General features: G+C 63.2%; 49 protein-coding genes and 2 tRNA genes (2 of these 51 only partly in view). 26 read left to right on the forward strand and 25 right to left on the reverse strand.

Annotation, left to right across the window (positions count from 1 at the left end; all coding sequences use genetic code 11):
• Nucleotides 1-4 carry the beginning of a substrate-binding periplasmic protein gene (locus CXK91_RS11425; protein WP_103456196.1) on the reverse strand. Its footprint begins 812 nt before the window's first position, so the window shows 4 of its 816 coding nt (coding positions 1-4); its start codon is at nt 2-4; its stop codon lies off the left edge, out of view.
• An 85-nt stretch (nt 5-89) separates the two neighbouring features.
• Here CXK91_RS11425 and CXK91_RS11430 point away from each other — a divergent pair, with 85 nt between their 5' ends.
• A complete protein-coding gene (locus CXK91_RS11430; RefSeq protein WP_103456197.1) occupies nt 90-920 on the forward strand; it encodes an SDR family oxidoreductase in 831 nt (276 codons plus the stop codon).
• Between the two features lie 10 nt (nt 921-930).
• Here the strand turns inward: CXK91_RS11430 and CXK91_RS11435 are convergent, their stop codons facing one another.
• Both CXK91_RS11435 and CXK91_RS11440 read right to left on the reverse strand, forming a co-directional pair.
• Nucleotides 931-1,359 carry a VOC family protein gene (locus CXK91_RS11435; RefSeq protein ID WP_103456198.1) on the reverse strand — a complete coding sequence of 143 codons (429 nt, stop codon included), beginning with the start codon at nt 1,357-1,359 and terminating at the stop codon, nt 931-933.
• 77 nt (nt 1,360-1,436) lie between these two features.
• Entirely contained in the window at nt 1,437-2,117 is a 681-nt protein-coding gene (locus tag CXK91_RS11440) for a YciC family protein (RefSeq protein ID WP_014819013.1), read from the reverse strand.
• A 116-nt stretch (nt 2,118-2,233) separates the two neighbouring features.
• Here CXK91_RS11440 and CXK91_RS11445 point away from each other — a divergent pair, with 116 nt between their 5' ends.
• On the forward strand, nt 2,234-2,710 hold the full coding sequence (locus CXK91_RS11445) for an NYN domain-containing protein (protein WP_014819014.1): 477 nt from the start codon (nt 2,234-2,236) through the stop codon (nt 2,708-2,710).
• Nucleotides 2,711-2,978: 268 nt separating this feature from the next.
• Here CXK91_RS11445 and dxs read toward each other — a convergent pair whose 3' ends face one another.
• From dxs to CXK91_RS11505, 12 genes are all read right to left on the reverse strand, one after another.
• Nucleotides 2,979-4,877 (reverse strand): 1-deoxy-D-xylulose-5-phosphate synthase, encoded by a 1,899-nt coding sequence (gene dxs / locus CXK91_RS11450; RefSeq protein WP_103456199.1) that lies wholly within the window; start codon nt 4,875-4,877, stop codon nt 2,979-2,981.
• A gap of 108 nt (nt 4,878-4,985) precedes the next feature.
• Nucleotides 4,986-5,873 (reverse strand): polyprenyl synthetase family protein, encoded by an 888-nt coding sequence (locus tag CXK91_RS11455; RefSeq protein WP_103456467.1) that lies wholly within the window; start codon nt 5,871-5,873, stop codon nt 4,986-4,988.
• Nucleotides 5,873-6,115 (reverse strand): exodeoxyribonuclease VII small subunit, encoded by a 243-nt coding sequence (locus CXK91_RS11460; protein WP_003283056.1) that lies wholly within the window; start codon nt 6,113-6,115, stop codon nt 5,873-5,875. The genes CXK91_RS11455 and CXK91_RS11460 overlap by 1 nt, the downstream gene beginning before the upstream one ends.
• A gap of 139 nt (nt 6,116-6,254) precedes the next feature.
• Nucleotides 6,255-7,016, reverse strand: coding sequence for a siderophore ferric iron reductase (locus tag CXK91_RS11465; RefSeq protein WP_103456200.1), 762 nt, complete (start codon nt 7,014-7,016; stop codon nt 6,255-6,257).
• Nucleotides 7,000-8,808 (reverse strand): IucA/IucC family protein, encoded by a 1,809-nt coding sequence (locus tag CXK91_RS11470; protein WP_103456201.1) that lies wholly within the window; start codon nt 8,806-8,808, stop codon nt 7,000-7,002. The genes CXK91_RS11465 and CXK91_RS11470 overlap by 17 nt, the downstream gene beginning before the upstream one ends.
• Nucleotides 8,805-9,392, reverse strand: a complete 588-nt coding sequence (locus CXK91_RS11475) for a GNAT family N-acetyltransferase (RefSeq protein WP_103456202.1) — start codon at nt 9,390-9,392, stop codon at nt 8,805-8,807. Before CXK91_RS11475 ends, CXK91_RS11470 begins: the two co-directional genes overlap by 4 nt.
• Complete coding sequence (locus tag CXK91_RS11480) at nt 9,389-10,543, reverse strand: MFS transporter (RefSeq protein WP_103456203.1); 1,155 nt, start codon at nt 10,541-10,543, stop codon at nt 9,389-9,391. The genes CXK91_RS11475 and CXK91_RS11480 overlap by 4 nt, the downstream gene beginning before the upstream one ends.
• Nucleotides 10,540-11,859 carry a lysine N(6)-hydroxylase/L-ornithine N(5)-oxygenase family protein gene (locus CXK91_RS11485; protein ID WP_103456204.1) on the reverse strand — a complete coding sequence of 440 codons (1,320 nt, stop codon included), beginning with the start codon at nt 11,857-11,859 and terminating at the stop codon, nt 10,540-10,542. Before CXK91_RS11485 ends, CXK91_RS11480 begins: the two co-directional genes overlap by 4 nt.
• Nucleotides 11,860-11,870: 11 nt before the next feature.
• Nucleotides 11,871-13,394 (reverse strand): pyridoxal phosphate-dependent decarboxylase family protein, encoded by a 1,524-nt coding sequence (locus CXK91_RS11490; protein WP_103456205.1) that lies wholly within the window; start codon nt 13,392-13,394, stop codon nt 11,871-11,873.
• 196 nt (nt 13,395-13,590) lie between these two features.
• Nucleotides 13,591-14,088: an RNA polymerase sigma factor gene (locus CXK91_RS11495; protein ID WP_103456206.1), complete on the reverse strand. Its 498-nt coding sequence runs from the start codon at nt 14,086-14,088 to the stop codon at nt 13,591-13,593.
• 89 nt (nt 14,089-14,177) lie between these two features.
• Entirely contained in the window at nt 14,178-16,568 is a 2,391-nt protein-coding gene (locus CXK91_RS11500) for a putative bifunctional diguanylate cyclase/phosphodiesterase (protein ID WP_103456207.1), read from the reverse strand.
• A complete protein-coding gene (locus CXK91_RS11505; protein ID WP_103456208.1) occupies nt 16,562-17,494 on the reverse strand; it encodes an ABC transporter substrate-binding protein in 933 nt (310 codons plus the stop codon). The genes CXK91_RS11500 and CXK91_RS11505 overlap by 7 nt, the downstream gene beginning before the upstream one ends.
• 246 nt (nt 17,495-17,740) lie before the next feature.
• Between CXK91_RS11505 and CXK91_RS11510 the strand changes: the two genes are divergently transcribed.
• Nucleotides 17,741-19,225, forward strand: a complete 1,485-nt coding sequence (locus CXK91_RS11510; protein WP_041015945.1) for a sensor domain-containing diguanylate cyclase — start codon at nt 17,741-17,743, stop codon at nt 19,223-19,225.
• A 54-nt stretch (nt 19,226-19,279) separates the two neighbouring features.
• Here CXK91_RS11510 and ppa read toward each other — a convergent pair whose 3' ends face one another.
• Together ppa and CXK91_RS11520 are read right to left on the reverse strand one after the other, a co-directional pair.
• Nucleotides 19,280-19,807 (reverse strand): inorganic diphosphatase, encoded by a 528-nt coding sequence (ppa, locus tag CXK91_RS11515; protein WP_014819027.1) that lies wholly within the window; start codon nt 19,805-19,807, stop codon nt 19,280-19,282.
• Nucleotides 19,808-19,913: 106 nt separating this feature from the next.
• On the reverse strand, nt 19,914-20,726 hold the full coding sequence (locus tag CXK91_RS11520) for a zinc-dependent peptidase (RefSeq protein WP_103456209.1): 813 nt from the start codon (nt 20,724-20,726) through the stop codon (nt 19,914-19,916).
• 189 nt (nt 20,727-20,915) lie between these two features.
• On the opposite strand from CXK91_RS11520, the gene CXK91_RS11525 reads away from it, so the two are divergent.
• Nucleotides 20,916-21,344: a RidA family protein gene (locus tag CXK91_RS11525; protein ID WP_103456210.1), complete on the forward strand. Its 429-nt coding sequence runs from the start codon at nt 20,916-20,918 to the stop codon at nt 21,342-21,344.
• An 87-nt stretch (nt 21,345-21,431) separates the two neighbouring features.
• The gene (locus tag CXK91_RS11530) at nt 21,432-22,985 is read left to right on the forward strand and encodes an alkaline phosphatase D family protein (protein WP_103456211.1); all 1,554 of its coding nucleotides are present in this window, start codon (nt 21,432-21,434) and stop codon (nt 22,983-22,985) included.
• Between the two features lie 3 nt (nt 22,986-22,988).
• On the opposite strand, the gene eutC is transcribed toward CXK91_RS11530, so the two are convergent.
• The 5 genes from eutC to yiaY form a co-directional block, all read right to left on the reverse strand.
• Nucleotides 22,989-23,783: an ethanolamine ammonia-lyase subunit EutC gene (eutC, locus tag CXK91_RS11535; RefSeq protein WP_103456212.1), complete on the reverse strand. Its 795-nt coding sequence runs from the start codon at nt 23,781-23,783 to the stop codon at nt 22,989-22,991.
• Between the two features lie 85 nt (nt 23,784-23,868).
• The gene (locus tag CXK91_RS11540; RefSeq protein WP_103456213.1) at nt 23,869-25,260 is read right to left on the reverse strand and encodes an ethanolamine ammonia-lyase subunit EutB; all 1,392 of its coding nucleotides are present in this window, start codon (nt 25,258-25,260) and stop codon (nt 23,869-23,871) included.
• A gap of 15 nt (nt 25,261-25,275) precedes the next feature.
• The gene (eat, locus tag CXK91_RS11545; RefSeq protein WP_103456214.1) at nt 25,276-26,724 is read right to left on the reverse strand and encodes an ethanolamine permease; all 1,449 of its coding nucleotides are present in this window, start codon (nt 26,722-26,724) and stop codon (nt 25,276-25,278) included.
• A gap of 197 nt (nt 26,725-26,921) precedes the next feature.
• Nucleotides 26,922-28,442, reverse strand: a complete 1,521-nt coding sequence (gene exaC / locus CXK91_RS11550; RefSeq protein ID WP_103456215.1) for an acetaldehyde dehydrogenase ExaC — start codon at nt 28,440-28,442, stop codon at nt 26,922-26,924.
• Nucleotides 28,443-28,596: 154 nt separating this feature from the next.
• On the reverse strand, nt 28,597-29,745 hold the full coding sequence (gene yiaY, locus CXK91_RS11555) for an L-threonine dehydrogenase (RefSeq protein ID WP_103456216.1): 1,149 nt from the start codon (nt 29,743-29,745) through the stop codon (nt 28,597-28,599).
• Nucleotides 29,746-29,948: 203 nt separating this feature from the next.
• Between yiaY and mpl the strand changes: the two genes are divergently transcribed.
• The 4 genes from mpl (at nt 29,949) to ftsH (ending at nt 34,328) form a co-directional block, all read left to right on the forward strand.
• Nucleotides 29,949-31,298: a UDP-N-acetylmuramate:L-alanyl-gamma-D-glutamyl-meso-diaminopimelate ligase gene (gene mpl / locus CXK91_RS11560; RefSeq protein WP_103456217.1), complete on the forward strand. Its 1,350-nt coding sequence runs from the start codon at nt 29,949-29,951 to the stop codon at nt 31,296-31,298.
• Between the two features lie 171 nt (nt 31,299-31,469).
• Nucleotides 31,470-32,099: a flavin prenyltransferase UbiX gene (gene ubiX, locus CXK91_RS11565; protein ID WP_103456218.1), complete on the forward strand. Its 630-nt coding sequence runs from the start codon at nt 31,470-31,472 to the stop codon at nt 32,097-32,099.
• A gap of 1 nt (nt 32,100) precedes the next feature.
• Nucleotides 32,101-32,391, forward strand: a complete 291-nt coding sequence (locus tag CXK91_RS11570) for a YceK/YidQ family lipoprotein (RefSeq protein ID WP_103456219.1) — start codon at nt 32,101-32,103, stop codon at nt 32,389-32,391.
• Nucleotides 32,392-32,480: 89 nt separating this feature from the next.
• Entirely contained in the window at nt 32,481-34,328 is a 1,848-nt protein-coding gene (gene ftsH, locus CXK91_RS11575; protein WP_103456220.1) for an ATP-dependent zinc metalloprotease FtsH, read from the forward strand.
• A gap of 21 nt (nt 34,329-34,349) precedes the next feature.
• Here the strand turns inward: ftsH and queG are convergent, their stop codons facing one another.
• Nucleotides 34,350-35,423 (reverse strand): tRNA epoxyqueuosine(34) reductase QueG, encoded by a 1,074-nt coding sequence (queG, locus tag CXK91_RS11580; protein ID WP_103456221.1) that lies wholly within the window; start codon nt 35,421-35,423, stop codon nt 34,350-34,352.
• A gap of 74 nt (nt 35,424-35,497) precedes the next feature.
• Here queG and CXK91_RS11585 point away from each other — a divergent pair, with 74 nt between their 5' ends.
• The 11 genes from CXK91_RS11585 (at nt 35,498) to CXK91_RS11635 (ending at nt 48,469) form a co-directional block, all read left to right on the forward strand.
• Nucleotides 35,498-36,988, forward strand: coding sequence for an NAD(P)H-hydrate dehydratase (locus tag CXK91_RS11585; RefSeq protein WP_103456222.1), 1,491 nt, complete (start codon nt 35,498-35,500; stop codon nt 36,986-36,988).
• Nucleotides 36,976-37,446, forward strand: coding sequence for a tRNA (adenosine(37)-N6)-threonylcarbamoyltransferase complex ATPase subunit type 1 TsaE (gene tsaE / locus CXK91_RS11590; protein ID WP_103456223.1), 471 nt, complete (start codon nt 36,976-36,978; stop codon nt 37,444-37,446). Before CXK91_RS11585 ends, tsaE begins: the two co-directional genes overlap by 13 nt.
• A gap of 17 nt (nt 37,447-37,463) precedes the next feature.
• Nucleotides 37,464-38,879, forward strand: a complete 1,416-nt coding sequence (locus CXK91_RS11595) for an N-acetylmuramoyl-L-alanine amidase (RefSeq protein ID WP_103456469.1) — start codon at nt 37,464-37,466, stop codon at nt 38,877-38,879.
• Nucleotides 38,876-40,753 (forward strand): DNA mismatch repair endonuclease MutL, encoded by a 1,878-nt coding sequence (gene mutL, locus CXK91_RS11600; protein ID WP_103456224.1) that lies wholly within the window; start codon nt 38,876-38,878, stop codon nt 40,751-40,753. The genes CXK91_RS11595 and mutL overlap by 4 nt, the downstream gene beginning before the upstream one ends.
• 82 nt (nt 40,754-40,835) lie before the next feature.
• Entirely contained in the window at nt 40,836-41,807 is a 972-nt protein-coding gene (gene miaA, locus CXK91_RS11605; protein ID WP_103456225.1) for a tRNA (adenosine(37)-N6)-dimethylallyltransferase MiaA, read from the forward strand.
• Between the two features lie 93 nt (nt 41,808-41,900).
• A complete protein-coding gene (hfq, locus tag CXK91_RS11610; RefSeq protein ID WP_003283098.1) occupies nt 41,901-42,155 on the forward strand; it encodes an RNA chaperone Hfq in 255 nt (84 codons plus the stop codon).
• Between the two features lie 11 nt (nt 42,156-42,166).
• Nucleotides 42,167-43,468 (forward strand): ribosome rescue GTPase HflX, encoded by a 1,302-nt coding sequence (gene hflX / locus CXK91_RS11615; protein WP_103456226.1) that lies wholly within the window; start codon nt 42,167-42,169, stop codon nt 43,466-43,468.
• A 98-nt stretch (nt 43,469-43,566) separates the two neighbouring features.
• Nucleotides 43,567-44,748, forward strand: a complete 1,182-nt coding sequence (hflK, locus tag CXK91_RS11620) for an FtsH protease activity modulator HflK (RefSeq protein WP_103456227.1) — start codon at nt 43,567-43,569, stop codon at nt 44,746-44,748.
• Nucleotides 44,748-45,614, forward strand: coding sequence for a protease modulator HflC (hflC, locus tag CXK91_RS11625; protein ID WP_103456228.1), 867 nt, complete (start codon nt 44,748-44,750; stop codon nt 45,612-45,614). Before hflK ends, hflC begins: the two co-directional genes overlap by 1 nt.
• Nucleotides 45,615-45,896: 282 nt before the next feature.
• Nucleotides 45,897-47,084 carry an ATP phosphoribosyltransferase regulatory subunit gene (locus CXK91_RS11630; protein ID WP_103456229.1) on the forward strand — a complete coding sequence of 396 codons (1,188 nt, stop codon included), beginning with the start codon at nt 45,897-45,899 and terminating at the stop codon, nt 47,082-47,084.
• A gap of 89 nt (nt 47,085-47,173) precedes the next feature.
• Nucleotides 47,174-48,469: an adenylosuccinate synthase gene (locus CXK91_RS11635; RefSeq protein ID WP_103456230.1), complete on the forward strand. Its 1,296-nt coding sequence runs from the start codon at nt 47,174-47,176 to the stop codon at nt 48,467-48,469.
• A 161-nt stretch (nt 48,470-48,630) separates the two neighbouring features.
• Here the strand turns inward: CXK91_RS11635 and CXK91_RS11640 are convergent.
• Nucleotides 48,631-48,717, reverse strand: a tRNA-Leu gene (locus tag CXK91_RS11640).
• Nucleotides 48,718-48,832: 115 nt separating this feature from the next.
• A tRNA-Leu gene (locus tag CXK91_RS11645) sits at nt 48,833-48,919 on the reverse strand.
• A gap of 204 nt (nt 48,920-49,123) precedes the next feature.
• On the opposite strand from CXK91_RS11645, the gene rnr reads away from it, so the two are divergent.
• The 6 genes from rnr to CXK91_RS11675 all read left to right on the forward strand — a co-directional run.
• Nucleotides 49,124-51,625 (forward strand): ribonuclease R, encoded by a 2,502-nt coding sequence (gene rnr / locus CXK91_RS11650; protein ID WP_103456231.1) that lies wholly within the window; start codon nt 49,124-49,126, stop codon nt 51,623-51,625.
• Nucleotides 51,622-52,377, forward strand: coding sequence for a 23S rRNA (guanosine(2251)-2'-O)-methyltransferase RlmB (rlmB, locus tag CXK91_RS11655; RefSeq protein ID WP_103456232.1), 756 nt, complete (start codon nt 51,622-51,624; stop codon nt 52,375-52,377). Before rnr ends, rlmB begins: the two co-directional genes overlap by 4 nt.
• Nucleotides 52,378-52,553: 176 nt before the next feature.
• Nucleotides 52,554-54,728, forward strand: coding sequence for a PAS domain-containing protein (locus CXK91_RS11660; RefSeq protein ID WP_103456233.1), 2,175 nt, complete (start codon nt 52,554-52,556; stop codon nt 54,726-54,728).
• A 179-nt stretch (nt 54,729-54,907) separates the two neighbouring features.
• On the forward strand, nt 54,908-55,324 hold the full coding sequence (gene rpsF / locus CXK91_RS11665; protein WP_003283109.1) for a 30S ribosomal protein S6: 417 nt from the start codon (nt 54,908-54,910) through the stop codon (nt 55,322-55,324).
• 28 nt (nt 55,325-55,352) lie between these two features.
• The gene (gene rpsR, locus CXK91_RS11670; RefSeq protein WP_003283112.1) at nt 55,353-55,583 is read left to right on the forward strand and encodes a 30S ribosomal protein S18; all 231 of its coding nucleotides are present in this window, start codon (nt 55,353-55,355) and stop codon (nt 55,581-55,583) included.
• Nucleotides 55,584-55,617: 34 nt separating this feature from the next.
• On the forward strand, nt 55,618-56,453 hold the 5' portion of the coding sequence (locus CXK91_RS11675; RefSeq protein ID WP_103456234.1) for a hypothetical protein. 58 nt of this gene lie beyond the right edge of the window; 836 of the gene's 894 nt are visible here — the first part of the coding sequence; its start codon is at nt 55,618-55,620; its stop codon lies off the right edge, out of view.

Here is a 56,453-nt window from a genome sequence, read left to right on the forward strand (position 1 = left end):
CCATATTGCTGCAGCAGCGTGAGGAATGTCGGCCTATATCGACCTATGCTCATACCGAAAGGCAGGCGTGCGGCACGAAGGAGTAGGGTATGCAGCGCAAGGTGTTCGATCGCAAGGTGTTCAACCGCAAGCTGGTGGTGATCACCGGCGGCTGTGCCGGGATCGGCCGCGCGCTGGCGGTGCGCATGGCACAGGCTGGCGCGCGGCTGGTGATCTTCGATCTGCATCAGGATGCGCTGGATGGCCTGGTGCAGCATCTGGCCGATCACCACAATGCCGATGCGCTGGGGTTGTGCTGTGACGTCAGCGATGCCGAGGCGGTGCAGCGCGCGATTGCGCTGGTGGTGGAGCGTTACGGCGGCATCGACGTGCTGGTCAACAACGCCGGCATCACTCACCGCAGCCCGGTAGCGAATACCAGCCTGGCAGTGTTCGAGCGGGTGATGGCGGTGAATTTCTACGGCGCGCTGCATTGCACTCAGGCCGCGCTGCCCAGTCTGGTCTCCCGCGGCGGGCAGATCATTGTGCTCAGCTCGCTTTCGCAGTATTCGCCGGTGCCCAACCGGGCCGCCTACAACGCCAGCAAGCATGCCCTGCACGGGCTGTTCGAGACGCTGCGTTGCGAGCTTCGCGAAACCGATGTCAACGTCATGCTGGTCTGCCCCGGCTACACCGCCACCGATCTGCGCAAGAACGTGCTGGTCGGCGATGGTTCGACCGCGCCAACCCCTGCGTTGGACATCGGTCGGGTCGCTTCGCCGCAGGATGTGGCTGAGGCTATCTATCAGGGTGCGCTGCGCCGGCGCCGGCTGCTGGTGCTGTCCAACCTGGACTGGAAGGCCCGGCTGCTGGCGCGCTGCTTTCCGCGGCTGTACCAGAGCCTGCTGTTGCCGCGGCTGCTTGGCGGGCGCGCCTCCTGAGCGCTGCTGGCTAGCTACCGCTGCCGTAGAGTTGCTGCATCAGCGCCTCGTCCCAGTAGGACGCCTCGATCTTGTGGCCGTCCAGATCGCGTACGAAACAGCCGTAGTAGGGCTCGCCATATTCCGGGCGCGGGCCGGGTGCGCCTTCATCGCTTGCGCCGGCGGCGATCGCCGCGCGATGGAAGGCGTCGACCTCGGCCTGATCCGCAGCGAAAAAGCCGACATGGGTGCCGTTGCCCACCGACGCGCTGCCGCCGTCGATGGGTCGTTGAATCCAGAATTCCGGGTATTCACGGCCCCAGGCGACGGCGCCGGGGTGTTCGAGGATGCGCCTGCAGCCAAGGGTGGCGAGGACCTGATCGTAGAAGGCAACCGCTTCGTCGAAGCGATTGCTGCCCAGTGAAATGTGCGAAAGGATGCTTGGGTTCTGGTCGGCCATGGCGGGGTCTCCTGATGTGGCCGGAGCAAGCCTAGCAGGCTCTGTGCGCCTCGCCTGAACCTCCGTCGAAAGACCGCTCAGCCGTTGTCCGGCTGGCGTGTCGGCGGCTCGGTGCAGAGCATGAAGCAGCGGAACAGCATGATCGTCGGCAGCAACTGCAGCAGGCCGACCACGGCGTCCAGCAACATCGCCGGCAACAGTGGTGGCGTCTGCTCGGCGAACAGCTGGGCGGCGATCCAGATTTCCAGCATCCAGATCGGCAACAGCACGGTCATCACGCAGCCCAGTATCAGCAAAAAATGCCCGCGGGTGAGGGCGAAGCTCTCCTTCAGCGCCGCCAGTGGTGTCAGGCCACGCAAGACCAGCAGGTACTCGGCGAAGGCGATCTTGACCATGACCCAGATGCCGGGCAGCACGAACAGCGAGGCGCCGAGCATGATCAGCAGTGAGCCGAGCCCCGAGAGCACGGCCAGCGCTGGCCACAGCGGCAGGGCCCGGGCGTAGACCGCACGCAGCGCCGGATCGTGGCCACGGCTGCGCGCATCCAGGTAAAGGATCAGCGCGCCGACGTACAGCGGATAGAAGATCAGGCCCACCAGCAGGTCCAGGGCGGGCAGGACGTTTTCGCCGAGCCAGTGATCGAGCGCCAGGCGTGTCGCGCTTTCGAGCAGGATCAGCGGCAGGCAGAGCCGGACGATGGTCAGGAAGTGGCGGGAGTAGAAGAACCAGGCGTCACGCAGGATGGCAAGAACGTTCATTGCAGACCGAAGGTGAGTAATCGTTTCGGGGCGCCACTGTAACGGATGCGGCAAGGACGGGACATGTGCGATTTCGCCGTCCATACTGGAGCCCCCTTTCAGATTCGGGCCGCCGCGTGAAGAAGATTGCCCTGTTCGCCGATGTACAGAACCTCTACTACACCGTGCGGCAGGCCCATGGCTGCCACTTCAACTATTCCGCGTTGTGGGCCGATGTCAGCCGTCGCGGCACCATCGTCGAGGCCTATGCCTACGCCATCGAGCGCGGTGACGCACGCCAGCAGCAGTTTCAGCAAATCCTGCGCAACCTCGGTTTCACGGTGAAGCTCAAGCCCTATATCCAGCGCAGCGACGGCTCGGCCAAGGGTGACTGGGATGTGGGCATCACCATCGACGTGCTGGATGCGGCGGCACGGGTCGACGAGGTGGTGCTGGCGTCCGGCGATGGCGATTTCGACCTGCTGCTCGATCGGGTGCGGGCCGGCGGCGCCGAAGCGACCGCCTATGGCGTACCGGGACTTACCGCGCAATCGCTGATCCGTGCGGCGACGCGTTACGTGCCGATCGAGGGTGATTTGTTGTTGCGTGGCTGAACATCCGCCCACTTTGAGGGGAGCGAGTCTGCCGATAGTGCGACTCGGAGTGGCCAGTGTAGGGTGGATGACGCTTCACCCATCCACCGCAGCGCGGTAAACGCGGCGTGGCTTCTCGCTACGACTCAAATGCGTGTGGCGTATACACGGTGGATAGTCACCCGTGGAAAATGCTTCGCAGTTTTCCACCCTACTTTGCTGCGCTGCCGGCTCGGAGGCGATGCGAACGTAGGGTGGATGGCGCTTTATCCATCCACCTGAGCGCTCGTCAGGCCTGGTCGAGTGCCGCAAGCCGCTTGCGCACCGCCGCTTCGATGCCGGCCGCATCCAGGCCGCACTCGGCGAGCATTTCGCTGGGCTTGGCGTGCTCGACGTAGTAGTCGGGCAGGCCCAGATGCAGCATCGGTTTGAGAATGCTTTCGCCAGTGAGGAACTCGGCTACCGCGCTGCCGGCGCCAGCCATGATGCTGTTCTCTTCGATCGTCACCAGCAGCTCGTGGCTGTCAGCCAGTTCGCGCAGCAGGGCTTCGTCCAGCGGTTTGACGAAACGCATGTCGACCACCGTGGCGTCCAGCGCCTCGCCGACCTGCAGCGCCTCCGGCAGCTGCACGCCGAATACCAGAAGTGCGACGTTACTGCCCTCACGGCGCACCACGGCTTTGCCGATCTCCAGCGGCTCCAGTCCCGGCCCGATGGTGGCGTTGGGGCCGCTGCCGCGCGGATAGCGCACCGCGGCCGGGCCTTCGAAGTGGTAGCCGGTGGTGAGCATGCGGCGCATCTCGTTCTCATCGCTGGGTGTCATCACCAGCATGCCGGGGATGCAGCGCAGGTAGGACAGGTCGAAGCTACCAGCGTGGGTTGGGCCGTCTTCGCCGACCAGGCCGGCGCGGTCGATGGCGAACAGCACGTCGAGGTTTTGCACCGCAACGTCGTGGATCAACTGATCGTAGGCGCGCTGGAGGAACGTCGAGTAGATCGCCACCACTGGCTTCATGCCTTCGCAGGCCATGCCGGCCGCCAGCGTCACCGCGTGCTGCTCGGCGATGGCGACATCGAAGTAACGCTGCGGGTAGCGCTCGCTGAAGGCCACCAGGTCCGAACCTTCCTTCATCGCCGGGGTGATGCCGGTCAGGCGCGGGTCGGCGGCGGCCATGTCGCACAGCCACTGGCCGAACACATTGGAGTACTTGGGCCCTGAGGGCTTCTTCGGTTTGACCGGGGCGCCGACCGGCTCCAGCTTGCTGATCGCATGCCAGGTGATCGGGTCGGCTTCGGCGGGGGCGAAGCCCTTGCCCTTCTTCGTCACCACATGGAGGAACTGCGGGCCGTCGAGGTCGCGCATGTTGCGCAGGGTGGCGATCAGCGTCGGCAGGTCGTGGCCGTCGATGGGGCCGATGTAGTTCCAGCCGAGCTCTTCGAACAACGTGCCGGGCACCAGCATGCCCTTGGCGTATTCTTCGGTGCGGCGGGCGATTTCCCAGGCACCCGGCAGGCGCGAGAGGATCTTCTTGCTGCCTTCGCGCATGCTCGAATAGGTGCGGCTGGACAGGATCTTGGCCAGGTAGTTGGACAGCCCGCCGCAGTTGCGCGAGATCGACATGTCGTTGTCGTTGAGCACCACCAGCATGTTGGCGCCGACTTCCGGGGCGTGGTTGAGCGCCTCGAAGGCCATGCCGGCGGTGAGCGCGCCGTCGCCGATCACCGCGATGGACTTGCGCTGCTCGCCTTTCAGACGGGCGGCGACCGCCATGCCCAGGGCGGCGCTGATCGAGGTACTGGAATGACCGACGCCGAAGGTGTCGTACTCGCTCTCCGAGCGGCGCGGGAAGGCGGCCAGGCCGTCCTTCTGACGCAGCGTGGCCATGCGCTCGCGGCGACCGGTGAGGATCTTGTGCGGATAGGCCTGATGGCCGACGTCCCACACCAGCCGGTCGTCCGGGGTGTCGTAGACGTAGTGCAGGGCGATGGTCAGCTCGATCACGCCGAGGCCGGCGCCGAAGTGCCCGCCAGTGTGGCCGACGCTGTACAACAGCTCCTGGCGCAGTTCGTTGGCAAGCTCTTCGAGTTCCGCCTCGCCCAGTCGGCGCAGCTGTTCGGGGGTCGCCGCTCGGTCAAGAACGGGCGTCGCGGGGCGAACCCGAGGGATCTCGTGAAAAGTCTTGGGCATCAGGCGGATCGTTGTTGTTGAAAAAAGAGCGGCAGTTTACCCGATGGGCCCTTCGATAAGAACGGTCCCGGGTCCGGTAGGGGTTTGACTGCTATTTCAGCGAAAGGCTCAGTTGCGTCGTTCGACAATGTAGCGAGCAAGCTCGCGCAACGGCTCGGCGGAGATATCGAACGGGCGCAGCGCGTGCAGTGCCTGGTCGCGCAGTTCCAGGGCATAGGCCTTGGCCGCGTCCATGCCGAGCAGTGCCGGATAGGTGGGCTTGTCCCGGGCGATGTCGGCGCCCTGGTGCTTGCCCAGGGTCGCGGTGTCGCTTTCGACATCGAGAATGTCGTCCTGCACCTGGAAGGCCAGGCCGATGGCGCGTGCGTACTGGCTCAGCGAGGCGAGGTTGTCGGCGTCGGCATGGCCGCTGGCGAGCGCGCCGAGCTGCACGCTGGCTTCGATCAGCGCGCCGGTCTTGTGCCGGTGCATCAGCTCCAGGGCGTCGCGATCGAGCTTGAGCCCGACCGAGCCGAGGTCGATGGCCTGGCCGCCTACCATACCGGCCGGCCCGGCGGCGCGGGCCAGTACGGCGAACATGCGCAGGCGCAGCGTGGCGTCCTGCGGATTGTGCTCGGCCTGGGCCATGGCCTCGAAAGCGAGACTCTGCAGGCCATCGCCGGCGAGGATCGCGCAGGCCTCGTCGAAAGCCTTGTGGGTGGTGGGCTGGCCGCGGCGCAGGTCGTCGTCGTCCATGGCCGGCAGGTCGTCGTGCACCAGCGAGTAGGCGTGGATCAGCTCGACGGCGCAGGCGGCGCCGTCAGCGCTGGCCTTGTCGCCGTTCAGTGCTTCGCAGGCGGCATAGACCAGCAGCGGGCGGACGCGCTTGCCGCCGTTCATCACGCTGTAGCGCATGGCCTGATAGAGGCGTTCGAGCTGCGGCAGCGGCGGGACGAACAGGGTCTCGAGGCAGCCGTCGACGCGCTGCTGACAGCGTTTCTGGTAGTCGCCGATCATCATGCTTCGGGGTCCGACTCGAAGGGGGCTTCCTGCAGGCTGCCGTCGCGTTCCAGCAGAATCTGCACCTTTTGCTCGGCCTGGCTCAGCGCGGCCTGGCAGTCGCGGGTCAGGCCGATGCCCTGTTCGAAGCAGGTCAGTGAGTCTTCCAGCGACAGCTCGCCGCTTTCCAGGCGTTCCACCAGCTGTTGCAGCTCGGCGAGGGATTGTTCGAAATCGAGGGCAGCTTTCTTGCGGGCCATGCGGGAACCTGTCGTCGGCGGCGAGTCGGAAACGGGCGCGACATTAGCAAAGAAACGCCCGCGGCAGCCACAAGGTTCGCCCGCCTGATGTGTATCCAGCGGCGTAAGGTGTCGGGATGCTGCCTGAGGTCAGCGAGCGCTAACCATGCTGCTCGCGCAGGCGTCGAGTGCGCTCGGCGAGCGGCAGCTTCGGGCAGCTGTCGCAGAGCTCGCCATCGGCGCGGCGGAAATGCTGGCAGCAGGCCTTGCGCTGCAAGCCGAGACGGGTGCCGCCATCGGTCAGCTGCACCGCCAGCAGGCCGCTGGCGCCCTGCATGCCGCACGCATCCAGCCAGGCATCGGCGCGACGGCAGAGCTGCAGGTTGCCGCAACCATCGGTCCGTTGCGCGTGCAGCAGCGCGGCCATCACGCAATCCGCGGCGAGGCGTTGCGCCAGCTTCGGATGCAGACCGAGCAACGCACCACAGGCCGCGTGGGTCTGCTCGCAGAACTGGCGGATCTGCTGCCCGGCGTGGCGCAGCAGGCGTTGCGCGTCCGCATGCAGCGGTTGATGGGCCGGCAGGCAGAAACCGGCGACGAAGCCCTGCTGCATACCCTGCGCGATGCCCTCCAGCTCGGGTGACTGGCCATCGAGTTGTACGGCCAGCACCTGCAGATAGATGGGCTGCCAGACCAGCAGCGTCCAGCAGCGCGCGGCCCAGTAATGGCGGCCCGCTTCCGGGTGCGCCGCCTGCCAGTGCGCCAGCAGGGCGGCCAGCGACTGCGGGCGATCCAGCATCAGCTCGTCGGGTCTTGGCGAGCCGACGCGCCCGTCCAGTCCCGGCAGGGCGCTGCGCACCCGCAGCAGCAGGTCGTTCAGCGCCTCGTCATCCGCCCATTGGGTTTCAGCGTTCCGGCGCATAGGGCGCGACGGGGTTTTTCAGGCTGCCGGCGAATTTCAGTGCACCGGCCGGATCGGCCAGATCCAGCATCTGCCGGTTGTTGCCCAGTTGTAGACGGTTCAGGCAGGAGCGGGCGAATTCCTCGGCGAACAGGTCGTAGCGGGCGAACTTGTCGCGCAGCTGAGGCTGGCTGGCCTGGTAGTCGGCGATGCAGTCGGCGACCTGTTGCCAGAAGCGCTGTTCCGGCAGGTCGACCTGCTCATCGAGAATCTGACTGAGGTAGCGGAAGAAGCCGTCGAACACGTCGGTGAAGATCGACAGCACCTTGAGCTCGTCGGGCACCGATACCGCGAGACGGCCTACGGCCTCGGGGATCTGCGCGTCGCCATCGAGAATCACCGCTTCCTCGCCGATGTCCTTCATCAGCACGCGCACCGGCAGGTGATCTTCCAGCACCAGAATCAGGTTCTCGCCATGCGGCATGAACACCAGGTCGTGGGCATAGAAGCAGTGCAGCAGCGGCGTCAGGTAGGCGTTGAGATAGCGGCGCACCCAGCGGTCGGCGGCCAGGCCCGAGGCACTGATCAGCGTTGCCAGCAGGGCGTGTTCGTCGCCGTCGCTGTGCAGCAGCGCGGCCATGGTCATCAGCCGCTGGCCGGGTTGAATGTGGCCATAAGGGCTCTCCCGCCACAGCGCCGAGAGCATCTTGCGATACGGACTGCTGGCCGGCAGTGCCTGCTCGTAATAGGGATTGCGATAGCCGATCGCCGCCACTTCGCGCAGCAACTGGAAGCCGCAGTCGCGCAGCAGCGGGTCGCTGGCCACGCGCTCGGCAAGGTAGGCGTTGATCGCGGGCGTCGCCTGCATGTAGTAGGGCGACAGCCCGCGCATAAAGCCCATGTTGAGGATCGACAGGGCGGTCTTCACGTAGCGCCGCTGTGGCTGGCTCTGGTTGAAGAAGGTGCGGATCGACTGCTGCGCGAGGTAGCGGTCATTGCTCAGGCCGAGATGGACGATCTGCCGGTTGGCGATCTCTGCGGCGAAGCCGATGGCGAGGATGTTGTGCCACTGCCAGGGGTGCGTGGGCATCAGCAGGTAGTCGTCGGGGTCAAGCTGCAGCGCTCGCAGCTGGCTATGAAACACCTCGAGCTGACCACCCAGCTCCTCGCGCAGCAGGGCCGGCTGGTCGAGCCCGTCGATGGCGCTGTAGCTGGCGCGGCTGCGGTGCACGGCAAGCCAGACCAGGCGCACCGGGCTTGCCGCTTCCGGCGCGTAGGCGCGGTAATCCTGAGCGTCGAAGCCCATTCGCCCGTTGTTGGCGACGAAGCCCGGGTGGCCTTCGCGCATGCCAGTCTCGATCTGCTGGAAGTCCGCCAGGGCCAGCTGGGCGGCGCTCAGCGGGCTGTTGGCGAGCTTGTAGGCGCTGCCGAACAGGGTGCTGCTGATCTCGTCGAGGTAGACCGGCAGGTTGTTTTCCGAGATGCCCAGGGTGTCGGCGAACTCGATGATAAAGCTCAGCGCGTCCAGTGGCTGTTGCTGGCCATTGCTGTGCTTCTCGATGGAGTCGGTAACGATGGACCAGTGATCCAGCGCCAGTCGTCGCGCCTTGAAACGGTACTCGGTCGAGCTGTCCGGCACTGCGACGCGGTAGTGACTGTCGCCCAGCGGCTCGGGTCTGAACAACTTCTCGTGGCTGAACTCGGCCAGGGCTTTCTTCAGCAGCAGGCGATTGGCGCGGGCCCAATGTTCGGCCTGCAGGTGTTCGGTGGCCAGGTCGCCGGCGGCGGTTGGCAGGTGCACGAGCTGATTCATTGCGGATTCTCCTGAAGGGTGGCGAGGAACTGCGCGCGGGTGCAGAACGCCAGGCAGGCATCCTTTTCCGGTAGCTGCAGCAGGCGCTGGTAGACGAAGCCGACGCGCTGGTTCAAGGCATGCACCTTGGCGTTGCGCGCATCAGGCTCGACGACGATGCGCCGCGCGAATGGGTCGGCGAACTGGTAGGCGAGGATGCTGCGCATGACTTCCAGGCTGAAGCCGTGCACGGGCTTTTCGCAGGGCGCGAGCAGCAGGTGCATGCCGCGGTCGCCGGGGCGCACCTGGTAGTGGTCGGCGAGGCGGTCATGGGCTGGGTGATAGCCCTCGAAAAGGAACGCGGGTTCGCCGTTGCACATACCGAGGGCAATGTCGCGATGGCAGCTGTGCTGGATCTCGTCGACGTAATTGGCCAGCTGCGCCAGGCTCAAATGGCCCATGGCCCAGAAGCGCGCGTAGTCGCGGCGCAGCCAGTCGTGCAGCAGCGGCAGATGTTCGGCCTGCACGGTCTCGAAATGCATGGCGCCGAGCCTGCAGTAGCGAACGAAGCGCGGACCATCCGCGCGGGAAAGAGCGGTATTCATGATTTGGCTCCACAGAGAGACGCGCTGACTGGTGCTGAAACCAGCAGCCAGCGCAGTACGCAGGCGGTGAGAACGAGGCCGAGGGCGGACAGGAAGAACGGCGCGGCGAGGCCGGCATCACGCACCACCAATCCGGCGAGCCACGACGCGGCGAGCACTCCGAGGTTCTGGAAGATGTTGATCAGGCTGTAGTCGCGGCCGTAGTGCTCCGGCCGGCTGAGGGCGAACAGTCGTGCATCCAGCGCGACGGTGAGCTGATACAGCGCCCAGCCGAACAGCACGCGCCCGGCCAGTACCAGCGGCATCTGCTCGATACCCTGCAGCGCCAGCCCGGACGCGCCCAGCAGCAGCCAGGCGGTCAGGTGCTGCCCGGCGTGGTAATGCAGGGCGAGGGCGAGCAGCGCCAGCATGCCGGGAATGGCGTAGACCAGGCCGGTGATCCAGCTGGCCTGGGGCCCACCGAGCTGCTCCCAGTACACCGTGAAGAACGGCCGCGCCAGGTAGATGCAGAAGTAGAACGCCAGCATCAGCAGGCACAGCCGGGCAATGGCCAGGTGCTCCTCCCGCGGCCGCGGTGGCGTGCCTGCATCGACCCGGGTCGGTTGCGGCGCATGGCGCAACAAGAGCAGGCTGACAGCCATCTGCACGAAGTCCATCAGGCCCATCAGCACGAACATGCGCGCCGGGCTGAGGTAATGCAGCACCCCGCCACCCAGCGTCGCGCCGGCAATCGCACCCAGATGCACCACCACCGAGAGCAGGCCTATGGTGCGCACCTGCTGGTCGGCGCCCACCAGGCCCATCACGTAGGGATACATCAGCAGGTAGCTGGCCTTGAAGGCGATCATCGTCAGCGACACCGGCCAGAACAGCCATTGTTGCTCGATCGCCGCGCAGGCCAGCGCCAGCAGCCCGGCTATCAACTGGCCGAAGATCAGCAGGCGCAGCGGATGCGCATGCCTGGACAGGCGCACCCACAGCGGCAGGGTGAGCATCGCCACCAGGCACACCGCGGCCAGGTACAGCCCGACCTGCTCGCTGCGCAACTCGCCGAAGCGTTCGGTGAAGTACTGCGGATAGAACGGCATCAGCAGGCTGTCGCCGAGCACCGCCAGCAGCGTCATGCCGATCAGCGCGCGACGCAGCGTCATCGCGCCGCCACCGCGCCCTGCGGTGCCAGCGATCGCGGCAGGCTGAACTGCTGGAAGGCGATCTTCGTCTCCACCGCGTAGTGCTCGCGCCCGCAGATCTCGCGCAGGATTGAGGCGTTGCGGTAGCAGCCCATGCCGAGATCCGGCGTGACCAGACCGTGATCGACGAGCCCGGCGTTCTGAACGAAGACCTCGCCGCCGTTGCGGTCGATGCTGTAGTTGCGCGCCACGGCAAAGCGCTCCGGCGCCTGCCAGGCGATGCGCTCGGCTATCGGCTGGATGCAGCGCGGCAGGCGGTACTGATACCCGCTGGCCATCACCAGTGCGTCGCAGCGGTGGCGATAGCTCTGCTCCAGTTCGTGCTGGAAGAACTCCAGCTCCAGCGTGCCATCGCCCAGGCGCTGGCAGCGGCGCAGCTCGGCGTTGGTCAGCAGCTGAGTCGGTACCTCGCCCTTGAGGCTCTGGTTGTACAGCTCGTCGTAGATGGCGTTGATCAGCGTGGCGTTGATGCCCTTGTACAGGCCCTTCTGACTGTCGATGAGCTTTTCCCGGGTGCTGCGAGGCAGGCTATGGAAGTAGTCGATGTACTCCGGGCTGGTCATTTCCAGCGTCAGCTTGGTGTATTCCAGCGGGAAGAAGCGCGGCGCGCGGGTGATCCAGTTCAGCTGGTAGTCGTGGCGGTCGATTTCCTGCAACAGGTCGTAGTAGATCTCCGCCGCGCTCTGGCCGCTGCCGACCACGGTAATCGAGCGCTTGCCCTGCAGGCGCGGCTTGTCCTGCAGGTAGTTGCCGCTGTGGCTGACGTGCTCGGCCAGTGCCTCGCAACAGGGCGGCAGATGGGGCGTGGTGCCGGTGCCGAGCACCAGACGGCGGGTGAGGAACTCGAAGCCCTCGCCGCTACGCGTGTGCACGCCGCGCACCCGGTAGCAGCGGCGCTCGTCGAGGTAGTCGACGTGCTGGACGAAGTGCTCGAAGCGCAGGCTGTCGAGCTGCTCGACCACCCACTGGCAGTACTGGTTGTACTCGCGGCGCATCAGGAAGAAGTCTTCCTTGATGTAGAAGGCGTACAGCCGCCCGACCTGCTTGGCGTAGTTGAGAAAGCTGAAGCGACTGGTGGGGTCGGCCAGGGTCACCAGGTCGGCCATGAACGGCGTCTGCAGGGTGGCGCTGTCGAGCATCATGCCGGGATGCCAGTTGAAGCCCTCGGCGCGGTCGAGAAACAGGCAATCGAGCCCGTCGATGGGTTCGGCCAGGCAGGCCAAGCCGAGGTTGAACGGGCCAATGCCGATGCCAATGAAGTCATACATCTTGTTCATGTGCGATCTCCTTACTGGTTGGCGGCGGTGGGTAGGCCGTCGAGCAGGCGAGTGCCGTGGCCGCGAATCAGCTCGACGATGGTGCGCAGGTCGTCCAGCGTGGTTTCCGGGTTGAGCAGGGTGAACTTGAGGTACTGCCGGCCCTTGACCACGGTGGCGGCGATGACCGCCGCGCCGGAGCGGAAGATCGCCTTGCGGATTTCGCGGTTGATCTCGTCCAGGCGCTCGTCGGCCACACCTGGGGCGACGAAACGGAACACCAGCGTGCTCAGGCGCGGGGCGAAGACCTCGAAGGCCGGGTCCTCGGCGAGCAGACGATGGGTGTCGGCAGCGCGGTCGATGACCTCCTCGAACATCGCGCCGATGTGTTCGGCGCCGAGGATGCGCAGGGTCAGCCAGAGTTTCAGCGCGTCGAAGCGGCGGGTGGTCTGGATGCTCTTGTTGACCAGGTTCGGCGTGCCCTCGCGGGTCTGGCTGCGCGGATTGAGGTAGTCGGCGTGGTGGGTGATGTAGCTCAGGTGCTGACGCTGGCGGACGAAGAAGCCGCTGCAGCTGACCGGCTGAAAGAACGACTTGTGATAGTCGACGGTGACCGAGTCGGCGTGCTCGATGCCGGCCAGCCAGTCGCGGTAGCGCAGTGCGACCAGCAGGCCGCCACCGTAGGCGGCATCCACATGCAGCCAGACGCCATAGTGCTGGCAAAGCGCGGCGATCTCCGGCAGCGGGTCGATGCTGCCGAAGTCGGTGGTGCCGGCGGTGGCGACCACGGCCATGGGCAGCTCGCCCAGGCGCTGACAGTCCGCCAGGGCCTGGGCCAGCGCCGCTACGCTCATGCACTGGGCGCTGTCGGTTTCGATGCTGCGTACCGCGTCGTAGCCCAGACCCAGCAGCGCGGCGGATTTCTGCACGCTGAAGTGGCTGGCGCGGGAGGCGAAGATGCGCAGCCCGGCGGCCTCGGCCGGGAGACCATGACGCAGGTTGCCGCCGTGACCGGGCAAACGGTTGCAGACGTGCTCTCGGGCCAGCAGCAGCCCCATCAGGTTGGACTGGGTGCCGCCGCTGGTGAACACGCCGTCGGCCTGGCTGCCAAGGCCGATGCGCGTGCAGGTCCAGTCGATCAGGCGTTGTTCGATCAGCGTCCCGCCGGCGCTCTGGTCCCAGGTGTCCAGCGACGAATTGAGCGACGACACCAGCACTTCGGCGAGCAGCGCCGGCAACACCACCGGGCAGTTGAGGTGGGCGACGTAGCGCGGATGGTGGAAGTACACCGCGTCGCGCAGATAAAGCTGATCCAGTTCGCGCAGCGCGGCGCCGGCATCGCCCAGTGGGCGCTCCAGATCGACGCGTTCGAAATCGGCGGCCAGTTCCTGCGGAAGGATGCCGCTGAACGGCTGCTGCTGGCGCTGCAGACACTGCTGCACCAAGTTCAGCCCCTGCTGCATGAGCTGGCGGTAGTCATCGTGATTGCTGCGGGTGAACAGCCCGTTGCTGACGGGGCCGGGGGCGAAGGGCACTACGGTACTGGACGTGGTCATGCACATTCCTCGGGCCGAGCGCGGCCGCGACCCGGAGCGGGCCGTTTTCGCGGCTTCGGTGGTTTCTTGTCTGGCGGCTGGACCGCACGAAAGCATCTGCGAGGATGCTGGTTAGTCGAGAATAAATCTCAATTGCGCAAGGGCACAGGCAAGACGAATTAGCGCGGAAAAACCATTACGGCGTCGAAGAAAAAAGTTACGGCCGCTCCAGCCGCTGGCGCGCCTTGGCCAGCTGGGCGATCACGGTATTCACCGAGATGCCAAGGCGTCCGGCTATCTCGGCCTGGCTGAGACCTTCCAGCCGGGCCAGTTCGAACACCTCGCGGCAACGCGGCGGCAGGTCATCGAGCTGGCGCAGCACGCATTGCAACGCGCAGTGGTTTTCAACCAGAGCGCAGGGATCGGCCTGCACGGCTTCGATCAGTTCCAGCGGTGCCTCGTCGCTGACACCGACAAGCGCGCGATGGCGCAGGGCATCACGCAAGAGGTTGGTGGCGATGCGAAAGAGATAGGCCTTGGGATTGTCGAGACGTTGCTCGGGCATGACCTGGGCGAGCTTCAGCCAGGCATCCTGCGCCAGGTCCTCGGCCAGCGCGCGGCGGCCGCCGAGGCGCGTGAGATGGGCGACCAGTTGCTGCCGATGATGGACGTAACACTGCAGGCAGGAATCGGAAATCTTGTTGTTGTCGCGCATGGGAGCGTGCCACCGAGAGGGGCAACGAAACTATCCCAGATGCGAACTGTTCGCAATTGCAGGCTTAATGCTGGCACGCCGGTCGGTGCTTATCCGTCCAGCGGCAGCTGCAGGTTGATCGGTCGGCCATTCTGCTGCAGGCGGCACTGCGCGGCCGGCTGCGGCCGTGCGTAGTGGAATCCCTGCAAGCTGGGGCAGCCGTTGAGGCGCAGGAACGCCGCCTGGCGTTCGTTCTCCACGCCTTCGGCGACCACGTGCAGGCCGAGGTGGCTGGCCATGGTGAGGATGCCGCGCACCAGCGCGACCGACTGTTCGCTATCCGGCAGTCCGCTGACGAACTCGCGGTCGATCTTGATGCCATCGAAGCGGAAGCGCTGCAGGTAGGTCAGCGAGGCATAGCCGGTGCCGAAGTCGTCGAGCAGCAGCGGCAGCCCGGCAGCCTTCAGGCGGGTAAGCGTTTGCTGAACGTGCTCGTCGGCTTCGAGTAGCGCGCTTTCGGTGATCTCCAGCTCCAGCATGTTCGCCGAGGCGCCTTCTTCTTCGAGAATCTCCAGCAGGCTGCCAGCCAGATCGGCCTGCTTGAAATCCAGCGGCGAGAGGTTGACCGCGATGCGCAGCGAGTAGCCCTGGGCATGCCAGCGACAGGCCTGGCGGCAGGCTTCACGGAACACCCAGCGCGTCGCCTCTATGATCATGCCGCTATCCTCCAGCACCGGGATGAACTCGCTCGGTGGCACCAGGCCGCGTTCGGGCGAGTCCCAGCGCAGCAGGGCCTCCATGACTTCCGGTTCGCCCTGGGAGTTCACCTGGGCTTGGTAGTGCAGGACGAATTCCTCACGGTCCAACGCGCGGCGTAGCGCTTGTTCCAGCACCCTGCGGCTAGCGGCAGCCTGGCTAAGCGCTTCGTTGTAGACCACTGTGCAATTGCGGCCGGCGTCCTTGGCTGCATACAGCGCCAGGTCCAATTGCTTGAGGAGGTCAGTGGCGCTGTGCCTGTCGTTGCTGACGGTTATTCCGATGCTGGGGCTGACGAAACATTCGTATTGGCCAATGCGCACCGGTGCCTGGAAACCGTCGATGATGCGTCGTGCCAGCTCTTCGGCGCTGGCGATGTCATTGCCATCGAGCAGCAGCATGAACTCGTCACCGCCGGTTCGCGACAGCAGCGCATGCTCGGGCATCAGTTGGCCGAGGCGATCGCCAATCTGTACCAGCAGCTTGTCGCCGACTTCATGACCGAGGCTGTCGTTGATGCGTTTGAAGTGATCGAGATCGAGATAGAGCATGCTCACGGGCAGCCGCGCAGCTAACAATTGCTCCAGCCGCTGCAACAGGTAGTTGCGATTAGCCAATTGCGTAAGCGGGTCGAAGTGGGCGAGAAAGCGCAGCCGCTGCTCGGCACGTAGCCGGTCGCTGATGTCGCGCAACAGCACCAGGAAGTGTCTTTCTCCGTGGCGTTGAAAAGGCGTGCAGCTGATCTCCAGCGGCACTTCCTGATCGTTGCGGCGCCCGGTCAGCTCGAGTGCAGTATTGGGCGGTGTGCTGAGCACGCGGGCGGTGGCGTCGCTCTCTATCAGGCGGTCACTTGGCAGGTTGCCCCGAAGTTCGTCGGGGTTGCAGCCGAACAAGGCCGCTGCCGCCGGGTTGGCTTGCAGCACGCGAAGTTCGCTATCGACAACCAGCATGCCGATCGGCGCCGTGTCGACCAGGTCGCGAAACAACCGCTCGCTTTCGGTGACGGCCAGTTGGCGCTCATGCAGCTGGCTCATCATCCGAGTCAGCGTCCTGGCCAGCCGGCCGATCTCATCGCGTCCGCCGACGTCAAGGCTTTGCGGTTGCTGATCAATGGCGAACTGGCGCGCCGCCTCGTCGATACGGGCTAGGCGTCGTGTCAGCAGGCGGCCGTAAAGCCGGTTAAGGATCAGTCCGAGCAGTAACAGAAGAGTCAGTGTCTGGGCCAGATAGAACCAGGCGTCACGTTTGGTCTGCGCGAGCATCGGCGTGAAGTCGTATTCGGCCAGCAGCGCTTCGCGCACCGGCGTGCCGTTCTGCGCGACGCGGTCCAGTGGGTAGATCGCCAGCTGTCGCGCGCCTTCGCCGGCCCAGGCGGGACGACCGCTGTCGACATGGGACTTGAGCGCGGCGGCGTCGATCAGCTCCAGGCGCTCGGCGGTCAGGCCCAGCCGGGTGGTGGCGATTATCTGCAGGTCAGGGCCGATCACCATCGCCCAGCGCACCCCCTCCAGGCTCGCCAGGTCGGCCAGCTCCGTCTCCAGCTCGGCGTTGCGCCCCAGCCGGCGATGGTCGCTCAGGCTGCTCTGCAGCAGGGCGAGGTGCTGTGCAGTGTGGTCGCGCCAGTCGGTAAGCGTTTCCTCGATGCGCGTCGGCAGGTGCCAGGTGGTCAAGAGCACCGTGAACATCAGGCCGAAGATGCCCAGCAGCAGGGGCAGCGATTTTCGCAGCGACAGTCTTGTCAGCATTCGAGCACCTCACAGCGGGGGGCCAGCCCCTCATGCCGGATGTTGTTCAGCAGTTGTCGTTCGCTCATGTACCGGCTCAGGCGCTTGATGCTGCGGCGCAGCTGGCCGTCATGGAGCCATTCGCGATTAACCGCAGGGTCGCCCATGAGCAGACCGTCGAGAGTGACCTGCAGCGCAGCGGGCGTCAGGCCCAGGCGTGCGAGCAGGCGCGGGTCGGTTTCGTTGCGATGATCCTGCCAGGCGCGCAGGGCGTCGAACCAGAGTGCCCTGAGACGCCTGCGCTGCTCGGGATTGACGCGCTGGCGGTCGACCACCAAGACGTCGACGATCTCGCCGGGCAGTTGGCGGCTGTCGAAGATGCGGCGCGCGCCGCTGGCCTCCAGCGCCGGCCCTTCCGAGGCGAAGGTGATGACCGCATCGACACGGCCGGCGGCATACGCCTCGACCTGCTCATGCACCGGCAGGCTGACCACCTCCAAGTCTGCAATGGTCAGCTGCGTCTGATCCAGCACACGGGAAAGGAAATAGGCACCAAGCGCAGTGTTCTCCACGCCGATTCGCTGGCCACGCAGGTCGTCGAGGGTGGCTATCGGCGCGCGGGCGAAGAGGACGTCCGCGCCGGCGGAGACGCTCGCGATCAGGACGATCTCCAGATTCAGATCGGAGCTCGCCTGCAGCAGCAGCGTTTCGTCCAGGGTGAGCATGGCCGCATCTAGCATGCCGTTGCGGAAACCGCGCAATACGCCGGTGGTGGTTGGGTACTCAACCAGGCGAATGCCGCTTGGAGCCGTCCATCGAAATTCGTCTGCCAGATACAACGGTGCATAGCCAAGCCAGCGGTTACTGCCGACCCGGATATTGTCCGGGTCGGGCTGACAGCCGAGCAAGACGATGAACGTCATCAATAGTATTGAGCCCCGGACCATTCGATCACTCCGTGATACCTGAATGCCACCATAGCGAAACCGTACGGTCACGGGAATCCCTGCTAAAGCAGTGGGTATTCCCACCGAGTGCAGTAGAGACCTCGCCGTTGACGCGATGACCTGGGTTCGCAGTGCCTGCTGCGCGGGCGTGGCAGCTGAGCTGCGACAACGTGTCCGGCGGGCACAAGCGCGCGTCTGGTAGCTTCCAGAACAAGAACTTCGCGTAGGACGCGACGGAGCGGAAGCTTGAAACGCAAGGCAGGACTACTGGCGGCACTCATATTGACCCTGACGCTGGTGCCAATGTGGGTCTTCGTTATCAATGAGATAAAGCACGAGCGCGTCCTCGCTACGGACGCCGCGCGCAACGACGCGATGAACCTGGCCACCGCCTTCGAGGCGCATGTGCACAGCGTGATAAGACTGATGGATACCGTGCTCCTGGATATGCGCGAAGACGTGCTGGAGCACGCCGATTTCGCCAGTTATGTGGACGAGGAGCTGGCTGTCTATGGCAATTTCCTCACGCAACTGGCAGTGATCGACAAGGACGGCCGACTGGTTTTTTCCAACCTCGACGCGAATATCAAGCCTGTGGATCTAAGTGATCGCGAGCATTTCCGCGTACATCGGGACCACCCCGGGGAAGACCGCCTGTTCATCAGCAAGCCGGTGCTGGGCAGGGTGTCGAAACAGTGGACCATCCAGTTCACTCGTCCCATTCATCAAGACGGTGAATTCGCCGGCGTTCTGGTGCTCTCCATTCCCACCAGCTTCTTCGCTGACTACTACCAGCAGATAAACGTGGGCCCCAATGGCAGCATCGCGCTGGTTGGCACTGATCGCAGCTTGCGTGCGATTGCCGCGGGAGCGCCCGTCGTCGGTCGTTACGGGCGTTTCAAGGTGCCGGAAGACAAGCCCTATTTCGATCCGAATGCCCCTGCGCGCGGTTATTACGAAGGGGTGAGCGCGATCGATGGTGAGTATCGCCTGGGTGCCTACCGGCGGCTCGCCGATGATGGGGTCGTGGTCGTTGTGCTGTTGTCACCGAAGGATTTCATGGCTGCGTTCGATGAGCGCCGGGAGCTGCTGATTGCCTCGGCTGGCATCATCTCGCTGCTGCTGGCGGCGGTCGCACTGCTGATATTTGTCCTGAGCAACCGCTATTTCCAGAGCACGGAAAAGCTGCGTCAGGCTCACGATCAACTGGCGCAGCTGGCCAATACCGATGTGCTGACGGGGGTGAGCAGCCGTCGATCGTTCCTGACCGGCCTGGAGGCCGAGCTTGCCCGGGCTCGCCGCCACGATGAAAGCCTCAGCCTGCTGATGCTCGACATCGACCACTTCAAACGCGTCAACGATGTGCACGGCCATCCGATCGGCGACGCGGTACTCAAGCAGTTCACTGCGACATGCGCCAGCATGCTGCGCGCGCACGATCTGTTCGGCCGTCTCGGTGGAGAGGAGTTTGCAATTGCACTGCCGCATACAGATCCCGACGGCGCACGCAGTGTGGCTGAGAAGATTCGCATGGCCATCGAGCAGGCGCCATTGACGACCGCAGCGGGCAACATCGAGATCACGGTTAGCATCGGCGTGGCCCAGACGCAGGCCGGGCAGCATGAGATTGATCAGTTGATCGCGTGGGCGGACAAGGCGCTCTATGACGCCAAGCACGGAGGTCGAAACCAGGTTCGCGTCGGCCGCCCGGAGGACGAAGCGGAAGGCTAAATCGCGGACAATAAAAAAGCCGGCTTGTGGCCGGCTTTTCTTCAGTGCTTCGACTTACTTCTGGTAAGCCTCGGCAGCTTTGATGATGGCGGCACGGGCGGCGTCGGCGCCTTCCCAGCCTTCGACCTTGACCCACTTGCCCTTCTCGAGATCCTTGTAGTTCTCGAAGAAGTGCTTGATCTGCTCGATCAGCAGCGGCGGCAGGTCGGTGTATTCCTTCACGTCCACGTACAGCTGGGTCAGCTTGTCGTGCGGAACGGCGATCAGCTTGGCGTCGCCGCCGGCTTCGTCGGTCATGTTCAGTACGCCGACCGGACGGCAGCGGATGACCGAACCCGGGGCAACCGGGTAGGGGGTCACGACCAGCACGTCGAGGGGGTCGCCGTCATCGGCCAGGGTGTGCGGAATGAAACCGTAGTTGGCCGGATAGAACATCGGGGTGGCCATGAAGCGGTCGACGAACAGGCAGTCGGTGTCGTGATCGATCTCGTACTTGATCGGCGCGTGGTTGGCCGGGATCTCGATGGCGACGTAGATGTCGTTCGGCAGGTCTTTGCCAGCCGGGACTTTGCTGTAGCTCATGAACGATGGGCTCCTGATCGGCCAGCGCGGCCTGGGGGCGGAAAAAGTGGGCGCGATTATAGGCGCAATGTCGCGTGCAATGCACGCCGGCTTCGACGCGCCCGGCCTACGCAGGTTCCCGGTAATCGGGATGTTCGGCCTGCAGGCGTTGCAAGCGCGCCAGCGGGTCCTGCCGATAGAAGTCCGCCAGCTGCGCGTAGACCTCGGGAAAGGCCCGATGCAGCACGTCGGGCGCGCTGAAGAAATACTCGCTGGTAACGGCGAAGAACTCTGCCGGGCTCTCGGCGGCGTAGGGGTCGATCGGCGTCTCGGCATCCTGGTTGGCGTCGAGCATGCGGTCGAGCTGGTCGTAGGCGCGCTGCATGGCGCTGGCCCAGGCGTCGATGCGCATCTGCCGGTGCAGCGGCGGCAGGCCGTTGGCGTCGCCGTTGAGCATGTCCAGCTTGTGCGCCAGTTCGTGGATCACCAGATTGTAGGCCTCCCAGCCACCGCTCTGCTGTACCCCAGGCCACGCGAGGATTACCGGGCCCTGCAGCCAGGCTTCGCCGCTGTGTTCGCCATCCCATTCATGCTCCACGCCGGCGGCATCGCGGTGCTTCTGCGGGCTCAGGAAGTCGTCCGGGTAGATCACGATTTCGTGAAAGCCGCGATACCAGCCGAGATCGGCCAGGTGCAGCAGTGGCAGTTGCGCCTGTAGCGCCAGGCGCAGGCGGTCCTGGGGTTGCAGCTCGACGCCCGCCAGCGGCGTCAGCCGCTTTTCATGCAGGAACAGCACAGCGCGCTCACGCAGGCGGTTCAACTCGTCCTCGCTCAGGCCATCGAGAATCGGCAGGCTGTCGAGCACCTGCTGCCACAGCTCCGGTGTAACCGGATTGCGGGCAAGGATACGTTTGCGCTGCCAGGCGCGAATGGACCACATGACAGAGGCTCCAGCTAAGTGGGCGCTCACCATAAGCGTGGCGGCCGGGAGCGGGCAAGCAGCACGCAGGCGAGTGGCAAATGGCGGATTGTCGGGCCCCTGCTACGGTAAACGTGCCGGCAAGTTCTGCCCGGTGAATTCTTGCGTCGGCATGCCTGGCAGCAGACGGCGCAGTACGAGGAGCAAGTAATGAGTGAACACAGCGGCCGCGAGGCCCTCTCCCTGATCAATCCGCCCGGCCTGTACGACCCGACGCCCAACGGCTACTCCCACGTGGCTGTGCTGCCACCCGGCGCGCGGATGGCGTTCATCGCCGGGCAGGGTGGTGAGACGGCAAACGGTCAATTGTCGGCCGATTTTCGCGAGCAGGTGCGCCAGGCCCTGAGCAATCTGTGCCTCGCAATTGGCGCCGCGGGCGGCACGCCGGCGCAGATCGCCAAGCTTGGCGTGCTGATCGTTGAGCACAGTGAGGCGCGCCTGCACGTCTTCGGCGAAGAGCTGCAGCGTGCACTGGGGTCGGGACCGAAGCCTGCGTGCACGCTGATCCCGGTGCCACGTCTGGCGCTCGACGGCATGCTGTTCGAGATCGAGGCTGTGCTGCTGCTGGACGCGAAATAGTCCGAGTACCGCCGGTCGGCGCGTCACGGGACTGTCAAGCGTGGTGGGTACATCAGGAGCACTACCCACTCGCAAGGAGACTCCGTCATGACCGTTCCGGATCACAAGCGCCGCCAACTGCTGCAGGGCATCGGCGCCGGCCTGGCCCTGCCGGCCCTGGGCGTTGCGCCCGCCATCATCGCCGCGCCGCGCGCACGCCCGCAGATGCTCGACGGCGTGCAGGCCGGCGACGTGGCGGAGGATCGCGCGCTGATCTGGAGCCGCTGCGATCGGCCCGGGCGGCTGATCGTCGAGTGGGATACGCGCAGCCGTTTCGGCAATCCGCGGCGCATGGTTTCGTCGATCACCGATGCCGGCCAAGACTTCACCGCCCGCGTCGACTTGCGTGGGCTACCGGCGGATCAGTCGATCTTCTACCGCGCGTGCTTCGAAGATGCCCGCAGCGGCATGCTCAGCGAGCCCTGGCTAGGCCATCTGCGCAGCGCGCCAAAGCGGCCGCGCAACATCCGCTTCGTCTGGGGCGGCGACACCTGCGGCCAGGGTTACGGCATCAACCCGGACTTCGGCGGCATGCGCATCTACGAAAGCATGCGCATGCGCCGGCCGGACTTTTTCCTGCACAGCGGCGACGTGATCTACGCCGACGGGCCGATCCCCGCCGAAGTGACCGCCGAGGACGGCAGCATCTGGCGCAACCTGGTCACCGAAGAGAAAAGTAAGGTTGCCGAGACGCTGCACGAGTTTCGCGGCAACTACCGTTACAACCTGCTGGACGAAAACCTGCGCGCCTTCAACGCCGAGGTGCCGCAGATCTGGCAGTGGGACGATCACGAGGTGACGAACAACTGGTCGCCGAGCAAGGAGCTGGACGACCGTTACCAGCAGGTGCGTGACATCGACACCCTGGTGCAGCGCGCCCGCCAGGCCTATCTCGAATACGCGCCGATGCGCATGGCCCGCGGCGACACCCAGGGGCGCATCTACCGCAAGGTCAGCTATGGGCCGCTGCTGGATGTGTTCGTGCTGGACATGCGCAGCTACCGCGGGCCGAACACCCACAACCTGCAGGCTGAGCAGGGCGCCGACACCGCGTTCCTCGGCCGCGAGCAACTGCGCTGGCTCAAGCGCGAGCTGCGGGCCTCTCGCGCAACCTGGAAGGTCATCGCCGCCGACATGCCCATCGGACTGCACGTGCCGGATGGCCCGCGCTGGGAAGCGATTGCCAACGGCCATGATGGCGAGGCGCTCGGCCGCGAGCTGGAAATCGCCGAGTTGCTGACCTTTATCCAGCGCGCGCGGGTGCGCAATACCGTCTGGCTGACCGCCGATGTGCACTACTGCGCGGCGCATCATTACCACCCCAATCGCGCGGCCTTCCAGCAGTTCGAACCATTCTGGGAATTTGTCGCCGGCCCGCTGAATGCCGGCAGCTTCGGGCCGAACCCGCTGGACGCCACCTTTGGTCCGGAGGTCGTGTTCCAGAAGGCCCCGGCGACCGCGAATAGCTCGCCGCGGGCGGGCTTCCAGTTTTTCGGTGAGGTGGAGATCGACGCGCAGACCGCTGCGTTGCAGGTCAGTCTGCGCGACATCGACGGCGCGGTGGTCTACAGCCAGACGCTGGAGCCCTGGCAGCGGGCCTGATGTTTAGCCGAGCAGGAAATTGCCGGCGCGGGATTCGCCTTCCAGCGTCGGCACTTCCGCTTCGTCCTTGAGCTGGACGCCGGAGAGCTGTCGGCGGCTGGCTTCGCGCATCAGATAGAGCAGGCGGTGCGCGGCGAGGTTGTAGCTCAGTCCCTCGGGGCGAATGTTGGAAATGCAGTTGCGCTGCGCATCGTGGCGGCCGACCTGCGGCGCCCAGGTGAAGTACAGGCCCAGGCTGTCCGGCGAGCTGAGCCCTGGGCGTTCGCCGAGCAGAATGACCACCATGCGCGCCTTGAGGCGCTGGCCGATTTCGTCGGCAATCGCCACGCGGCCCTGTTCGACCAGGGTGATCGGCCCGAGCGACCAGCCTTCGGCCTGACAGTGCTCGGCGATCTTCAAGGCCATTGGTGCGGCGTGGCGCTGCACGGCCAGGGCGGAGAGGCCGTCGGCGATCACCAGCGCCAGGTCGCAGCCGTCTCCCGCATGCTCGTCGAGCGTGGCGGCGCTAGCTTCGTCGAGGCGCCGACCGAGGTCGGGACGCTGCAGATAGATCTGTCGGTCTGAAGCGGCGCTGCGCAGGTGCAGGCAGCCAAGTTCATGTTTCTCCAGCTCGCCAGCCAGCGCTTCGCAGTCCAGCGGCAGATGCACGGCGTCGCGCGCCTGGGCGTGGGCGAACTGGAAATCCAGCTGCGCGTCGGTGGGCAGGCTGACACCAGCCCGGCCAAGGGCGATGCGTGCCGGGGTCAGCTGGCGCAAGTGCTGCCACGGATTTTCGGTGGTGGGGGAGCGGTCGTGCATGGCTACCTCGGAGCGTGACGGTCAGGCGAGTGGAAAAGCGCGCAGCGTTTTCCACCTGAGGATGGGCGAGGTAACGCGAGCGGCTTCATGCCATTTTCTCCAGCGCCCGGCGGAAGGCTTCGGGCAGCTCGCGGCCGAGCTGCAGGCGATTGCCGTCCTGACGGAGGATCTGCATCTTCGCCAGCCATTCCTCGAACTCCGGCGCGGGCCGCAGGCCAAGCACCTGGCGTACATAGAGGGCGTCGTGGAAGGAGGTGGTCTGGTAGTTGAGCATCACATCGTCCGAGCCCGGGATGCCCATGATGAAGTTGATGCCCGCTGTGCCGAGCAGGGTCAGCAGCATGTCCATGTCGTCCTGGTCGGCTTCGGCGTGGTTGGTGTAGCAGATGTCGCAACCCATGGGCACGCCGAGCAGCTTGCCGCAGAAGTGGTCTTCCAGCCCGGCGCGGATGATCTGCTTGCCGTTGTAGAGGTACTCCGGGCCGATAAAACCGACCACGGTGTTCACCAGTAGCGGTTTGAAGCGCCGCGCCACCGCATAGGCCCGCGCTTCGCAGGTCTGCTGGTCGACGCCGTGGTGGGCGTTGGCCGAGAGCGCGCTGCCCTGGCCGGTCTCGAAATACATGAGGTTGTCGCCGAGGGTGCCGCGCTTCTGCGACAGGCCGGCCTCGTAGCCTTCCTGTAGCGTCGCCAGGCTGATGCCGAAGCTGGCATTGGCCGCCTCGGTGCCGGCGATGGACTGGAACACCAGGTCCAGCGGCGCGCCGCGGTTGATCGCCTCGATGGAGGTGGTGACGTGGGTGAGGATGCAGGCCTGGGTCGGGATCTCGTAGCGGCCGATCACCGCGTCGAGCATCTTCAGCAGCTCGCAGATGCCGGCGGTGCTGTCGGTGGCCGGGTTGATGCCGATCACCGCGTCGCCGTTGCCGTAGAGCAGGCCGTCGAGGATGCTCGCGGCGATGCCGGCGCCGTCGTCGGTGGGATGGTTCGGCTGCAGCCGGGTGGACATGCGCCCGGCCAGACCGATGCTGTTGCGAAAGCGGGTGACGACGCGGACCTTCTGCGCGACGAGGATCAGGTCCTGCACGCGCATGATCTTCGACACCGCAGCGACCATCTCCGGCGTCAGCCCTGGTGCGAGGGCTTTCAGCGACGACTCGTTGGCATCGTCGCCGAGCAGCCAGTTGCGGAAATCGCCCACGGTCAGGTGGCTGACCGGGGCGAAAGCCGCAGCGTCATGGCTGTCGATGATCAGCCGGGTGACTTCGTCGCTTTCGTACGGGATCAGTGCTTCTTCGAGAAAGCGCTTGAGCGGCACCGCGGCCAGGCACATCTGCGCCGCCACGCGTTCGGCGTCGCTGTCGGCCGCGACTCCGGCGAGCAGGTCGCCGGAGCGCGCCGGGCTGGCCTTGGCCATCACCTCGCGCAGGTCGTCGAAGCGCCAGGTGGTGCCGCCCACGCTGTGCGAGTAAGCCATGTCAGTCTCCTTATTTCAGTGCAGCGACGCCTCGGCCTTCTCGATTGCCGCGAATTCCTCTTCAGGCGTGCCCGCCACCAGATGATGTCGACTGTAGATCGCAAAGTAGGCGATGAAGATCCCGTAGATGATCGCTGCACCGATGACCACCCGCGGGTCGACCAGGAAGCCCGCGATAACCGCGATGCAGGCCAGCACCAGCGCCACGCCCGAAGTGACGATGCCGCCGGGTGTCTTGTACGGGCGATGCAGATCCGGCCGGCGCAGGCGCAGCACGATGTGTGAGGCCATCATCAGCACGTAGGAGATGGTCGCGCCGAACACCGCGACGAGGATCAGCAGGTCGCCCTGGCCGGTCAGCGAGAGGGCGAAACCGATAATGCCGGGGATGATTAGGGCCAGCACCGGCGCCTTGTTCCTGTTGGTTAGCGACAGCTTGCGCGGCAGGTAGCCGGCCCGCGACAGCGCGAAGATCTGCCGCGAATAGGCGTAGATGATCGAGAAGAAACTGGCGATCAGCCCGGCCAGGCCGACCAGATTGACGAAGCCGCTCATCCAGGTCGAAGAACCGTAGGCGGTGGTCAGCGCTTCCACCAGCGGATTGCCGGACGCCACCAGCGTGCTGGAGCCGGCGCCACCGGGGCCAACCAGCAGGATCAGGCCAGCAAAGGCAACCAGAATCAGCATGGCGCCGATCAACCCACGCGGCATGTCGCGCTGCGGATTCTTGGTTTCCTCGGCGGCCAGCGGTACGCCTTCCACAGCGAGGAAGAACCAGATCGCGTAGGGAATCGCCGCCCAGATGCCGACATAGCCGTAGGGCAGGAAGTTGCTGGCACCGGCAGCGGTGGTCGGCGCGATATCGAGCAGCTTGTCCACCGAGAAGTGCGGCACCATCGCGACGATGAACACCGCCAGCGCCAGGGCGGCGACGGCGGTGATGATGAACATCAGCTTCAACGCCTCGCCGACGCCGAAGATATGGATGCCGATGAAGATGATGTAGAAGGCGAGATAGATCATCCAGCCGCCGATGCCGAACAGCGACTCGCAATAGGCGCCGATGAATACGGCGATTGCTGCTGGCGCGATGGCGTATTCGATAAGGATTGCCGTGCCGGTGAGAAAGCCACCCAGCGGGCCGAAGGCGGTGCGGGCGAAGCCGTAGCCGCCACCAGCGGTGGGCACCATCGAGGACAGCTCGGCCAGTGAGAAGCACATGCACAGGTACATGGTCGCCATCAGCAACGTAGCGATGAACAGCCCGCCCCAGCCGCCCTGGGCGAGGCCGAAGTTCCAGCCGGCATAGTCGCCGGAGATGACGTAGGCGACGCCGAGGCCGACCAGCAGCACCCAGCCGGCGGCACCTTTCTTCAGTTCGCGTTCCTGGAAATAGCTACTGCCAACGGTTTCGAAATCGATTGCATGGTGCGGTGGCGTTGAACGGCTGTGTTCGAGAGCCATGGGGGAATCCTCTTGGATAGGTTGGCAAGTCTCTCCCTAGCAAGCGTCATGCCCCACGCTACAAACGGGTTGTTTGCAGTGATTTGTCAGCCAAGTTTGGCAGGAACGCACCTTTTGCGTGCTCCACAGCACCACGGCGGAGCCCGGCAGGTATCTTGTTCAAGGCGCGGGCGACGTGTGCCACCCGCGCCGATCCATCAGAAGAAGCCCAGTGGGTTGATGTCGTAGCTGATCAGCAGGTTCTTGGTCTGCTGGTAGCTGTCGAGAATCATCTTGTGGGTTTCGCGACCGACGCCGGACTTCTTGTAGCCACCGAACGCCGCGTGTGCCGGGTAGAGGTGGTAGCAATTGGTCCAGACACGGCCCGCCTTGATTGCCCGGCCCATGCGGTAGGCGCGGTTGATGTCGCGGGTCCAGACGCCAGCACCGAGTCCGTACTCGGTGTCATTGGCGATGGCCAGGGCTTCGGCTTCATCCTTGAAGGTGGTGACGCCGATCACCGGGCCAAAGATCTCCTCCTGGAACACGCGCATCTCGTTGGTGCCCTTAAGCAGCGTCGGCTGGATGTAATAGCCGGTGGCGAGCGAGCCTTCGAGTTTCTCGGCCGCACCGCCAGTGAGCACTTCGGCGCCTTCCTGCTTGGCGATCTCAAGATAGGACAGGATCTTGTCGAATTGCTGCTGGCTGGCTTGCGCACCGACCATGGTGTCGGTATCCAGCGGGTCGCCGCGCTTGATCTGTGCAACCTTCTTCATCACCGCTTCCATGAAGGGCGCGTAGATCGATTCCTGCACCAGTGCGCGGGACGGACAGGTGCACACCTCGCCCTGGTTGAAGAAGCCCAACACCAGGCCTTCGGCCGCTTTCTCGATGAAGGTAGGCTCGGCCTGCATGATGTCTTCGAAGTAGATGTTCGGGCTCTTGCCGCCCAGCTCCACGGTGCTCGGGATGATGGCCTCTGCGGCGCGCTTCATGATGTGCGAGCCGACCGGTGTGGAGCCGGTGAAGGCGATCTTGGCGATGCGTTTGCTGCTTGCCAGCGCTTCGCCTGCTTCACGGCCATAGCCCTGCACGACGTTGAGCACGCCCGGTGGCAGCAGGTCGCCGATCACCTCCATCAGCACGCTTATACCCAAGGGGGTCTGCTCGGCGGGTTTCAGCACAACGCAGTTGCCGGCGGCGAGTGCCGGGGCGAGCTTCCAGGCGGCCATCAGGATCGGGAAGTTCCACGGGATGATCTGCCCGACCACGCCCAACGGCTCGTGGAAGTGATAGGCGGCGGTGTGCTCGTCGATCTCGGCGCTGGTGCCTTCCTGAGCGCGGATGCAGCCGGCGAAGTAGCGGAAGTGGTCAGCCGCCAGCGGGATGTCGGCGTTCAGGGTTTCACGCACGGCCTTGCCGTTGTCCCAAGTTTCGGTGACGGCGAGCATCTCCAGGTTCTGCTCGATGCGATCGGCGATCTGCAACAGGATCAGCGAGCGCGCCTGTACGCTGGTCTTGCCCCACGCGTCGGCAGCTGCATGGGCGGCGTCCAGGGCTTTCTCGATATCGGCGGCGTCGGAGCGCGGAAACTCGGCAATCGGCTGTCCGTTAACCGGAGAGAGGTTGGTGAAATACTGCCCGTTGATTGGCTCGACGAACTTGCCATTGATGAAGTTGCCGTAGCGGGCCTTGAGGGTAACGATGGCACCGTCGGTGCCGGGAGGGGCGTAGATCATGGGGGGCTCCAGATTGTTCTTGGATGGAGATTCGCTGCACAAAGCGTAGATCAGGAGTTGAATACTGTCGCGGGCGGCCGAGGGCACTTTTTGAAGCGGCAAAGCGAAGGCTGCCGCTGGGCTGGGCCGGAGCAAAAAGCCCCGGCCCAGGCAGTTAGAGTGCGCTGTGGAAGATGGCTTCGATTTCCTCTTGCGTGGCGCGGCGTGGGTTGGTCAGGCCGCAGGCATCGTTCATGGCGTTGGCAGCCAGGGTTGGGATGTCATCGGCCTTGGCGCCAAGCTCAGCCAGCCCGCCCGGAATGCCGATGTCCTTCGACAGGGTGCGGATTGCCGCCAGTGCGGCCTCGGCGCCCTGGGCGGCATCGAGGCCACGGGTCTCCACGCCCATCGCGGTGGCGATGTCGCGCAGGCGTTCGGGGCAGACGCTGGCGTTGTAGCTCTCCACGTGGGGCAGCAGTACGGCGTTGCAGACACCATGCGGCAGATCGTAGAAGCCGCCGAGCTGGTGAGCCATGGCATGAACGTAGCCCAGCGAGGCGTTATTGAACGCCATCCCGGCGAGGAATTGCGCGTAGGCCATGTTTTCCCGGGCTGGCATGTCGCTGCCGTTCTCGACGGCGGTACGCAGGTTTGCCGAGATCAGTTCGATGGCCTTGAGCGCACAGGCGTCGGTGATCGGCGTGGCGGCGGTCGATACATAGGCTTCTACCGCATGGGTGAGCGCGTCCATGCCGGTAGCGGCGGTCAGCCCCTTGGGCATGGCTACCATCAATGCCGGATCGTTCACCGACAGCAGCGGCGTGACGTTGCGGTCGACGATGGCCATTTTTACGTGACGGGTTTCGTCGGTGATGATGCAGAAGCGAGTCATCTCGCTGGCGGTGCCGGCGGTGGTGTTGATCGCCACCAGTGGCAGTTGCGGTTTGGCAGAGCGGTCCACGCCTTCGTAGTCGGCAATGTGGCCGCCGTTGGTGGCACACAGGGCGATGCCCTTGGCGCAGTCATGGGGCGAGCCGCCGCCGAGAGAGATGATGAAATCGCACGCGCTTTCGCGCAGCTGGGTCAGGCCCTTTTCGACGTTGCCCACGGTTGGGTTGGGTTGGGCGCCATCGAATACGACCGATTGGATATCCGCGGCAGCCAGCAGCGCCGCAACTTTTTCAGCGACGCCTGCACGCGCCAGCCCTGCATCGGTGACGATCAGCGCTTTGCGAAAGCCGTAGTTGGCGATGGCGCCCATCGCTTCATCGAGGCTTCCGGCGCCCATCATGTTCACTGCGGGTATGAAGAAGGTGCTGCTCATGGAGAATCCCTTGTGCTTGTCTGAAAGTGGTTCTTGCAGCATCGCATCTGGACCGGAGGGCGAAATGATCTGGCTCAAGAAGGTGACCGATCAGTCGCGTTTCAGCCCTGCGTCTGACTAACGGCGGCTGGTCGGCTGGGATGGCCTGCTGTGCTAACCTGCGCCGCAGTTTTCAGTGGGTCTCACCGGTTTTGAGGGCATCCATGCATATCCATATTCTCGGCATCTGCGGCACCTTCATGGGGTCGCTCGCGGTGCTGGCCAAGGCGCTCGGGCATCGTGTTACCGGCTCTGACGCCAACGTTTATCCGCCGATGAGCACCCAGCTCGAAGCGCAGGGCATTGAGTTGACCCAGGGCTACGAGCCGAGCCAGCTCGAGCCGGCGCCAGATCTGGTGGTGATCGGCAACGCGCTGTCGCGTGGCAACCCGGCCGTGGAATATGTGCTGAACAAGGGTTTGCCATACGTGTCCGGCCCGCAGTGGCTGGCCGATCACGTCCTGCAGGGCCGCTGGGTGCTGGCTGCTGCCGGCACTCACGGCAAAACCACCACCAGCAGCATGCTGGCCTGGGTGCTGGAACATGCGGGGATGAGCCCGGGATTTCTCATCGGTGGGGTGCCGCAGAATTTCGGTATCTCCGCGCGCCTCGGCGGCACACCGTTCTTCGTGGTCGAGGCGGACGAGTACGACAGCGCCTTCTTCGACAAGCGCAGCAAGTTCGTCCATTACCGCCCGCGCACGGCGATCCTCAACAACCTGGAATTCGATCACGCGGACATCTTCCCGGACCTCGCGGCTATCGAGCGGCAGTTCCACCACCTGGTTCGCACCGTGCCGAGCGAAGGGCTGATCATCCACCCCGAATCCGAAACGGCGCTCAAGCGCGTCATCGGCATGGGCTGCTGGACGCCGGTGCAGACCACCGGAGACGGCGGGCAATGGCAGGCGAATCTGTTGAGTGCCGACGGTTCGCGCTTCGAAGTGATTTTCGAAGGTGCCGTGCAGGGTGTGGTCGACTGGGCGCTGACGGGCCTGCACAACGTCAACAACGCCCTGGCGACGCTTGCCGCGGCGCGGCATGTGGGCGTGCTGCCGAAGCAGGGCGCCGAGGCGCTGAGCGAGTTTCTGAGCGTCAAGCGACGCATGGAGAAGGTCGCCGAAGTCAACGGTGTGACCATCTACGACGACTTCGCCCATCACCCGACCGCCATCGCCACCACCCTCGACGGGCTGCGCAAGCAGGTGGGCAATACGCCGATCATTGCCGTGGTCGAGCCGCGCTCCAATTCAATGAAACTCGGTGCGCACCGCGAGGGCCTGGCCGAGTCCGTGGCGCTGGCGGATCAGGCTATCTGGTATGCGCCGGCCAATCTCGGCTGGGATCTGGCTGCAACGGTCGCCGGCTCGCCCGTGCCGACCACCGTGTGCGATTCGCTTGAGGCGATCATCTCCAAGGTCAAGGCCGACGCCGCGCCGGGTACCCAGGTGGTGGTCATGAGCAATGGCGGTTTCGGTGGGTTGCACGGCAAGTTGGCTGTGGCGTTGAGCTGATTGCTCAAGGTGGAAAACGCTTCGCGGTTTTCCACCCTACGATGACCGTGGGTAGGGTGGAAATCGCCGAAGGTATTTCCACGCGGATCGCATCAGCAAGTAGGGTGGGCCGGGCGGCGTTCCGCTTCAGCCCGCCCGAATATGACCAAGCGGCTACAAGGGAACAAATGTATGAACGGACCGGAACGCATCACCTTGGCCATGACCGGCGCATCCGGGGCGCAGTACGGCCTGCGCCTGCTCGACTGCCTGATCCAGGAAGACCGCGAAGTGCACTTTCTGATCTCCAAGGCGGCGCAGCTGGTCATGGCCACAGAGACCGACGTGGTGCTGCCGGCCAAGCCGCAGGCCATGCAGGCCTTTCTCTCCGAATACACCGGCGCGGCGGCCGGACAGATCCGCGTATTCGCCAAGGAAGACTGGATGGCACCGCCGGCGTCTGGTTCCGGTGCGCCGACTTCCATGGTGGTCGTGCCATGTTCCACCGGCACGCTGTCGGCGATAGCTGCTGGCGCTTGCAACAATCTGATCGAGCGCGCCGCGGACGTCGCCCTCAAGGAGCGCCGCCAGCTGATTCTAGTGCCGCGTGAGGCGCCGTATTCGAGCATTCATCTTGAGAACATGCTCAAGCTATCCAACCTCGGCGTGACCATCCTGCCAGCGTCGCCCGGCTTCTATCACCAGCCGCAGACAATTGATGACCTGGTCGACTTCGTCGTCGCGCGTATTCTCAACCTGCTCAACATCCCGCAGGACATGCTGCCGCGCTGGGGCGAGCACCATATCGTCAGCGACGATTGAGATGATCGGCCGAGCGCTGCTGGTCCTGGCAACGCTGAGTCTCCTCGGCGGCTGTGCCAGCGTGCGCACGCTGGATGCCGCCAAGCCCGGCGCACCGATCATTTATTCCGGCACACGCCTGGATTGGTACAGCCTCAATGGCGGCTGCTGCCCAATTGACCGCTTTGGTGCCATGCCACCGAAATATCCCGCACTGGATCTTCCCGCCAGTGCCTTGTTGGATACGCTGCTGCTGCCCTTCGCCGTGGCTGCGGAGCTGGGTGTCGGGCTCGGCGTGCGCGGCGGACTTTGAGCTGCGTGCAGCATTACTGATCTGGGTTCAGGCTGGCCTCTTGCGCAGCAGGCATAATTTCCAAGTCTTGCGGCACAAGGAGAAAAGGTGTGAAAGACCGAACTCAGTTCCACATGAATTACTGGATGATCGCCATCCTGGTGTTCCTCGGCATCCAGTATCTGCTGTCTGTGCAGCAGGAGGTGGCGACCATTCCCTATAGCGAGTTCGAACAGCACCTCAAGGAAGGGCGTGTCGAGGAATTGGCTATCACCGAGCGTCGCATCGAGGGGCTGCTCAAGGAGCCGCTGGCCAGCGGTCAGCGCCGTTTCATCAGCAATCGCGTCGAGCCGCAGTTGGCCGAGCATCTGCAACAGTATCCAGTGCGCTACACCGGCAAGGTTGAAAGCACCTTGGTGCGCGACTTGGTGTCGTGGATCGTGCCGGCGATGCTGTTCTTCGGTATCTGGCTGTTCCTGCTCAAGCGCATCGGCAGTGGCCTGGGTGGCGGCGGCATGATGCAGATCGGCAAGAGCAAGGCGCGGGTCTATGTCGAAACCGACATGAAAGTGACCTTCGCTGATGTCGCCGGCGTCGACGAGGCCAAGGACGAACTCAAGGAAATCATCGAATTCCTCCGCGACCCGCAGACTTACGGTCGCCTGGGCGGGCGTATGCCTAAGGGTGTGCTGCTGGTCGGTCCGCCCGGCACTGGCAAAACGCTGCTGGCGCGGGCCGTTGCAGGCGAGGCGAGGGTGCCGTTCTTCTCCATATCCGGCTCCGAATTCGTCGAGATGTTCGTCGGCGTTGGTGCGGCGCGGGTGCGTGATCTGTTCGAACAGGCGCGAGCCCAGGCGCCGGCAATCATTTTCATCGACGAGCTGGACGCCCTTGGTCGCGCCCGCGGCGCCGGGCCGCTATCTGGCGGGCATGACGAGAAGGAGCAGACGCTCAACCAGCTGCTGGTGGAAATGGACGGTTTCGATACCTCCAGCGGACTGGTTTTGCTGGCTGCCACCAACCGGCCGGAAATTCTCGACCCGGCATTGCTGCGTGCCGGCCGCTTCGACCGTCAGGTGCTGGTGGATCGGCCCGACAAGGTCGGGCGGGTGCAGATCCTCAATGTGCATTTGAAGAAGTCGCGCCTGGGCATCGATGTCGATCCGCAGGCCATTGCCGCGCTCACGCCGGGCTTCACCGGTGCCGATCTGGCCAATCTGGTCAATGAGGCGACCCTGTTGGCGACCCGGCGCAATGCCGAGGCGGTGGCGATGGAAGACTTCACCGCGGCCATCGAGCGCATCATTGCCGGGCTGGAGAAGCGCAACCGCCTGCTCAACCCGCGCGAACGCGAGATCGTCGCGTATCACGAAATGGGTCATGCCCTGGTGGCCATGGCGCTGCCTGGGGTCGACCCGGTGCACAAGGTGTCGATCATTCCGCGTGGCATGGGCGCGCTGGGCTACACCATCCAGAGGCCGATCGAGGATCGTTTCCTGATGACCCGAGAGGAGCTGGAAAACAAGATGGCCGTACTGCTCGGCGGGCGCGCCGCGGAGTGGCTGGTGTTCGCCCACCTGTCCACCGGCGCGGCGGACGACCTGGCCAAGGTTACCGACATCGCCCGCGCCATGGTCACCCGCTATGGCATGTCCAAACGCCTCGGCCACCTGGCGCTGGAGCGCGAACCGAACTCGTTTCTGGGCAATGAAGCAATGCTCGGGCTCAAACCGCAGCACGACTATGCCGAGAGCACCGCAACCGCCATCGATGAGGAAATACGGGAGCTGGTCCAGTCCGCGTTCCAGCGCAGCCTGGAGCTGCTCGAAGCGCGGCGTGAACTACTTGAGCGCTGCGCTCGGCGGTTGCTCCAGCAGGAGACGCTGGATGCCGAAGAGCTGCGCGAACTCAATGCTACGCCGGCCAGCGATCCGGCTCAGGTGACTGCTCGGATCTGATGCTGTCTGAAGGTCCGGCGATCAACCGGGCTCGCGCCGGGCATGCTGCATCAGCGCCCATTCGACATGCTCACGCACCAGCTCTGACGGATCGTCGCGGCGAGCTTCGAGCGCTTCGAGCACCGGGATGCTCGAGGGCGCATTGCCCAGGCCGACCGCCAGATTACGCAGCCAGCGCTGGTACCCGGCGCGGCGCAGCGGCGAGCCCTCGGTACGGCTGAGAAATTCTTCTTCTGTCCAGCGGAACAGTGTCGCCAGCTCGGCGTTGTCCAGGCTGTGGCGTGGCTGGAAATCGCTTTGCTCTGTGGGGCGGGCGAAACGGTTCCACGGGCAGACGATCTGGCAATCGTCACAGCCGAATACGCGGTTGCCGATCTTGTCGCGCAGCTCCAGCGGTATCGGCCCCTTGAGTTCGATGGTTAGGTAGGAGATGCAGCGCCGCGCATCGAGTAGCCGTTCGCCAACGAAGGCGTCGGTGGGGCAGGCGTCCAGACAGGCATGGCAGCTGCCGCAGTGGTCGCGGGTCGTCGGTTCGTCGACCGGCAGGGCAATATCGATGAACAGCTCGCCGAGAAAGAACCAGCTGCCGGCCTTGCGGTTGAGCAGCAGGGTGTTCTTGCCGATCCAGCCGAGCCCGGCCTGCTGCCCGGCGGCCTTCTCCAGTACTGGCGCGCTGTCGACGAATGCACGGAAGCCGAATGGGCCGACCACCTGCTGAATGCGCTCGGCCAGTTGCTGAATGCGTTTGCGGATCAGCTTGTGGTAGTCGCGGCCCAACGCATAACGCGACACGTAGGCCTTTTCCGGACTGGCGAGCTGCTGGGTCATGCGCGTGTCGCCGGGGAGGTAGTCCATACGCAGGGAAATCACCCGCAGCGTGCCGGGCACCAGCTCGTCAGGTCGTGAGCGCTTGCTGCCGTGGGCAGCCATGTAATCCATCTCGCCCTGATAGCCCGCCGCCAGCCAGGCTTCCAGGTGCGCCTCATGCTCGCCGAGGTTGACATCGGTGATGCCGACCTGCTGAAAACCGAGCTCACGGCCCCACTCCTTGATGGAGGCAGAGAGGGCGGTTGGATCGAGAGCAGGACTGGACATCGGAGAATAGGGCGACTTGGTGGGTGGGTGCGTATAATTCTGCCAGACATTCCGCCGCGATGATCCCTGCTCCGATGACCGATTCCCTGCCCGTCGCTCTGTACACCGCCGCCCAGGTGCGCGAACTCGATGCGCGCCTGATTGCCGATGGCACTTCTGGTTTCGAATTGATGCAGCGTGCCGCCCATGCCGCTTGGCGTGCGCTGCGCCGGCGCTGGCCGGATGCAGGTGCGGTTACCGTATTGGCCGGACGTGGCAATAACGCCGGCGATGGCTATCTGGTCGCGGCGCTGGCGCAACGCGCCGGTTGGCGGGTTGTCGTACTCGCGGTCGGTGATCCGCAGGCGTTGCAGGGCGATGCCGCGCAGGCTCGGGCCGAGGCGCAGGCATGTGGCGTGGCCATCGAGCCCTGGCACTCCGAGGCGTCGTTGCAGGGCGTGCTGGTGGATGCGCTGCTGGGCACCGGCATCGCCGGCGACGTGCGTGAGCCGTATGCCTCTGCGATCCAGGCGATCAATGCCAGTCGGTTGCCGGTGCTGGCGATCGATCTGCCTTCCGGTCTCTGTGCCGACACTGGGCGGGTGCTGGGCCATGCGGTGCACGCCGATCTGAGCGTCACCTTCATAGGGCTCAAGCTGGGCCTGTTCACCGCGGATGGTCCTGATCGCGTCGGCACGCTGGTGTTCGATGATCTGCAGGCTGATCCGGCTATCGTCGCGCAGGTGGCGAGCGAGGCCGTACGCCTGGACCACGGCTCGCTGATACGCGTTGCGCCGCGCTCGCCGGTGGCGCACAAGGGCAGCTTCGGTCAGGTGCTGGTGATTGGCGGCGATCTGGGAACTGGCGGCGCCGCACTGCTTAGTGCCGAGGCGGCGTTGCGCTGCGGTGCGGGCATGGTGACGCTGGCAACGCGTCCGGAGCATGTCACCGCTTCGCTGGTGCGCCGTCCGGAAATCATGTGCAGTGGCGTCGAGTCGACCTACGGCCTGACGGCGCTGGTCGAGCGCGCCGATGTGCTGGTGGTCGGCCCCGGCCTTGGCCAGGCGCCATGGGGACGTAGCTTGTTGTCGTTGGCGGCGCAGCGTCAGGCGCCGCAGGTATGGGATGCCGATGCCTTGAATCTGCTGGCGGCTGGTGCCGTCGAATTGCCGGCAGGAAGCGTGATCACGCCTCATCCTGGCGAGGCGGCCCGGCTGCTGCAATGCTCGGTCGCTGAAGTACAGGCTGATCGCGCCGCTGCAGCTCGCGCGCTGGCCCGGCGCTTTGGCTGCGTGGCGTTGCTCAAGGGCGCTGGCACGCTGGTCGCTGATCCAGACGGGCGGCTGGCGCTTTGTGATCGCGGCCATCCGGCGATGGCCAGTGCCGGCCTCGGCGATGTGCTGGCCGGCGTGATCGGTGCCTTGCTGGCGCAGGACTTGATGCCATTCGACGCTGGCTGCCTGGCTGCTTGGCTGCATGCCGCCGCTGGTGAGCGCTTGGGTGAGCAGGGGCGTGGGCTGGCCGCCAGCGACCTGATTCCTGTTATCCGACAGTTGCTCGAGGAGCAGTCGCCATGTCTGAAGTGATTCTGTATGCCGAGGACGAAGCGGCGATGCTCGCCCTTGGTGCCCGTATTGCTCAGGCAAGTGGCGGTCGTGGCGTAATCTATCTGCACGGTGATCTCGGGGCGGGCAAGACCACGCTGTCGCGGGGGCTGATTCGCGGTTTTGGCCATGCAGGCAAGGTCAAGAGCCCCACCTTCACGCTGGTCGAGCCTTACGAACTGGGCGATGTGCAGGTTTTCCATTTCGACCTCTACCGGCTGGTCGATCCGGAAGAGCTGGAGTTTCTTGGCATTCGCGACTATTTCGAGGGCAACGCCTTGTGCCTCATCGAGTGGCCGGAGCGCGGTGCCGGCGTTTTGCCAAAGGCCGACATGGACATTACCATTACGCCGCATGAGGCCGGCCGTACGCTGCGCCTGTCGCCCCATACTGTGCGGGGCGAAGCCTGGTGTGCCGCCCTGACCGACGGAGAACTATGAATAACATGGGTTTGGGTATGCGCATTCGCACCCTGATTGGCGGCTTGGCGCTGTTGCTCTTGGCAACGGACCTTTTCGCGGCCAGCGATGTGCAGAGTGTGCGTCTGTGGCGCGCGCCGGATAACACCCGCCTGGTGTTCGATCTGTCCGGGCCGGTCGAGCACAAGATATTCACGCTCACCGCGCCTGATCGGCTGGTCATTGATGTGACTGGTGCCACGCTGAAGGCTCAACTGGACCAGCTTGCTCTAAAAAACACTCCGGTCGCTGCCTTGCGCGCTGGTCAGCATGATGCCAATACACTGCGCGTGGTGGTCGACCTGCACGCGCCCGTTTCGCCGAAGAGTTTCAGCCTCGCGCCGAATCAACAGTATGGCCATCGCCTGGTGGTCGACTTGTTCGATCAGGCGAGTTCGGCCCGTGCAGCAACCCAGCCGCCGGTTACCACTACGCCCGCTACCCCTGTCGCACCCGTTTCGCCGACCCTGCCGGCAGTAAAGCTGCCCGCAACTCCTGGCGGAAAGCGTGACATCGTGATCGCGATCGACGCCGGCCACGGTGGCGAGGACCCGGGAGCGATCGGGCCGGGCAAGGTCTACGAAAAGCATGTGGTGCTGCAGATATCCAAGGAGCTGCAGCGCCAGATAAACGCTGAAAAAGGCTTCCGCGCCGAACTGGTGCGTACCGGGGATTACTTCATTCCGTTGCGCAAGCGGACCGAGATTGCCCGTAAGAAAGGCGCCGATCTGTTCATTTCGATCCATGCCGATGCTGCTCCCCGCACGGCGGCGTATGGAGCCTCGGTGTTCGCTCTTTCCGACCGCGGCGCCACCTCGGAAACTGCGCGCTGGCTGGCCGACAGCGAGAACCGCTCGGACCTGATCGGTGGCGCTGGTAACCTGAGCCTTGGCGACAAGGATCAGATGCTCGCAGGCGTGCTGCTGGACCTGTCGATGACGGCTTCGTTGTCTTCCAGCCTCAACGTCGGGCAGAAAGTGCTGAGCAACATGGGGCGCATCACTCGGTTACACAAAAGTCGTGTCGAGCAGGCCGGTTTCATGGTGCTGAAATCTCCGGATATTCCATCGATCCTGGTAGAGACAGGTTTCATTTCGAACCCTTCCGAGGCGAAGAAGCTGCAGACCTCCAGCCATCAGCAAGCCCTGGCGCGGTCTGTCCATAGCGGGGTGCGGCAGTTTTTCCACGAGAATCCGCCTCCAGGCACCTACATTGCCTGGCTGCGCGATTCCGGCAAGATTGCAGCGGGGCCCCGCGAGCATGTCGTGCGCTCGGGCGAAAGCCTGGCGCTGCTTGCCCAGCGCTATCAAGTCAGTCTGGCTGCCTTGCGCAGTGCAAATCGCCTCAGCAATGACGTGATCAAGGTCGGTCAAACCCTGAATATCCCCGCTACCACGCTGGCTTCCCAGCCATGACCGATACTCCGCGCATCCAGCTGCTCAGTCCGCGGTTGGCGAACCAGATCGCCGCGGGTGAGGTGGTCGAACGCCCGGCTTCGGTGATCAAGGAGTTGCTGGAGAACAGCCTTGATTCCGGCGCGACTCGAATCGAGGTGGATGTCGAGCAAGGCGGAGTGAAGCTGTTACGCGTGCGCGACGACGGTTGCGGCATTGCGCAGGATGACCTGCCGCTAGCCCTGGCCCGCCATGCCACTAGCAAGATTCGCGATCTGGAAGACCTTGAGCGGGTCATGAGCCTGGGCTTTCGTGGCGAAGCGCTGGCTTCGATCAGTTCCGTCTCGCGTCTGACCATGACCTCGCGTACCGCTGACGCCGGCGAAGCCTGGCAGGTGGAAACCGAAGGGCGGGAAATGGAAGCGCGAGTGCAGCCCGCGGCGCATCCCGTCGGTACTTCCGTCGAGGTCCGCGACCTGTTCTTCAATACGCCGGCGAGGCGCAAGTTTTTGCGCACCGAGAAAACCGAGTTCGACCACCTGCAGGAAGTAATCAAGCGCCTGGCGCTGGCGCGGTTCGACGTTGCCTTCCATCTGCGTCATAACGGCAAAGCAGTGCTGGCGCTGCATCAGGCCAGTGACGATGCATCGCGTGCGCGACGGGTGGCAGCGGTTTGCGGTTCAGCGTTTCTTGAACAGGCGCTGCCTATCGAGATCGAGCGCAACGGGTTGCGGTTGTGGGGCTGGGTTGGGCTACCAACGTTCTCGCGCAGTCAGGCGGATTTGCAGTACTTCTACGTCAACGGACGCATGGTGCGCGACAAGCTGGTCGCCCATGCCGTGCGTCAGGCCTACCGCGACGTACTCTTCAATGGACGACACCCGACCTTCGTGCTCTTCCTCGATGTCGACCCTGCGGTGGTGGACGTCAATGTACATCCGACCAAGCATGAGGTGCGCTTCCGTGACAGCCGCATGGTGCATGACTTCCTCTACGGCACGTTGCATCGCGCGCTAGGAGATGTGCGCCCGGAGGACCAGCTGGCGGCACCGGCGAGTGTGACGTCGATGACCCAAGCGTCGGGACTGGCCGCTGGCGAGTTTTCGGGCCAAAACGAAATGAGCCTGGCTGCGAGCGTGCTGGAGCGGCCGCAGGGCGAGGCGCCTGCCTGGCGCGGCGCTGGCGCCGGCTATCAGGCACCAAGGCCTGCGCCCGCGGGCTACACCGCCGAAGCCCAGGGCGCCTATCGTGAGTTTTTCACGCCGCTACCCGAGAGCGGCTCCGCTGCTTTGCCGGCCAGCCAGGATGACGTCCCGCCGCTTGGGTATGCGCTGGCGCAGCTCAAAGGGGTCTATATCCTCGCTGAGAACGCTCAAGGCATGGTGCTGGTCGATATGCATGCGGCCCATGAGCGTATTACCTATGAGCGGCTGAAAACCGCAATGGCCAGCGAAGGGCTACGCGGTCAGCCACTGCTGGTGCCTGAATCCATCGCAGTCAGCCAGCGTGAGGCTGATTGTGCCGAAGAGCACGGCCAATGGTTCCAGAAGCTTGGTTTTGAGCTGCAGCGGCTGGGCCCGGAGACGTTGGCGATTCGGCAGACGCCCTCCCTGCTCAAGCAGGCGCAGGCCACTCAGTTGGTGCGTGACGTGCTCGCTGATCTGCTGGAGTACGGCACCAGTGACCGGATTCAGGCGCATCTCAATGAACTTTTGGCGACCATGGCCTGCCACGGTGCTGTACGCGCCAATCGGCGGCTGACTCTGCCCGAGATGAACGGCTTGCTACGCGACATGGAGCACACCGAGCGCAGCGGGCAATGCAATCATGGGCGTCCCACCTGGACGCAGCTCGGCATGGACGAGCTGGATAAGCTTTTCCTGCGCGGCCGCTGATCAACCTTTGCTGCAGCTTGCGATGCTTGCAGCCTGCAGTCTGCCGCCGGAAACTATGCGGCCATGCCCGCCGAGCCTGTCGATGTCTTCCCTGCCACCTGTCATCTTTCTCATGGGCCCGACCGCATCGGGCAAAACCGATCTCGCGCTGGAGCTGGCTCGTGTGCTGCCTTGCGAGCTGATCAGCGTTGATTCGGCGCTGGTTTATCGAGGCATGGACATCGGGACGGCGAAGCCTTCCCCTGAAGTGTTGGCAGAGTTTCCGCACCGCCTGGTAGACATTCGAGACCCGGCCGAGAGCTATTCGGCGGCCGAGTTCAGTACCGATGCGTTGGCAGCCATGGCAGAAATAACCGCTGCCGGCCGCATTCCTCTCCTGGTTGGCGGAACCATGTTGTATTTCAAGGCGTTGCAGGAAGGCCTGGCCGACATGCCAGCGGCCGATCCACTGGTGCGCGCCGAACTCGAGGCGCTGGCTGCAGCCGAGGGCCTGCAGGCGCTGCATGATCAGTTGGCGAAGGTCGATCCTGAATCTGCGGCGCGAATTCATCCCAACGACCCGCAGCGTTTGGTGCGAGCGTTGGAGGTATATCGCATCAGTGGATCGACCATGAGCGAGCACCGCGCCCGACAAAGGTCGCAAAAAGCCGTCGCAGACGCTCCAGGCTCAGGAGTCTTGCCTTATACTGTGGCGCAATTGTGCATCGCTCCGGCGCAACGCCACATCCTGCATGAGCGTATCGAAAGACGTTTCGTGCACATGGTTGAACAGGGCTTTGTCGAAGAGGTCGAAGCCCTGAGGCACCGCGGGGATCTGCACCTTGGCATGCCGTCGATTCGAGCGGTCGGTTATCGTCAGGTCTGGGAATACCTGGACGGATCATCGTCCCGAGAGGAAATGGTTGCACGCGGCATCATCGCGACCCGGCAACTGGCCAAAAGGCAATTCACTTGGTTGCGAAGCTGGGGGGAGTTGCACTGGTTGGACAGTTTGTCCCGCGACAATCTGCCGCGCGCATTGAAATACCTGCAATCGCTCTCCATATTGAGCTGACACTGCAAATTGACCGTCTATTCTCAGACAAGTGGATCGTCGGTTGTACTTTTAGAACACTAATGAAAACAGATCCTCTAAGGAGTGCGGCACATGTCAAAAGGGCATTCGCTACAAGACCCTTACCTCAACACACTGCGTAAGGAACGCGTTCCGGTTTCCATCTATCTGGTCAACGGCATCAAGCTGCAGGGTCAGATTGAATCCTTCGACCAGTTCGTCATTCTTCTGAAAAACACCGTCAGTCAGATGGTCTACAAGCACGCCATTTCTACTGTGGTTCCAGGTCGCCCAGTGCGCCTGCCGACCGCTGGTGATGCCGAGCAATCCGAGTCGGGCAACGACTGAGGTAGGTTTCTTTGTTCTTCGAACGTCCCGGTGGCGGCGAGCGGGCTATCCTGGTGCATTTGGATGGCCAGGACCCCGCGGCGCGCGAGGACCCTCAGGAGTTCCAGGAGCTGGCGCGCTCGGCTGGTGCCGAGGCGGTTGGCTTCGTCAATGTGCCCCGGCATCAGCCATCGGCGAAGTTCCTGATCGGCAGCGGCAAGGTCGAAGAGTTGCATGACCTCGTCAAGGATGGCGAGGCCGAGCTGGTGATCTTCAATCACACGCTAACGCCCAGCCAGGAGCGTAACCTCGAGCGTGCTCTCGAGTGTCGCGTGCTTGATCGTACTGGTCTGATCCTGGATATCTTCGCCCAGCGTGCGCGTACCCATGAGGGTAAGCTGCAGGTCGAGCTGGCGCAGCTCGAACACATGAGTACGCGCCTGGTTCGCGGCTGGACTCACTTGGAACGACAGAAGGGCGGTATCGGTCTGCGTGGTCCGGGTGAGACGCAGCTGGAAACCGACCGTCGACTGTTACGTGTGCGCATCCGGCAGATCAAGCAGCGGCTGGAGAAGGTTCGCGGGCAGCGCGAGCAAGCCAGGCGTGGTCGTCGCAGGGCTGATATTCCTTCCGTTTCTCTGGTCGGCTACACCAACGCGGGCAAGTCGACGCTGTTCAATGCGCTCACCGAGTCCGACGTGTACGCGGCCAATCAGCTGTTTGCCACCCTCGATCCGACCCTGCGCCGGCTGGAACTGGACGATATCGGTCCGGTGATTCTGGCTGACACGGTAGGTTTCATTCGCCATCTGCCGCACAAGTTGGTGGAGTCGTTTCGGGCAACGCTGGAGGAGTCGAGCAACGCCGATCTTCTGCTGCATGTCATTGACGCACATGAGCCCGAACGCGATCAGCAGATCGAGCAGGTGCTGGCAGTTCTCGCTGAGATCGGCGCAAACGAGCTACCGATGCTGGAAATCTACAACAAGCTTGACTTGATGGACGGCATCGAGCCGCAGATCCAGCGCGATGCTGATGGTCGACCGCAACGTGTTTGGGTGTCTGCGCGGGATGGATTGGGTATGGATCTGGTTCGCCAGGCGATCTCCGAGCTGCTGGGCAATGACCTGTTTGTCGGTACTCTTTGCTTGCCGCAGAGGCTTGGTCGGCTGCGCGCCCAGTTCTTCGAGCTCAGCGCTGTTCAGCGCGAGACACATGATGAAGAAGGTGGCAGTCTGCTGGAAGTTCGTCTGCCTCGAATCGAATTGAACCGTTTGATCAGTCGCGAAGGGTTGCGCGTGGATGAGTTCATCGCGCAACACACTTTGCAATAAAGCCTCCGTCGGCAATTTCGCCGGTCGTTAGGGGCTTTCTGTAGCATTGGTGGGCGCGCCGTGGGCGCGCCTTAAGCTTTATTAGAATGGAGAGCGCTATGGCTTGGAATGAGCCGGGTGGCAACTCGAACAACCAGGATCCCTGGGGCAGTGGTGGTGGTGGCGGTGGTCGTCGCGGTGGCGGTGGCGACCAGAAGGGCCCGCCGGATCTCGATGAAGCTTTCCGTAAGCTACAGGACAGCCTGAACGGCATGTTCGGTGGCAAGAAGCGTGGTGGCGGAAACCTTGGCGGCAGCGGCAAGCGGGGCGGCTTTGGTTTGGTTTGGATTGCTTTGGTCGTGCTGCTGGCGGTATGGCTGTTCAATGCCATCTATATCGTCGACGAGCAGGAGCAGGCAGTGGTGCTTCGCTTCGGTAAGTATCACGAAACGGTCGGTCCGGGCCTCAATATCTATTTCCCGCCGATTGATCGCAAGTTCCAGGAGAACGTCACCCGCGAGCGCTCCTATAGCAAGCAGGGCCAGATGCTCACCGAGGATGAGAATATCATCGAGGTGCCGCTCACCGTTCAATACAAGGTCAGCAATCTGCAGTCCTTCGTACTCAACGTCGATCAGCCTGAGGTGAGCTTGCAGCACGCCACCGACAGTGCCGTTCGCCACGTGGTGGGTTCGACTGCTATGGACCAGGTGCTCACCGAGGGCCGTGAGGTCATGGCTGGTGAGGTCAAGGAGCGTCTGCAGCGATTCCTCGACAACTACAGTACCGGTATCGTTGTCACGCAGGTCAACCTTCAGAGTGCGGCTGCGCCGCGCGAAGTGCAGGAAGCGTTCGATGACGTGATTCGTGCGCGTGAAGATGAGCAGCGTGAGAAGAATCAGGCCGAATCCTACGCCAACGGGGTCATCCCTGAGGCTCGTGGTCAGGCCCAGCGGATGCTGGAAGAAGCCAGTGGTTATCGCGATGCGGTGATTTCTCGCGCCCAGGGTGAGGCTGACCGCTTCAGCAAGCTGGTCGCCGAGTATCGCAAGGCGCCGGAAGTTACGCGCGAGCGTCTGTATCTGGAAACCATGCAGGAAGTCATGAGCAACACCAGCAAAGTCATGGTTAGCGGTGATGGTGGGCAGAACCTGCTCTATCTGCCGCTGGACAAGATGATCAATAGTCGTGGCGCGAGCACGCCGGCCCCTGCTGGGGTTGCGTCGGGCGCGGCGACTCAGGGCACTCGCCTGCCGCCGGAGCTGGATCCACGTGAAGTTCGTACGAGGGAGAGTCGCTGATGAGCAATAAATCCCTTACGGCCCTGATTGTGGGTGTGGTGCTCGCGATCGTCCTGTGGAACAGCTTTTACATCGTCTCGCAGACAGAGCGTGCGGTGATGCTGCGCTTTGGTCGGATCGTCGAACCTGACGTGAAGCCGGGTCTGCATATGAAGATTCCGTACGTGAACTCGGTGCGCAAGTTCGATGCGCGACTGTTGACGCTGGATACCACCACCTCGCGCTTCCTGACCTTGGAGAAGAAAGCGCTAATGGTCGACTCCTATGCCAAATGGCGTGTGGATGATGCCGAGCGTTTCTACACTGCTACTTCGGGTGTGAAGCAGATCGCTGACGAGCGTCTGGCTCGTCGTCTTGAGGCGGCCCTGCGCGACCAGTTCGGTAAGCGGACGCTGCATGAATCGGTATCTGGGCAGCGTGACGAGTTGATGGCTCAGGTAACTACCAGCCTGAATCGCGCCGTTCAGCAGGAGCTTGGTATCGAAGTCGTCGACGTGCGCGTCAAGGGCATCGATCTTCCGCGCGAAGTGAACCGAAGCGTGTTCGAGCGCATGAGCTCCGAGCGTGAGCGCGAGGCTCGTGAGCATCGCGCCAAAGGTAAGGAGCTTGCGGAGGGCATCCGTGCCGATGCTGATCGTCAGCGGCGGGTACTGTTGGCCGAGGCGTTCCGCGAGGCTGAAGAGTTGCGCGGTGATGGCGATGCGCGCGCTGCGTCGATCTATGCCTCGGCGTACGGGCTGGATCAGGAGTTCTATGCGTTCCACCGCAGCCTGCAGGCCTACCGAGAAAGCTTCTCCAGCAAGGAAGACGTGTTGGTGCTCGATGCTAAGAGCGACTTCTTCCGCTATCTGGAAAGCAGCAAGTAGCGCTTCATGGCGCCCAGTAGGTTTCCCGGTGACACGAGAGTGTCGCCGGGTGACCGGTGGGGAAAAGATTGCTATGATCCGCGAGCCGGGAAAATCCCGGCTTTTTTGCGTCTGTGCCCCAGAGGTCGCAGGCTATCCCAGGCATGCAGTGGTCATGCCGATCCCCTCAGGGGCGTGGCTCGGATGCCATGATTCGAATACAACTGCACGCGACCGATGGCCAGCTGAGGCTGCTGCCGCGGTTTTCGTCTGGGCTTACCGGAACGAGAGGTGATTTCGCGAATGGCAACGGTAGACCGCTGGCTTTTGCCAGATGGCATCGAAGAGGTGCTGCCGCCAGAGGCGGCGCGTATCGAAACAGCGCGTCGGCGCGTGCTGGACTTGTTCCAGCGCTGGGGCTACGAGTTGGTCATCACCCCGCACGTGGAGTTCCTCGAGTCGCTGCTTACTGGCTCCGGGCAGGATCTGGATTTGCGCACCTTCAAAGTCATCGATCCGCTCTCCGGTAGGCAGATGGGGTTGCGTGCGGACATCACGCCTCAGGTGGCGCGAGTGGATGCTCATACCCTGCGTCGTGAAGGTCCTAGTCGTCTGTGCTACGCCGGCAGCGTCCTGCACGCAAAGCCCCAGGCCTTGTCCACTTCCCGCAGCCCGATTCAGCTCGGCGCTGAGCTATACGGCGACGCGTCTACTTCCAGTGATATTGAAGTCATCAGCTTGATGTTGGAAATGCTCGAGCTGGCCGTTGTGCCTGACCTGCACATGGATCTGGGACATGTCGGCATCTATCGGGGGTTGGCCAAGGCCGCCGCGCTCGATGGTGACGTCGAGCAGCGCCTTTTCGATGCGCTGCAGCGCAAGGCGATGGATGAAATTGCTGAGTTGACCGCTGCGCTCGATCCGGCATTGGCTGGCATGCTGCGCGCGCTGGCAAGGCTATGCGGTGGTCGTGAGGTGCTCGATGAGGCGCGCGCCGTCCTGGCTGAGGCGCCGCACGACGTGCAGAAAGCGCTCGAAGAGCTGACAGCGATCGCCGACCAGCTCTCCATGCGCTATCCGGGCGTGCCGCTGTATTTCGATTTGGGTGAATTGCGTGGTTATCACTACCATACTGGAGCGGTATTCGCCGTGTTCGTTCCGGGTGTGGGGCAGTCGATCGCACAAGGTGGTCGATACGATGACATTGGTGCCGATTTTGGGCGTGCACGGCCGGCGACGGGCTTCTCTACAGATCTGAAGACGCTGGTCAGTCTGGGCAACGCTGATCTTTCGGTACCTGTAACGGGTATCTGGGCCCCCGGGGGCGAAGAGGCCGAATTGTGGAGTGCGGTCCGTCGGTTGCGCCGCGAGGGCGAACGTGTCGTGCAGGCGCTCGACGGGCAGTCGCACAGCGACGCCGCGCAGCTGGGCTGTGATCGGCAGTTGCTGCTAAGTAATGGTGTCTGGACGGTAGTCTCGCTGACTTCCTGATGGTTGCGGTACCGCGCGTTGCGGTGCCGACCTGGTTTCGATTATCGCCGGTTGCGGCCGGTATGCTTCGCCGAAGAGGACAAAGGGTTATGGGTAAGAACGTCGTGGTCCTGGGCACCCAGTGGGGTGATGAGGGCAAGGGCAAGATCGTCGATCTGCTGACCGATCAGGCGGCTGCGGTCGTGCGTTACCAGGGCGGCCACAATGCCGGTCACACTCTGGTCATCGACGGTGAGAAGACCGTGCTGCACCTGATTCCGTCCGGCATTTTGCGCGACAACGTGCAATGCCTGATCGGCAATGGCGTAGTGGTCGCTCCCGATGCACTAATGCGTGAGATCACCAAGCTGGAGGAAAAGGGTGTGCCGGTGCGTGAGCGCCTGCGTATCAGTCCGTCCTGCACCTTGATCCTGCCTTATCATGTGGCGCTGGATCAGGCGCGCGAAGCTTCGCGCTCGGAAGGTAAGATCGGCACCACTGGACGTGGTATTGGGCCGGCGTACGAAGACAAGGTGGCGCGCCGCGGCCTGCGCATTGCTGATCTTTTCAATCCCGAGCGCTTTGCGGTCAAGCTGCGCGAGTTGCTTGAATATCACAACTTCGTGCTGGAACACTTCTACAAGGTCGAGCCGGTTGATTTTCAGAAGACCCTCGACGAGGCGCTCGGTTATGCCGAAATCCTCAAGCCGTTGATCACCGATGTCACTGCTCGCCTGCATGAGTTGCGCAAGCAGGGTGCCTGCATCATGTTTGAAGGTGCTCAGGGCTCGCTACTGGACATTGATCACGGCACCTATCCGTATGTGACCAGCTCCAGCACTACCGCTGGCGGCACTGCCACTGGTTCGGGCTTTGGTCCACTTTACCTGGACTACATTCTGGGTATCACCAAGGCGTACACCACGCGTGTGGGGTCCGGTCCATTCCCGACCGAGCTGTTCGACGACATCGGGGCTCGTCTTGCCGAGCGTGGTCATGAGTTCGGCTCGACTACCGGTCGTGCGCGTCGTTGTGGCTGGTTCGATGCGGTAATTCTGCGTCGCGCTATCGAGATCAACAGCATTTCCGGTATCTGCCTGACCAAGCTCGATGTGCTCGACGGGTTGGAAACCATCCGTATCTGCGTGGGCTACAAGGATCGCAACGGTGATGTGCTGGTCGATGCGCCGACCGATGCCGACAGCTACGATGGCCTGCAGCCGGTGTACGAAGACATGCCCGGCTGGAGCGAGTCAACCGTTGGTGCCAAAAGCCTGGACGAGCTGCCTGCCAGTGCCCGTGCGTACATCAAGCGTCTTGAAGAGTTGGTTCAGGCGCCGGTAGATATCATCTCTACCGGTCCGGATCGCAACGAAACCATCGTGCTGCGTCATCCGTACGCCTGATTACGGACTCAGCAAAAGACCGCCTTCGGGCGGTTTTTTGCTGTGTGCGGGTGTGCGCTGAAGAGAACGAGATCGGCTTGGGCTCGCTCGATGAGTGCGTCGGTTGGCTGGGTGCTTAAACGAAAAAAACCGAGCCATAGGCTCGGTTTTTTCTTGAAGAGTGGTGCCCAGGAGAAGACTCGAACTTCCACGGTGTTGCCACCGCTAGGACCTGAACCTAGTGCGTCTACCAATTCCGCCACCTGGGCACATTGCGATGATCGCTCACCGACTTTTTTGCCGTTTTACCGATCTGATCGGTCGAAGTTGGCATTCTTCGTCTTGCATGATACTCGTCACTGCGTGGCGGGTATCATTTGAAAATGGTGCCCAGGAGAAGACTCGAACTTCCACGGTGTTGCCACCGCTAGGACCTGAACCTAGTGCGTCTACCAATTCCGCCACCTGGGCACGGGAAACGATGATACTTAGCCGTTTCCGTGTTACAACGTCTACCAGACATTGTGGGCGCGAACTATACGGCTGAGGTATTGCCTTGTAAACCCCTGATGGCGAAAAATAATTCGCGTGAAAGCTGCCGTCAGAGAGCAATTCGCGCTTCAATAGATAGAGGACGTTCTGTCCCTATAAATGAATGAAAGGTGACATCTCTTAATGGCCGATTGGCAATCCCTCGATCCCGAGGCCGCTCGTGAAGCGGAAAAGTATGACAACCCTATTCCTAGCCGCGAGCTGATCCTTCAGCACTTGAGTGAGCGCGGTTCGCCTGCCGCCCGCGAGCAGCTGGTCGAAGAGTTCGGGCTGGTGTCCGAAGAGGATATCGAAGCGCTGCGTCGCCGCTTGCGGGCGATGGAGCGAGATGGTCAGCTGATCTACACCCGGCGTGGCACCTATGCCCCGGTGGACAAGCTGGACCTGGTTTGCGGTCGCGTCAGTGGCCATCGTGACGGTTTTGGGTTCTTGATCCCCGACGATGGTAGCGACGACCTGTTTCTCAGTCCTGCGCAGATGCGTCTGGTCTTCGATGGCGATCGCTGTCTGGCACGAGTCGCCGGCCTTGATCGCCGTGGTCGACGCGAAGGCGCAGTCGTTGAAGTGATCAGCCGCGCCCATGAAAGCATCGTCGGGCGCTATCACGTCGAGAGCGATGTCGGTTTCGTCATTCCCGACAATCCCAAGATCCAGCAGGAAGTGCTGGTTACGCCGGGTCGGGCGCTGAACGCTAAGCCCGGTCAGTTCGTCGAGGTGAAGATCACTCATTGGCCGACTCAGCGCTTCCAGCCGCAGGGTGACATTGTCGAAGTGATCGGCAACTACATGGCCCCGGGAATGGAAATCGACGTGGCGCTGCGCAGCTTCGATATTCCGCATGTCTGGCCGGAGGCGGTGCTCAAAGAAGCATCGCGACTCAAGCCTGAAGTCGAAGAAAAGGACAAGCACAAGCGTGTCGATCTGCGCCATCTGCCGTTCGTGACGATCGATGGCGAAGATGCACGCGACTTCGACGACGCGGTTTACTGCGAGAAGTTGGGTGGTTGGAAAGTGCTGACCGGCGGGTTCCGACTGTATGTGGCCATTGCCGACGTTTCGCATTATGTGAAAGTCGACTCTGCCCTCGACAAGGAAGCGTTGGTTCGCGGCAATTCGGTTTATTTCCCCGAGCGTGTCGTGCCAATGCTGCCCGAAGAGCTCTCCAACGGTCTTTGCTCGCTCAATCCGCAGGTCGACCGCTTGGCGATGGTCTGCGAGGTCACCCTCAGCAAAGCTGGGAAGATGACCGATTACCAATTCTACGAGGCGGTAATCCACTCCCACGCCCGGCTGACCTACAACAAGGTCAGTGCGATGCTCGAGCAGCCCAAGTCCAGCGAGGGCAAGCAGCTCAGCGGTGAGTACGCCGAAGTATTGCCGCATCTCAAGCAGCTCTATTCGCTCTACAAGGTACTGCTCAAGGCGCGTCATACCCGCGGTGCGATTGATTTCGAAACCCAGGAAACGCGCATCGTCTTTGGTGCCGACCGCAAGATCGCCGAGATCAAGCCTACCGAGCGCAACGATGCGCACAAGCTGATCGAGGAATGCATGCTCTGCGCCAACGTGGCCACAGCGGCGTTCCTGCAGAAGCATGAGATCCCCGCGCTCTATCGTGTTCACGATGCGCCGCCGCTGGAGCGCCAGGAAAAGCTGCGCGCATTTCTGGGCGAGCTCGGCTTGTCCCTGCACAAGGGCAAGGAAGGGCCGACGCCGAAGGATTATCAGGCGCTGCTGGAGCAGATTCAGGGTCGTCCAGATTTCCATGTCATCCAGACGGTCATGCTGCGCTCACTAAGCCAGGCGGTGTATAGCGCCGAGAATCACGGGCACTTCGGTCTGAACTACGAAGCCTATGCGCACTTTACTTCACCGATCCGGCGCTATCCTGACCTGCTGGTGCATCGGGCTATCCGCAGCGTCATCCGTTCCCGTCGCGATACGCCGCACGTGCGCCGTGAGGGCGCGACCAGCATGCCGAAGGCGCGTATCTATCCTTACGACGAGGCGGCGCTGGAGCAGTTGGGCGAGCAGTGCTCGATGACCGAGCGGCGTGCTGACGAGGCTACCCGCGACGTCACCAACTGGCTCAAATGCGAGTTCATGAAGGATCGGGTTGGCGAGAGCTTCCCGGGTGTCATTACGGCGGTGACCGGCTTCGGTCTGTTCGTCGAGCTGACGGATATCTACGTCGAAGGTCTGGTACATGTCACGGCGATGCCGGGCGATTACTATCACTTCGATCCGCTGCACCATCGCCTGTCCGGCGAACGCAGCGGGCGTAGTTTCCGTCTCGGTGACAGCGTCGAGGTGCGTGTCATGCGTGTCGACCTGGATGAGCGCAAGATCGATTTCGAGCTGATCGGTGGCGGCAGCAAGACTGCACCGGGGCAGCGAGATGGCGAGGGGCGCGGCCGGGAGCCTGGTAATGCTGATGTGCGTAAAAGCCGTGAGCTGAAGAAGGCCCTCATGGCGGACGCCAAGGGCGGCAGAAAGGACAAGGGTGAGAAATCGACCGGTACCAAGGGTCGGTCGGGCTCTGCCAAACCTAAGTCTGCTGCAAAGTCGGCTGATAAGCCGTCCGGTGCGAGCAGCGGTTCCAGAAAGCGCAAGGCCAAGCCATGAGTCAGCTGGAGAAGATCTACGGCTTGCACGCTGTGGAAGCGTTGCTGCGCCACCATCCAAAGCGCGTCAAGCAGGTCTGGCTTGCCGAAGGGCGTGGTGATCCGCGGGCTCAGGTGCTGATCGAGCTGGCGGCGCAGGCGCGCGTCAGTGTCGGACAGTGTGAGCGTCGAGAAATGGACGCCTGGGTTGAAGGCGTTCATCAGGGCGTTGTGGCTGAGGTCAGTCCGAGTCAGGTCTGGGGCGAGGCCATGCTCGAGGAACTGCTCGACCGTGCGGACGGGCCGCCGTTGTTGCTGGTGCTGGACGGCGTCACCGATCCGCACAATCTCGGGGCGTGCATGCGAACCGCCGATGCCGCTGGTGCGCTTGCGGTAATCGTGCCCAAGGACAAGTCGGCAACGCTCAACGCCACAGTGCGTAAGGTCGCGTGCGGTGCGGCTGAGGTTATCCCGCTGGTAGCGGTGACCAATCTTGCGCGTACGCTGGAGAAGCTTCAGCAGCGTGGTTTGTGGGTTGTCGGGACGGCGGGTGAGGCCGAGCAATCGCTTTACGATCAGGATCTCAAGGGCCCCATCGTTCTTATTATGGGGGCGGAGGGTCGCGGTATGCGGCGCCTGACCCGTGAGCATTGCGACTACCTGGTACGGCTGCCCATGGCAGGAAGCGTTAGCAGCCTGAACGTTTCCGTGGCTACTGGCGTTTGCCTGTTCGAGGCGTTGCGTCAGCGCACGAGTGTGAAGGCTGCTGGCTGATCCCCGCAGCCCTCGCCTGTCGCTTATCTGAAACCGATTGACCTTTTTGTGGTCAATCGCTGTCCCAGGCCCATCCGCCGGATAGCGGCTTCTCGTCATATTGCTTGAGGGCTCCGTTTGTTTCGGAGCCTTGCTGAGTTCGTTACGCGGCGTCAGGCTCGTACCATGGAGGTTGTATGCAGCAGCGCCCGTCTTTCGAAAGCCTTTTCCGGCTATCCCCTAATGCCTATGTCCTGCTTGATCGCGATCTGGTGATCATGGACGCCAATGCGGCATATCTGAAGCTGACCGGGCGAAAACTGGAAGACATCCAGGGGCTACGCCTGCACGAAGCCTTCGCCGCCGATCCGTTGAGTCCCGATACGACCCGCGTGCAGGAACTGCTCGACTCCTTTTCGCGGGTGCTCAGTCGTAAGGCCGTCGATACGCTGCCTGTTATCCGCTATTCGATAGCGCGCCATACGCCAGTCGGCCCTGTTTATGAGGATCGGTACTGGAGCGCGACGCATACGCCGATCCTGGACGAGCAAGGTGAGGTTGTTGCGATATTGCAGCACACCTCGGACATCACTGAGCTGCAGTCAATGAGGCACTCGCTGAGTGAAGCGAACGCCGGTGGGCAGCCTGTGCAGCAACTCGAACAGGATGTGATGTCGCGCGCCAAGTTGCTGCAGTCCGAAGGCGAGCAGTTGCGCCGTCTTTTCGCCCAGGCGCCAGGATTTGTCTGCTTTCTGCGTGGCCCAAGCCATGTCTATGAATTGGTCAACGATGCCTACCGGCAGGTAACAGGCCATCGGCAGTTGCTAGGCAAAACGGTTCAACAAGGGCTGCCTGAGATCGAGGGGCAGGCACTTATCGGCCTGCTCGATGATGTCTATAGGACTGGTCAGGCCTATATCGGCAAGCGTGTCCCCCTGTTTCTCAAGCGACAGCCAGACGGAGACCCGGAAGAGGCAATTCTGGATTTCGTCCTACAGCCGATCGTCGAGAATGATGGCAAGGTCATCGGCATCTTTGTGCAAGGGCAGGACGTCACCGAGCAGCAGCATAACGAAACGGAGCTGCGCCGCTATCGCGATCATCTCGAAGATCTGGTCCGCGAGCGTACCTTGGCGCTGCAGCAGAGCGAGGCTGAGCGTCAGGTTGCGGAGCAAGCCTTGCTGCAATCACAGCGACTGGAGGCGGTAGGCAAGCTGACCGGCGGCATTGCCCATGACTTCAATAATATGCTGCAGATCATTGGTGGGAATCTGCAATTGCTGCGGCGCGGTCTCGGCAGTGACGAAACCGCGGCGCGACGCCTGGATTCTGCTGTCAGTGGTGTAGAAAAGGGCGCTCGCTTGGCATCGCAGCTTTTGGCGTTTGCTAGTCGCCAGCCGCTCCTTCCCCGCCAGGTCCTACTTCCGGACCTGCTCGAACAGATGCATGAACTGCTGAATGGTGCGCTGGGCTCAGCCGTTCGGGTCGAGCTCGAGGTGTTGGGAGAGCCTTGGCCCGTACTGGTGGACGTCGGCAACCTGCAGACCGCAGTGCTAAACCTCGCCGTCAACGCGCGTGACGCGATGGCCGGCAGTGGACAGTTGGTTTTGCGTCTGGAGAACCTTGAGCTGGGCCAGGGTGACCCATCCGCCCAGGGGGCACACAGTGGCGACTATGTGCTGCTCAGTGTTATCGATGAGGGCAGTGGCATGAGTGAGGAGGTCCGAGCCCGCGCATTCGAGCCCTTCTTCACTACCAAGCAGGACGGTAACGCATCGGGGCTGGGCCTGAGCATGGTGTATGGTTTCGTCAAACAGAGTGGTGGCTTCGTTACGTTGGAAGGTGGGGCGGGCGGCGGTACGGTAGTCCGTGTTCATCTGCCGCGTTGCATCAATGGTGACCAGAACCAGGAGACGGGCAGCGGGGGAACCTTCGAGCAGCTACGTGAGCCCCTGGATACGATGGAGCCAGCCGTTGAGGCCGATATCGTCGCCGGTGATGCTGGTCTGAGGATTCTATTCGTCGAGGATGATCCGACCCTGCGCATGCTGACCGGCGAAGTGATGATGGAGCTCGGTCACCAAGTTGTCGCCAGCGAAACGGCAGAGGAGGCGCTGGAGCTTCTCGAGCAGCAGTCGTTCGATGTGCTGCTCACCGATGTAGGATTGGCCGGCATGAGCGGTATCGATCTTGTGCGTGAGGTTGGGGCGCGGCAGCCACAGCTGTCTCTGGTGATCGCTTCCGGATATGCGGTCAGTGCTTCGGATGTCGGCCTGGATCGGTTGCGCACCATGCTCAAGCCCTACGATATCCATCAGGTTCGCCAGCTACTCGACGGGATTCGAGCTGAGCGCGCAGCGCTGCGGACCTGAATGCGGCGTGCTGGTTAAATATTCACCAGTTTGCCTTGCGCCGCTGATGACCCTTCTCTAGAATGGCGCCCCTTGCCTGGATGGCAGGCGTTTGCGCGCCTCTCTGCAGGTAAGACAACAAGTCATTCACTCCTTGCCTGACCGCATTGTCGGCAGGCTGCAACCCGTAAGGAGCAATTATGCGTCATTACGAAATCATCTTTCTGGTTCACCCGGACCAGAGCGAGCAGGTCGGCGGCATGGTGGAGCGTTACACCAAGCTGATCGAAGAAGACGGCGGCAAGATTCACCGTCTGGAAGACTGGGGTCGTCGTCAGCTGGCTTATGCCATCAACAACGTCCACAAGGCTCACTACGTGATGCTGAACGTCGAGTGCAGCGGCAAGGCTCTGGCCGAGCTGGAAGACAACTTCCGCTACAACGATGCCGTCATCCGCAACCTGATCATCCGTCGCGACGAAGCCGAGACCGAGCAGTCTGAAATGCTCAAGGCCGAGGAAAACCGTAGCGAGCGCCGTGAGCGTCGTGATCGCCCTGACAGCACTGACGGCTCCAGCGAGAGCGACAGTGACAGCGATAACAACGCTGACGAGTAATCCACGGATCTATTGAGGAGCCTATTTCATGGCACGTTTTTTCCGTCGTCGTAAGTTCTGCCGTTTCACCGCCGAAGGCGTGAAAGAGATCGACTACAAGGATCTCAACACCCTGAAGGCGTACATCTCCGAGACCGGCAAGATTGTTCCTAGCCGTATCACCGGAACCAAGGCACGTTATCAGCGTCAGCTGGCTACCGCTATCAAGCGCGCCCGCTACCTGGCCCTGCTGCCCTACACCGACAGCCACGGCCGTTGATCCGGCTGGTCGGCAGAAGTAAAGGATAAATCGCATGCGCGCCTTGGCTGAGTTCATCATGCGCGGCCGCATGCAGGCCATCTTCGTGGTGGCTGGTGCTGCGGCTCTGCCCATGCTGTTCTGGTTGAGCGCGGCCGCTGGCAGCTTGGTGCTGCTGCGGCGTGGCCTTGGTGATGCGCTGGGTGTACTGGTCTGGGCCGTATTGCCTGCACTGGCCTGGTGGTATTTCGGCGATCCGCGGACGCTGCTGGTATTGCTGGGTTCGTTCGGGCTTGCCCTGATCCTGCGTAGTCAGGCGTCGTGGGTGCGGGTGATGTTGTGCAGTGTGGGCCTCGGACTGCTGTATGTCTGGGCTCTCGGTGCGGTGTTTGGTGAGCCCATCGCGGCGCTGGCCAGCGAACTGCAGAAAGTGTTGCCCGATGCATTCTCGGGCGCCTATCAGCAGCTTTCGGTGGAAGAGCGCGGGCGTGTGGAGTCGCTATTGGCACCGGTGCTGACCGGCCTCTTGGCCGCGCTGCTGCAGGTCGTCACTTTGCTAAGCCTGATGCTGGGCCGGTACTGGCAGGCAGCGTTGTATAACCCAGGCGGTTTCGGCAGCGAGTTTCGTGCGCTGCGGTTGCCACCGATGCTGGCGATTCTGCTGCTGGTGGGGATGCTGCTGGGGCCGAATCTCGGTGCACAGTTAGCCGTCCTGACGCCGTTGTGCAGCGTTCCGCTGGTCTTCGCCGGTGTCGCGCTTATGCACGGGCTGGTGGCTCAGGGTCGTTTGCCGCGTTTCTGGCTGGTAGGGCTGTACGTCACGCTGGTGCTGTTCATGCAGTTGATTTATCCGTTACTGGCCGTTTTGGCCATTGTCGACAGTCTGTTTGA

The sequence above is a fragment of the Stutzerimonas stutzeri genome, from assembly GCF_002909485.1.
GTDB lineage: Bacteria > Pseudomonadota > Gammaproteobacteria > Pseudomonadales > Pseudomonadaceae > Stutzerimonas > Stutzerimonas stutzeri_AH.

What these genes read in the sequence shown, in the direction of transcription:
- miaA (WP_103456225.1), top strand. Translation starts at nt 40,836, where the DNA reads ATGTCTTCCCTGCCACCTGTCATCTTTCTCATGGGCCCGACCGCATCG.
- exaC (WP_103456215.1), bottom strand. Translation starts at nt 28,442, where the DNA reads ATGATCTACGCCCCTCCCGGCACCGACGGTGCCATCGTTACCCTCAAG.
- CXK91_RS11520 (WP_103456209.1), bottom strand. Translation starts at nt 20,726, where the DNA reads ATGTGGTCCATTCGCGCCTGGCAGCGCAAACGTATCCTTGCCCGCAAT.
- CXK91_RS11435 (WP_103456198.1), bottom strand. Translation starts at nt 1,359, where the DNA reads ATGGCCGACCAGAACCCAAGCATCCTTTCGCACATTTCACTGGGCAGC.
- rpsR (WP_003283112.1), top strand. Translation starts at nt 55,353, where the DNA reads ATGGCACGTTTTTTCCGTCGTCGTAAGTTCTGCCGTTTCACCGCCGAA.
- CXK91_RS11470 (WP_103456201.1), bottom strand. Translation starts at nt 8,808, where the DNA reads ATGAATCAGCTCGTGCACCTGCCAACCGCCGCCGGCGACCTGGCCACC.
- tsaE (WP_103456223.1), top strand. Translation starts at nt 36,976, where the DNA reads ATGTCTGAAGTGATTCTGTATGCCGAGGACGAAGCGGCGATGCTCGCC.
- CXK91_RS11660 (WP_103456233.1), top strand. Translation starts at nt 52,554, where the DNA reads ATGCAGCAGCGCCCGTCTTTCGAAAGCCTTTTCCGGCTATCCCCTAAT.
- rnr (WP_103456231.1), top strand. Translation starts at nt 49,124, where the DNA reads ATGGCCGATTGGCAATCCCTCGATCCCGAGGCCGCTCGTGAAGCGGAA.
- CXK91_RS11480 (WP_103456203.1), bottom strand. Translation starts at nt 10,543, where the DNA reads ATGACGCTGCGTCGCGCGCTGATCGGCATGACGCTGCTGGCGGTGCTC.
- CXK91_RS11585 (WP_103456222.1), top strand. Translation starts at nt 35,498, where the DNA reads ATGACCGATTCCCTGCCCGTCGCTCTGTACACCGCCGCCCAGGTGCGC.
- eutC (WP_103456212.1), bottom strand. Translation starts at nt 23,783, where the DNA reads ATGCACGACCGCTCCCCCACCACCGAAAATCCGTGGCAGCACTTGCGC.
- dxs (WP_103456199.1), bottom strand. Translation starts at nt 4,877, where the DNA reads ATGCCCAAGACTTTTCACGAGATCCCTCGGGTTCGCCCCGCGACGCCC.
- CXK91_RS11485 (WP_103456204.1), bottom strand. Translation starts at nt 11,859, where the DNA reads ATGAACAAGATGTATGACTTCATTGGCATCGGCATTGGCCCGTTCAAC.
- hfq (WP_003283098.1), top strand. Translation starts at nt 41,901, where the DNA reads ATGTCAAAAGGGCATTCGCTACAAGACCCTTACCTCAACACACTGCGT.
- CXK91_RS11595 (WP_103456469.1), top strand. Translation starts at nt 37,464, where the DNA reads ATGCGCATTCGCACCCTGATTGGCGGCTTGGCGCTGTTGCTCTTGGCA.
- CXK91_RS11500 (WP_103456207.1), bottom strand. Translation starts at nt 16,568, where the DNA reads ATGCTGACAAGACTGTCGCTGCGAAAATCGCTGCCCCTGCTGCTGGGC.
- CXK91_RS11570 (WP_103456219.1), top strand. Translation starts at nt 32,101, where the DNA reads ATGATCGGCCGAGCGCTGCTGGTCCTGGCAACGCTGAGTCTCCTCGGC.
- CXK91_RS11430 (WP_103456197.1), top strand. Translation starts at nt 90, where the DNA reads ATGCAGCGCAAGGTGTTCGATCGCAAGGTGTTCAACCGCAAGCTGGTG.
- CXK91_RS11530 (WP_103456211.1), top strand. Translation starts at nt 21,432, where the DNA reads ATGACCGTTCCGGATCACAAGCGCCGCCAACTGCTGCAGGGCATCGGC.
- CXK91_RS11635 (WP_103456230.1), top strand. Translation starts at nt 47,174, where the DNA reads ATGGGTAAGAACGTCGTGGTCCTGGGCACCCAGTGGGGTGATGAGGGC.
- hflK (WP_103456227.1), top strand. Translation starts at nt 43,567, where the DNA reads ATGGCTTGGAATGAGCCGGGTGGCAACTCGAACAACCAGGATCCCTGG.
- rlmB (WP_103456232.1), top strand. Translation starts at nt 51,622, where the DNA reads ATGAGTCAGCTGGAGAAGATCTACGGCTTGCACGCTGTGGAAGCGTTG.
- yiaY (WP_103456216.1), bottom strand. Translation starts at nt 29,745, where the DNA reads ATGAGCAGCACCTTCTTCATACCCGCAGTGAACATGATGGGCGCCGGA.
- CXK91_RS11455 (WP_103456467.1), bottom strand. Translation starts at nt 5,873, where the DNA reads ATGATCGGCGACTACCAGAAACGCTGTCAGCAGCGCGTCGACGGCTGC.
- eat (WP_103456214.1), bottom strand. Translation starts at nt 26,724, where the DNA reads ATGGCTCTCGAACACAGCCGTTCAACGCCACCGCACCATGCAATCGAT.
- mutL (WP_103456224.1), top strand. Translation starts at nt 38,876, where the DNA reads ATGACCGATACTCCGCGCATCCAGCTGCTCAGTCCGCGGTTGGCGAAC.
- CXK91_RS11525 (WP_103456210.1), top strand. Translation starts at nt 20,916, where the DNA reads ATGAGTGAACACAGCGGCCGCGAGGCCCTCTCCCTGATCAATCCGCCC.
- mpl (WP_103456217.1), top strand. Translation starts at nt 29,949, where the DNA reads ATGCATATCCATATTCTCGGCATCTGCGGCACCTTCATGGGGTCGCTC.
- ppa (WP_014819027.1), bottom strand. Translation starts at nt 19,807, where the DNA reads ATGAGCTACAGCAAAGTCCCGGCTGGCAAAGACCTGCCGAACGACATC.
- CXK91_RS11490 (WP_103456205.1), bottom strand. Translation starts at nt 13,394, where the DNA reads ATGACCACGTCCAGTACCGTAGTGCCCTTCGCCCCCGGCCCCGTCAGC.
- rpsF (WP_003283109.1), top strand. Translation starts at nt 54,908, where the DNA reads ATGCGTCATTACGAAATCATCTTTCTGGTTCACCCGGACCAGAGCGAG.
- queG (WP_103456221.1), bottom strand. Translation starts at nt 35,423, where the DNA reads ATGTCCAGTCCTGCTCTCGATCCAACCGCCCTCTCTGCCTCCATCAAG.
- CXK91_RS11465 (WP_103456200.1), bottom strand. Translation starts at nt 7,016, where the DNA reads ATGCGCCGGAACGCTGAAACCCAATGGGCGGATGACGAGGCGCTGAAC.
- CXK91_RS11440 (WP_014819013.1), bottom strand. Translation starts at nt 2,117, where the DNA reads ATGAACGTTCTTGCCATCCTGCGTGACGCCTGGTTCTTCTACTCCCGC.
- hflC (WP_103456228.1), top strand. Translation starts at nt 44,748, where the DNA reads ATGAGCAATAAATCCCTTACGGCCCTGATTGTGGGTGTGGTGCTCGCG.
- CXK91_RS11540 (WP_103456213.1), bottom strand. Translation starts at nt 25,260, where the DNA reads ATGGCTTACTCGCACAGCGTGGGCGGCACCACCTGGCGCTTCGACGAC.
- CXK91_RS11460 (WP_003283056.1), bottom strand. Translation starts at nt 6,115, where the DNA reads ATGGCCCGCAAGAAAGCTGCCCTCGATTTCGAACAATCCCTCGCCGAG.
- CXK91_RS11495 (WP_103456206.1), bottom strand. Translation starts at nt 14,088, where the DNA reads ATGCGCGACAACAACAAGATTTCCGATTCCTGCCTGCAGTGTTACGTC.
- ubiX (WP_103456218.1), top strand. Translation starts at nt 31,470, where the DNA reads ATGAACGGACCGGAACGCATCACCTTGGCCATGACCGGCGCATCCGGG.
- CXK91_RS11505 (WP_103456208.1), bottom strand. Translation starts at nt 17,494, where the DNA reads ATGGTCCGGGGCTCAATACTATTGATGACGTTCATCGTCTTGCTCGGC.
- CXK91_RS11475 (WP_103456202.1), bottom strand. Translation starts at nt 9,392, where the DNA reads ATGAATACCGCTCTTTCCCGCGCGGATGGTCCGCGCTTCGTTCGCTAC.
- CXK91_RS11630 (WP_103456229.1), top strand. Translation starts at nt 45,897, where the DNA reads ATGGCAACGGTAGACCGCTGGCTTTTGCCAGATGGCATCGAAGAGGTG.